Genomic DNA, 57,671 nt, shown 5'->3' with positions numbered 1-57,671 from the left:
TATCCACCACTTCCTCTTCTTCCGATCGTGCCACGATTGGCAGAAATACACTCGCAACAATCAGTGTCAGCAATATGACACCTGCTGCAATGAAAATGATTAACGAACGCTCAGGAAAAGGACTTCCATCTGCCAACACATATGGAATCGAGAACGAACCCGCTAACGTTACAGCTCCGCGAACACCGGAAATGGTAATGATCCCGGCCGCTTTGAAGTCCGGTTTTTGGGCTCCAGCTTTTTTCGTCATCCAGCCAATCGACCAGGCAGCCGTAAGCCAAATGAATCGTAAAGCGAAAAGGAAAAGTGTAATGATCACGATATAAAGGATCACTTGTCCATTATTAAAGGCTGGATCTTGAAAGATCGTTTTCGCAACGCTTGGGATTTGCAAGCCAAGCAAAACGAATACAAGACCATTCAATACATATAAAATGACGGACCAGGTACTCTTTGAAACGACTTGAAGTTCCACTGTTGGTGAAATTTCCCGATCTCGTTCAATGGCATGGACAATTCCCCCAGCCACGACTGCCAAAATCCCAGAAAGGTGGAAATGTTCCACAGCGAGGAAAATAATAAAAGGAGTCAGGATTTGGATAAGCATATGCATCGTGACATCTTCCATCCCTAAACGGCGAAGGAATACGCGAAGCCTGATAATGATGAAAGCTAGTACCGCTCCACCTACAAACCCACCAATTGCAATCCATATGAAACTGAAGGTTGCGTCGACTAAGGAGAAAACACCTGTGACTGTAGCTGCAACGGCAAACTTAAAGGCAACTAAACCTGAGGCATCATTCATCAGCCCTTCGCCTTCGAGAAGGTGCATGATGCTCTTCGGCAATTTGACCCGACTCGCCAAAGCGCTTACTGCCACTACATCCGTAGGTGACAAAATGGCCGCCAAAGCGAACGCTGCCGGCAATGGGATCGAAGGGATCATCCAATTAATTAAATATCCGCCTGCCCAAACCGTTATGAATACGAGGCCCAGTGCAAGCATCAGAATGGGTGCTCTCAACTTCCACAGTGCTGTTCGGGGTACATTTTTGCCATCATTGAACAATAGGGGTGCGATGAATAATAGCAAAAATAATTCCGTCTCCATCTCAACATGCATACCCAGGGGTAAAAGTGCCAATATGACACCGAGTGCTATTTGTATTAATGGTACAGGTATAAAGGGTATAAAATGGTTAATTACATTAGACACTCCAATCAATATAAGAAGCGCTAATATAACAAGAAAAAACTCCATACAAACATCTAACTTCCTCTCTCATCTATAATCATAACTATAAGCGTAACATATTTATACCCAGTCAATCATGCATTAACTATTCTAACCTGGAATCCCTCTGAATAATGATACCTTTTATCAAAAGCGAAGGAGCTTACGTTGTGTACGATGAACACCCGCAAAGATAAAAGCTGATTGGCTAAACCATGATCAGCTTTCCCCACATGTTGAAAGAAATGGGAACTAAACGACTCATTTAGTTCCCGGGACGAATAGACGAAGATGTTTATGCAGTACAGTTGCCTGGCAAGGTAGAAGAATGCCTTCATCGCCATCGATATTGACTGCAAGTTCCTCTGACGTGGTTAAATGGAGCTTGGATGTTTTAATATATTCAACTTCGTCATTCCCCATGATCTCCCCCCTGATCAAACTGGGAATGATCTTGACGATGAGAGGAAGAGATAAATCCTTAATGATGAATGTGTGCAGCTTTCCATCATTCACTTCCGCCTCTGGTGCAAGTTGTTCAAAACCGCCGACAGAGTTAGTCATGGTTGCAATTAGTAAATGAGCCTCCCCCATCCACTTCCCGTGATCATGTTCAACCGTTAAAGGAAACGGAGTCTTTTTAATGATCGCTTTTGCTCCTTCAATGAAATAGGCAAAAGACCCAAGACGGGTTTTTTGTTCAACGGTAACATTATAGGTGGCCTCCGCGATTGCCCCTACCGCCAACACATTCATGAAGTAACGGTCATTGATCTTCCCTATGTCCGATTCCTTAATATGCATATCCTTCAATATCTCGATGGCTGCATTGGGATTCAGTGGTATTCCCAAAGACCTGGCGAAATCATTGATGGTTCCTAGTGGAATGATCCCGAAGATAGGCCGATGCTGCTGTTCGCCCAAGCCATTCACTATCTCGTTCACCGTTCCATCACCACCCATGGAAATGACAGCATCGAATCTATCTGCACAGGCCTCCTTTGCAAAACCCGTCGCATCCCCCTCTCCTTCCGTTTTACGAACGCATACCTCATCAAAAAGTTGCCCTAGTGCCTTTTCCGCTTTCGGCAAAATCTTCCCTGCCTTTTCCTTGCCTGAAGATGGATTGACGATAATCATCGCTTTCGACATATGCTACCTCCCATTATTGTACTTCTACTAGCAAGTTACCTCTTTACTGAAGTATTAAAACCATACTGACAGGAACTTACATATAATCGCTGCCGTTTGGATTTGGCTGACACTTTAGAACAAGCTCTTTTATGTTACATCGACTGTGAAACAGGCATTCAATAATCACTCAACTTCCTGTTTCCCATCTGTTATATTAATGCCCCACTCAACACATTGAAAATTGTTTGTCCGTTTCAGTCCCTGATTGTTTTTTCGTTTTATAAAAAGCATTATTTCTTTCATTTCCTACTTGCCGTGGAGAAAAATAAAAAAATATACAGATGATAAATCCCTTTCCAATAGGGTTTTCACACTATGGGTGAAAAAAATTTCAAATTTTCTGTAAAATACCTATACATTTTTCAGATTCGGGTATATACTGTATTATAACAACAAGCAAACAGCAAAAACTGTACTATAAAGAGGGGGGGAGCGAGACATGCAAGCAAATCAATCAGATTTACTCATAATCGATTCATTTAAACATTGCCCGGAATGTGGTGAAACACAGGTGGACCATTCAAATTCCTATCTGATGGAATGCGATCGCTGCCTTTCCAAACGTGAAGAATAAAGCGACCGGAAAATATATCTAACATTAAAAGGAGGAAATCATCATGCAAATGAAAAAATCCATTGAGTTTTTTAACAATATCCCTGCTAAACATTGCCCTGAGTGCGGTGACCATATTATCGAGCATGCTGAATCCTACTTAATGGAATGTGACCGCTGCCTTTCCAGACGCGAAGACTGATTAAACCAAAATCAAAAAGGAGGAACCATCATGCAAACTATAAATCCACTGGAATTCTTCAGGACACTGCCACCTAAACAATGTACGGAGTGCGGAACCCATATCACTGAACAAGCTGAATCTTACTTGATGGAATGTGACCACTGCCTTTCCAAACGCGAAGACTGATTAAAACCAAATCATAAGGAGGAATCATCATGCAAACCAAAAATCCACTGGAATTCTTCAGGACACTGCCGCCTAAACAATGTACGGAATGCGGGACCCATATCATTGAACAAGCTGAATCCTATCTCCTGGAATGTGACCGCTGCCTTTCCAAACACGAAGACTGATTAAACCAAATCATAAGGAGGAATCATCATGCAAACCAAAAACCCATTGGAATTCTTCAGGACACTGCCGCCTAAACAATGTACGGAATGCGGGACCCATATCATTGAACAAGCTGAATCCTACCTCTTGGAATGTGACCGCTGCCTTTCCAAAAAAGATGAATATTAATAAAAGATGCTGACATCAAGGAGCTATATAGGCCATTTTGATGTCAGCATTAACCTTGTTATCTGCCTCCCTTTCCTTGAATACAAAAAAAGGATGTCCCCTGGACACCCTTCAGTCTTACTATCTTTTCATCTCCCAATATATTTATCTACATACTTCCCGCTGATCTTCCTGCTGCTGTATTGTAAGAAGTCCAATGCAAAAATCATGAATTCAAGGCCCAGACGCTTATCGGAACGCATAAAATCAGAACCTAGCAGTTTCTCCAATTTTTCAAGCCTATGATATAACGTTTGCCGGACAATGAATAATTGTTTTGATGTCTCCTGTTTAGAACCGTTACAGGCAAGGTATGTCTTCAGGGTAGGCATTAGCTCTCCATTGTTTTGCTTGTCGTATTCAATGACAGGACCTAAATATTCATATACCGTTTCCTCCAGATTGCCATGTTTATTTATGAGTGAAATCATGCGATGCATATGTAAGTCCTGATAAAAGAAGCTCCTGTTATCCTCTGGTAATGTATCCTGAAGCAGCAACGTCTCACGGGCCGTTTCATAACTTTTATAAATCTCACTTAACCTTTGAACATGCTTACCAAAACCAATGGAAAGCAGCCCCATACGATTACGCCCGCTTACATCCATTTTCATGATTCGATCCACCGCGCTTGTAACCCTTGATTTCCAATCTTCGGATGAACGGTTATCACCTAAAATAAAAACAAGATGCTGATGTATTTCCATGGAAAATATCTGAAAGCCGTACTGTTCAAAAACAGTTCTAAACATTATCTTAAAATAGGTTCCATCTAATTTTGCAGAATTTTTATTATACTTTGGGTGTTGTTTGCAAATGCAAACAATTCCGCCATCCAACTGCATTTTCGGATCAATATAGGAAAGCCTTTCCCGGATTGCTTCGTCACTATATTCACCTTCGATCCAATTTGTAAGCCATATACTTTCTTCCGACATTTTCTTTTCTTCTATATATAACTCCCTTAATAGATGCTGTGCCAATGCGGTAGCCGTTCGATCCAAGATCAATGAATCAAAATCAGTCAACTCCCTGCCGTTGCTGCAAATGAGCAGTTCAGCATAATTTTCACCAAGCACTTGAATCGGCTGTCCAAGAACGGTTTTATCCAATTTCCGCTTCTCTTCATATATGTCCGCTACCATTTGATAGGTTGTTTTTTTCTTTATTTTTGGAATGCTGGCTATATCATTTTCATTAAAGATAAGAATAACCTGTACATTTAAATAGCTGTGGAGAAATTTTAGAATTGGTTCATAATGGTCAATTTCGAGGAGATTTTTATTTAACTGCTGTGAGTAGTTTTCTAAGTTGGAGATCATCTGATATTGTTTATTGATGATAAGGGAATGTATATCCTGCGTGATTTCCACGAAAGGGACTTCTTCATGAAATAGGATGATAGGGAATTGCCGTTCATTAGCGAGATCGATGGCACATTGCGGCACTGCCATGGTGTTGGCGCCAATCTCTATACAGAGTCCAGCTGCATCGCATTCTATTAATTGTCTTAAGCAGGATAGAAATGTGTCATCGCAGTCTTTCCACCCTAAACCGGTAGTCAGTATCAGTTCGTTTCCATTTAACAAATGGCTGATTTGGGTGACTTCCATGCAGTGGACCCACTTCACTTGACGCTTTATCCCACTGCTGCCTGCAATTATATCCGTCAGATTAAAATGCTTGCGTGTTAGAATTTCCTCGATTGTAATCGATGTATTCATCCAGCCACATCCTTTTATAAAACTGCTTTAAAATCTATTATAAACGGACAACCCTTAAATCTCCAGACACTTGTCAGAAAATCTAACGTCAAAATTCTACAAAAAACTCGAACAAAAAGGACCCATTCGTGAGGAATAGGCCCGGTCCGCAACTATTTCAATTCAATTTTTTTTTGAAAAGCAATGTAGAGAAGTATTTCCTTCCTTCCGGGGTTTTGATGTTCAATTGCTTCCATTCCTGCTTCGTTCCTTCAATCAGTTCAAAATCGAGAAAGGCTCCACTTAAACTTTCGGAAACTCGGGTGATTCGATATCCTCTTTCAAGCAAAAAATCGATTTGTTCCCTTTCTAAGCGATACTCTTGATATTCGGACATTTCCATTCCCCCTTTTTCAAACGTTCTCCTTGCCGGTCGAAGCCGTAAAAACCAACTCTTCCTCAAGTTCTGGACCTTCCCCAATTATCCAATCCCTTCCAACTGAAATGCCTAAATATTTCTCATCGCTCGGATCGATGATTTCAGCTTGTTCATATCGCTTGAACCACCAATACTTAGCTAATATAAAATAACTAGCACCGCCGAGAAGAAAACCGATAATAAACGAATAATTTGAAAAAATCGTGGCACCGATTCCTCCAATCACCCAAGAAATGATTCCTGCCCAATTCACTCCATTCAAGTACTTATACTGGCCTTCACTTTCATAGAGTTCTTCTACATTCACTCTCCGTTTACGAAGGAAATAGTAATCCGCTACCAGGATGCCGACAATCGATGCCAGGATCCCACCTATTATTAATAAAACTTCTATGATGATGCCGAACAGGCTCCATGGCTGAACTACTATCCCAATAACCCCCGCTACAACGACTCCCGCCCAAAATGGCATTTTAGGACCCATGACATTGGAGAAAATGGTAGCTGCGGGAATGACATTGGCCGTAGTATTCGTCGACCATTGAGCAAATACGATCATGATCAAAAGGACGCCGAGAGCAATTCCATTTGCTGATCCCTGTATGGCAACTACAGGGTCATAATTGGAAACAGCCATATAAGAAACCGCTCCGATAATCACCATGAACGTCTGGGTGATGGGATAGGTGATAATATTCCCAATTATTTGCCCCTTATTGCGCTTGAACCAATTTTTTTCATTTTTTGGTGCCTTTATATAGCGGGAAAGCGTCGGCATATCTGCAGTCAATGTGCCCCAAAATCCCATATTTGCCATAATGACGACCATGAAAGCCGTTGCGGCGGCCCCGCCAGTGACCGGACTTTCAATCCAGGACCATACCTCCCTTCCTTGGGCCACAGCCTGATCGGATAGGGTGAAATACATCCATCCAGAAATTAGAATGATGACGGGCGCCGCCAAGTCGGCGAATCGTTCAATCGACTTTATTCCCATTGCCGTGTTGACTAATTGTAAAACGGCAAAAATGAGGAAGCAGATAAACCAATTATCAAAGTCAAAAAGAGTTGTAAAGATAGCGTTCATTGCAGTGGCTCCAAAGTAAGTATTGAGGCCGAACCAGCATGACGCTACAAAACCGCGTACAACCGAAGGGATGTGGGTGCCAATCGTACCGAACGGCGCCCTCATATAGACTGGAAATGATATTCCATGTTCAATACCAATATCCCCTGTCATTGTCATCAAAAAGCCGAGAACCACACAGGCAATGACCGTTGCAAGAACGACCCAGCCTAAGGATAAACTTTGAACACCGTTCCCACCGATCGCGAAGGCAGCCAATACTACAGCCATGCCCACCCAAATGAAACCAAATCCGGCTGCACTTATGTTTTTCTCACTATGAGGTATAGGCAGCAAATCGGGAGACTTTAAATAATCTTTTTTCTCACTCATAAAAATCCCCCTAATTTAATTTGCAAGATTCCTTACCGAAGTTAGACTGTAAGCTTTTTCCCGGTATCCGGCTTCAGCGCCGAATTATATTTTGCCCGTTTCAAGAATTGTCCTTTTCCAGCTTCGCCTACAAATTGTTTGTCTTTAATGACGAATTGACCTCTCGATAAAACGGAAACCGGCTCACCCGTAATTTCCATACCCTCAAACGCATTATAATCCACCGCCATGTGATGAGTATCTGCAGAAATGGCTCTTTCAACTTTCGGGTCAAAAATGACAATATCAGCATCCGATCCTACGGCAATCGTCCCTTTCTTAGGGAATAACCCAAATAGTTTGGCAGCACGCGTAGAGGTCATGTCGACGAATTGATTCAAGGTAATGCGCTCTTTCATGACCCCTTCAGAAAAGAGGATACTCATGCGGTCCTCGATCGTTGGGCCGCCGTTCGGTATTTTCGTGAAATCTTCACGTCCAAGTTCCTTCTGTCCCTTAAAATCAAAAGAGCATTGATCGGAGCCAATCGTTTGCAGCTGCCCCATTTTCAAAGCATTCCATAGCACTTCCTGGTTTTTCTTCTCCCTTAACGGCGGGGACCATACATACTTAGATCCTTCAAAATGGGGCTTTTCAAGATAAGACTGGTCAAGAACCAAATATTGCGGACAAGTCTCACCCCAAATATCCACCCCTTTATTCCTTGCCTCAGTGATCTTTTCAACCGCATCTTCACAGGTGACATGAACGACATAGAGCTGGCCATTTGCCATTTCCGTCAGTTTAGCTGCACGTCCAGTTGCTTCCCCTTCAAGCTCCGGAGGCCTTGTTAATGCATGGTAAATTGGATCGGTGTTCCCTTCGGCAAGCGCCTGCTTTGTAAGATAATCGATGACATCACCATTCTCAGCATGAACCATGACAAGTGCGCCAAGTTCCTTTGCATGCAACAAAGTGCGGTATAGCGTGGCATCATCCGCTTGAAAAACATTCTTGTAAGCCATGAACACTTTAAAGGACGAAATCCCTTCATTATCGATGATACTTGGCAACTCAGCCAACACTTCATCATTAATCTCACTGATCATTAAATGAAAACCATAATCTATGGCCGCTTTTTCATTGGCCTTTTCATGCCATGTTTCAATTGCTTTCTTTAAAGGCACCCCTTTTTCGGTCAGGCAAAAATCGATGATCGTTGTCGTGCCGCCATATGCAGCAGCGATTGTACCTGTTTCATAATCATCCTTTGTCGTTGTCCCGCCAAACGGCATATCGAGATGGGTATGCGGATCAATGCCCCCCGGAAAAATATAAGCGCCTTTTGCATCAATGATTTCAGCCCCCTCAGCCGACAGGTCCTTGCCAATCATTGCAATCTTCTCATTTTCAATCAATATATCCGCTTGATACGTATCTGCAGCCGTTGCAATCGTTCCATTTTTAATGATTTTCTTCATATTCGACCCCTCCATCATTTTACGAAATCAACACTTTCACTGCTTATGCCCCCAAGGAACGATTGGCGTTCATTCCACGTCATTGGCGGTAATTCATTTGTCAGTTCGATCATATCGATCGCCCCATCTGCCGGACAGACGATCGAGCAAAGATTACAGCCTACGCAATCCTCTTCGCGCACTCTCAAGAATGAGCTGCCTGACGTGTCCTTTAACATATCTATACATTGATGAGATGTATCTTCACACGCTATATGGCATTTATTGCAGTTAATGCACACATCATTATTAATGCGCGCAACGACCTTATAATTAAGATCTAAGTTCCCCCAGTCGGAATAGCGCGGTACGGACTTACCGACAATATCCATCACGGAGGATATCCCTTTTTCATCAAGATAATTGGACAGTCCATCGATCAAGTCTTCAACTATTCTAAAACCGTGATGCATGGCAGCCGTGCAAATTTGCACTCCAGTCGAACCCATCAGCAAAAATTCCACCGTATCCTGCCAATTTGAAATGCCGCCAATTCCCGAAATGGGAACATTGATCATTTTATTCCTTGCACACTCTGCCACCATATTCAAAGCAATCGGCTTCACAGCGGGACCGCAATACCCTCCGTGAGCACCCTTGCCGCCTACATGGGGAATCGTATTCCATGAATGGATATCCACTCCTGCCAAGCTGTTGATCGTATTGATCATGCTTATTGCATCCGCACCGCCGCGCACCGCCGCTTCGGCCGTAACCGTAATGTCGGTTATATTGGGTGTAAGCTTGACGATGACTGGTTTGGATGCAGCTTCCTTCGCCCAGTATGTTTGCTTTTCAACCAGTTCTGGAACCTGTCCCGAAGCAGCTCCCATCCCACGCTCTGCCATACCGTGCGGGCAGCCAAAGTTCAACTCGTAACCATCGACCCCTACATCTTCTATGCGCTTGATGATCTTATGCCACTTTTCCTGTTGTGGCTCCACCATCACCGATGCAATGATTGCATGATCAGGGAACCTCTTCTTCGTTTCATATATTTCCTTCAGATTCACTTCCAGCGGACGGTCCGTTATCAATTCTATATTGTTGAACCCGGCAACTCTTTGTCCATTAAAACTGACCGCTGCAAAACGTGATGAGACATTCAGGATGGGGTCACCCAATGTCTTCCAAACAGCTCCTCCCCAGCCAGCTTCAAATGCACGCTGAACTTGATAACCCGAATTAGTAGGTGGTGCTGAAGCAAGCCAAAAAGGATTGGGAGATTTAATACCTGCAAGATCAATTGATAAATCAGCCATGATAAGCCTCCTATTTTTCATAGTTATTTAAGCAATATCCACCGCTTCGCCCATCAAAATCGAGTCAATTTCATAGGCTGTCTTTTTCCCTTGTTGGGCAGCTGAAACAACCATTGCCTCACCTTGGCCTTTTCCGAAGATCACGTCACCGCACGCAAATATCTTTTCATTCGATGTCCTGTAGGAATCACCCTCCAATGTTACGACGCCATCATCATGTTGGATGCCGAACTGTTCAATCAATCCTACATACCTTGATTGGCCTATGGCACGAATGACGCCATCGACCGGAATGACGAACTCTGATCCGGTAATTTGGACTGGACGGCGCCGGCCATCTTCACCTGCCTCGCTAAGCACCATTTTTACGCACTCGATACCCGTTACCTGACCGCTTTCATCCGATAGGATCCTGGAGGGGGCAGTCAGCCAGTGAAAACCGACACCTTCTTGTTTGGCAAACTCATATTCAAAATCATAGGCAGTCATTTCCTTTTGGGTACGACGATAAATAATGCTCACCTGTTCGGCGCCCAGGCGAATAGAACAGGTCGCGGCATCGATCGCCGTGTTTCCAGCCCCAATCACCGCCATCTTCTTCCCAATGAATTTATCAGTGATTGTCCCTGTTTTCGTTGCCTTTACGAAATCGATTGCATCATAAACTTCAGCTAAATCCTCCCCTTCAATCCCAAGCTTAGGAACATCGGACATGCCTATCGCTAAAATGACCGCATCATGGTCGGCAGTCAGCTGATTTGCGGAAACATCCACCCCGACCCGTGTATTCGTTTTAATATCAACATCCAAACTCTTTACTTGTTCGACTTCCCAATAAGAAATGCTCTGAGGTAAACGGAACGATACAATTCCGTAAGTATTTAATCCGCCTGGATTCTTTTCAGCTTCGAAAATGGTTACACTGTAGCCAAGCAAGGCTAGCTCCCTTGCTGCAGACAAACCCGCCGGACCGCTTCCTACAATGGCAACTTTTTTGCCATTCTTCTTCCCGGCCTTGAATAGGGCTTGTTTATTTTGGATGGCCCAATCTGTGGAATAACGCTGGAGATTGCCGATCATGATCGGCTTTGTAGAATGGTTCAGGACACATGCCCCCTCACATAACTCTTCAGTCGGACATACCCGCGCACAGCTGGCACCGACAGGATTTGCCGTCATGATTGTCTTGGCCGATCCTTTAAAATTACCTGATGCTATCTTCTTGATAAAACCGGGAATATCTATTCCTGTCGGACAGGCTTGGATACATGGGGCATCATAGCAGTATAAACATCGATTTGATTCTTCCAAAGCTTCCCTTGGGGATAATCCCCTCTCCGCTTCCTGAAAGTTAATCTCTAGACCACCTTTTAACGGGCTCGTCATACTCATCCACTATTTCTCCTTCCAAACATTTATTTTTGAAAAATAAAAAGGGAGGAATTGCGTGCATTCTCTCTACTGTCCTCATATTTAAACGATTGAAAGCATTGCCAACATGGTTTCCATCAATTTAATCACCTAACAAGTCATGGCGATTTCCCAGCCAAAAACCTCTCATTTTGTTTATTATTTTCTCTCTCATTCTCTCACTGGCCACGCCCCGGTCCCTGTTTCCTTCAAACACAAAAAGCCCCCCCTACTAATCTTAAAAACTCAAATCCTGCTGATAAATCAGAGAATTGAGTATTCTTTATTCTATAATGTTGAAAAGCAAGTTACATTATACAAAGTGTAAAGTATTTCCAGGCACTAAATTTGCAATATGTAATATTCATGTTATATTTCCTAACAATAAGTGATAAACCTCGTCATTTTTCTACATCCAAACTTACTTTTCATCATACTTACTGATATTTTTGGCTGATTTGTTCCGATTACCTGCTTATCAACACTTTGTCCACATAAAAAAAAGCCCAGAAACGAAAATTCTTGGTTTCCTGGGTCTTTTCACTTTTATCCACAACTTATTCACATATTATATGGCGTTATTCTCTTTGTTTTTGCAGAACAGAGGCACTTCACCAAAAGTTATCCACATTAACGAATCGACTTTTCCACTTATCAACAACCCATTAACAATTTATCAACAGGCAGGCTCATTCCGGATGTATAACGTATCGTTTATATTTCTCATAATCGGTTTTCTTGCACTCAAGCTTTATTCGATATCCGAGTGCCTCATATTCAGTTTCCGTTATGTGGCCATTTTCATTGAAATAAGAAACCAGCTGCCCTTGATCAAATGGAATCAGCATTTCACAGTGAGTATAGTCGACAAAAATACGCTTGCGAATTTGATTTATCAATTCCTCGATGCCAACTTTGTTTTTTGCTGACATATATACAGAGCCACGATTCACCTGAGGGATAACCAAATCGGTAAGGTCCGATTTATTATACGCAAAGATCGTCGGAATCCCTTTAATGCCTATATCGTTTAAAGTCTTTTCCGTTATCTCTATTTGCTGCTCATGATTAGGATTGGAAAAATCGACAACATGGATCAACAGATCCGCTTCTACCACTTCTTCCAATGTGGATCGGAATGCCTTCACTAGATGATGCGGCAATTTAGACACAAATCCCACCGTATCCGTCAATAAGAATTCCTTTTTATCCGGCAGCGGAATGTTTCGGACGGACGTCTCAAGCGTAGCGAACAGCATATCCTTCTCCAACACCTGCTTCTCTGCAGTTGGATGGAACATCTCAATCAGTGCATTCATGATCGAAGATTTACCTGCATTGGTATAACCGACTAAGGATACGACAGGGATGGCATTCTTTTTCCGCTGTTTCCTCTGCGTTTGCCTGTGTGCAACAAGGTCTTCCAGTTCTTTATTCAAAACACTTATATTTTCCTCGATCCTCCTGCGGTCAAGCTCTAACTGCTTTTCACCTGCTCCTTTGTTTGTACCAACCCCGCCGCTCTGACGCCCTAGTGACTCCCTTAAACCAACGAGACGCGGGAGCATATACTGCAGCTTTGCCACTTCTACCTGAAGCTGTGCTTCCTTCGTTTTCGCCCGATGCGCAAAAATATCCAGAATCAAGATTGTCCGGTCAATCACCTTGCAATCCATGTCCCTCTCCAGATTACGAAGTTGCGAAGGGGAGAGCTGGTCATTAAAAATGACGACATTAGCTTCTTTATGCTCAACGAGATTTTTCACTTCCTCGATCTTCCCGGTACCGATAAAATGTGATGAGTTCACCCGATGCAAATTTTGTGTGATGGTCCCTGCAACCTCTACCTCACATGCTTCCGTTAAATTGGCCAATTCCTCCATCGAATACTCAAAATCCTTTGAACCGTTGAGATTGACTCCAACCAAGATTGCCCTCTGCTGTAATTCCATCATTTCAAATCCCTTCCGTACATACCTTACTCCCTATATTATACTTAAACAAACTGTCATGCTGCCTAAAAGCGAGCCACATTGCATACCAGGCATCGCTTGCATAACGGTTGCTGCCCTTAGCAAAGCGTTTTTATTGGACTTCCTTTTACTTTCAATAAAAAATATGACGACCGACTATTTTTTTCAAAGTTTCACATGAAACAATTGGAAAGCTCAAAATAAAAGCTCCCTGGTGCACCTTAAGATGCACCAGGGAGCCCATATTATTCTATTCTTTTATTCTCAATAACCTAAGACTGTTCAATGTAACTAATAGCGTCGCACCCATGTCGGCAAAAATCGCCATCCAAAGTGTTAACCAGCCCGGCGCTATCAATAATAAGGCCAGGACTTTAATCACCAATGAAAACGTGATGTTCTGCTTAATGATTTTTAATGTTTTGCGGCTTAAGCGGATTGTATAAGGCAGCTTCGATAAGTCATCACCCATTAAGGCAATATCGGCTGTTTCAAGTGCTGTATCCGTGCCCGCCCCTCCCATTGCGATTCCTACCGTGGAAGCTGCCAAGGCCGGAGCATCATTGACACCATCGCCTACCATGGCCACTCGATCGTATTTTTGTTTCCATCGTTTGATGATGGTCAATTTATCCTGCGGCAATAGCTCCGCCTCAATCTCATGAACGCCAGCTGCCGCTCCAATCGCTTTTGCCGTTCCGATATTATCGCCAGTCAGCATGATCGTTTTTTCAATGCCCAAAGCATGCAGTTTCCGAATGGCTTCCTTACTGCTTTCCCTTATTTCATCAGACACCGCGATGAGTGCCAGGAGCTTCACTTGATCGCCAAGCACCATCACCGTTTTCCCTGTATTTTGATAGCCACTGATTAATTTAAGCACATCATCAGAGAAAACGAAACCTGCCTCTTCCACAAAAAGGTGGGGTTTACCAATGTAATAGATTTCTTGATTGATTTTCCCCTTTATCCCTTTACCCGTGATCGCAGTAAAATCCTCCACCAATAAAGAATGATAGTCCACATCGGAGGTTTCCGCCTTTTGAAGAATGGCCGTAGCAAGGGGATGCTGTGATCTGCTTTCTAAAGCAGCGGCGATAGCCAGCACGTCCTGTTCATTCAACACATCAGATAACATTTTGAAATCGGTCACCTCAGGTACGCCCTTTGTTAAAGTACCCGTTTTATCAAACGCGATTGCCTTTAAGGCTCCCGCTTCCTCCAAATGGACCCCGCCTTTAATCAGCACACCATGTTTCGCAGCATTTCCGATTGCTGTCACGATGGCGATGGGCGTAGAAATGACCAAAGCACAAGGACAGCCGACAACCAGTACAGCCAATCCCCGATAAATCCATTCACTCCAATCCCCGTTCATCACGATCGGGGGTAATACCGCAATGGCCAGGGCAATGAGCATGATGGCCGGCGTATAAAATTTTGCGAATTTATCCACGAAGGCTTGGGAAGGAGCCTTTTCGGCCTGTGCTTCTTCAACAAGGTGGATGATTTTTGCAATCGTCGTATCCTCGACCCGCTTCGTGACCTCCACTTCGAGCAGCCCTTCACCATTTAGGGTTCCGGCAAATACTTCACCCTCAACCGTTTTAAAAACCGGCTCGGATTCACCAGTAATGGCTGCTTGATTAAGTGTCGAGGCGCCCTTCATGATCCGGCCATCCATTGCAAGCTTTTGACCAGGTTTAACGATCATGATGTCGCCCACTTCAATCTCATCAACAGCAACCATCATTTCATGATGCCCTCTGCGGATCAAAGCTTCTTTAGGTGCGATGTTCATTAATGATTCGATGGAATTACGTGCCTTATCCATCGAATATTTTTCCAATGCTTCACTTATCGCAAATAGAATGACGACGGTCGCGCCCTCGCCCCATTCACCAAGCACGGCCGCCCCGAAAATGGCAACCGTCATAAGGGTGTGCATATCAAAGCGAAGTCTTACAAGGTTTTTCAAACCATTGACAAATAATGAATATCCTCCAACTATGATTGCAGCCGCATAACCCATTACCGGCATGATGCTTCCATCAGCATATCGATTATCCAATATCCAGCTGATCAGCAATAAGATAACCGAAAACACCACTTTAATATTTTCTTTTTGCTTCCAAAATGGTTCCTTTTGAGTTGGCTGTTCCTGTTCACCGCGGATCTTCAGGTTATCGAAAGCTCCCGCCTTTTCAATCTGTTCAATGGTCGCGCTGCCCTGTACCGATATCTTCGAGGCGCCAAAGTTGATTTTGGCATCCTTCACACCCTCTAGTTCACGGACATTGCTCTCGAATTTAGCCGCACAATTCGTGCAGGATAGACCCTGGATACGATATGTTTTCATTGGGGACTCAGCCATCGGCCCTTACCTCCTGCTGATGTTCTAATGCAATGAGAATCAATTGCTTAATATGGTGATCATCCAAAGAATAAAAAGCCAACTTACCTTCTTTTCGATATTTTACGATTGCATGTTTATAAAGGGTACGAAGATGATGTGACGTCGTCGCCATCGAAGCACCAATGATATTGGCCAGATCGCACACACACAATTCCTCGTCCGTACAGAGCGCATAAGCTATCTTCGCCCTATTTTCATCGCCTATAACCTTGAACAGCTTCGACATGCTGGATATATCCACCTGGCCCATTTCCTCTTGAATGCGATTGACCTTCACTTCATCATGCAGGTGAACATCACATATATCTTTCAGTTCCGTCATCTTCTCACACCTCTCATTCAAATCTTCGTTTGATTATAATATAACATAATTCCCTGAATATTCAAATCCATATTTGAATGTATAAGAATCTTTTCCACTTCCCAAAGAAATTAATGAAAGTGCCCATATGTTTTTATATGTGGGCCATCGTTTTTTTGTTTCCCTTTTTGCTAACAAAAAGGTCATGCTGCCCTCTTCCCTGATCTTCAGGCGAAAAAAAGAAGGGACATAAATTCCTTTACGCCCCTTCAATCAATGATTTCAGTAATTACCTATCGTTACCTTGATACGTATAATATATTTAATTTAGTATTTTTTAGAAAAACTATGATATACTTAGTCAAACCTTTTTAAGCGTTTTACTTTACTTGTACCATTTACCCTGCTTATCGTTTAGCAGGGTTTTTTGTTATGTATTTTCACAAAACAAAAAAGACGGACCCTTTAAAAAGGATCCGTCTTTTTTGTTATTGAAATTATGCTTTTTGAACGTTAGAAGCTTGAGGTCCGCGTTGACCTTGTTCTACTTCAAAAGTAACTTCTTGGCCTTCGTCTAAAGATTTGAAACCTTCGCTTTGGATAGCTGAGAAATGTACGAATACGTCGTCTCCGTTTTCGCGTTCGATGAATCCAAAACCTTTTTCTGCGTTAAACCATTTTACTTTACCTTGTTCCATTGTTGTTGCCTCCTAGTGCATCTAAGCACAATGTATTACTATCCTTGCTCTAAGTCATCATCGAAAACGAAAAGTAGTACTTTTAGTATCCTTAGTACCGAACAAAAATAATTAAGACTAAGCATAACATTAAATGGTAGCGATTGCAAATAGTTTGGGGAAACTTTTTTTCAGCAATTTTTAATACTCTCTCAATTCGATTAAAAAATAAGCAGCAACGAAAGTGACTCTATCTATTACACATGAACTCTTACATGCATTACTCCAAACAAAAACCTCTCGTCATAACGAAAGGTTTTTGTAGATGTTTACATCAAATATTTATTTTTCCATAATGAACTTTTCTACCATTTCTTCTAAAATCGCCGATTCTTTTGCTAAATCTTCATTTTGTTCCTTCAATCCAGCCATTATGGTACTTTGTTGAATGGCAGCTGCCGAGATTTGCTCCGTTGTTGCGACTCCTTCTTCGGAAATCGCTGCAATTTCCTGTATGGATGCCAGGCTTTCATCCGAAGACTCATTGATTTTTTTCGAATGGGCGGCCAATTGTTCTGTGCCTTTCAGCAATTTCTCTACGGATTCGAATATCTTATTGAAAATCTCGCCATTGTTTTCCACTAAGGAAACACCATTTAGTATATCCTGAAAACTCTCATCATTATTTTGGATGACTTTGGCTGTTTGTTTATTAATCCGCATAATCGATTCTGAAATGATATCGATGGATTCATCGGTTTGCACAGCCAATTTCTGCACCTCTTGAGCGACTACGGCAAAACCTCTGCCAGCATTACCCGCCCGTGCCGCTTCTATGGACGCATTCAGGGACAGCAGGTTCGTTTGGGAAGCAATCACCCTTATTAAGCCAATCACTTCATTTATCTTCACTACATCCTCTTCCAGGCTCACCAAATTGGCTTTATTCGCTTGGCCGTTTTCCATGATTTTATCCATCTGGCTCGTTACATCTTGCACTTGTTTACTCCCTTGTTCAGCAAGTGTATTTGCATGCATCGTAAATTCATTCATTTCATTCGTTTGCTCGTTCATTAAACGGATCGTATCCGTTAAGTCACTGATCATATTGGAAATCCGGTCAATATGATGGGCACGTTCTTCCGAAGCCTTTGCTTCTTCCGTTGTCCCCGTCACTATCTGGCCATAGGATTCCACCATCTCTTCAAAGGATTGCTGAATGGAAACTGTCGTTTGATTCATCGTTTGGGCGTGTTCACGGACATTCTGGATAATATGGGACAAACTTAATCTCATATCTTCGAATCCATTTGACAGATCGCCAATCTCATCCTCTCTGCCAACGGGAATCGATTTACTTAAGTCCCCTTTTGCCATTTCATTCGTGTAACCAACAAGTTCATTGACGGGTCCCGAGATCTTTTTCCCGATGACAACGGCGCATAGCACACCCAATATAACGGCACTTGCAAGAAATAAGATATTATAGAATATCATTGTGCTTTTCAATTCATCAATGAAGCTTGCATCCATATCGATTCCGACAATCGCGTCCGTTCCTTCGATTGGCGTAAAGTACGACTTGTGTGTTCCCCACTTATCTTTATATATTTCACTCAAGACGTCTTCGCTTCCATTTATCGATTTTGCCTGTTCCGGTGTGAAGGGGGATTCCACCATATAGTCATCGCTGCCGCTCAAGGCTACAATCATGTCGGCATCATTCTCCCGCTTCAAAACATAAACATATTCAATTCCCTTTTTATCTTCAACAAAGGCATCCAGTTTCCGCTTAATCTCTTCGCCCCGTTCGGAAGCCTTGTTTATCAAAGTGGGATTGAGGCTCGCTGCTAAACTGTGGGCATTTTCAGAAAGGCGATCATCGAATTGCGGAAGGACATTCTCATTGATCATTTTATTAGTAATATAGGAAAAGCAAAGGCCCATGGCCCCTGCGAAAATCACGAAAGGAATAATATAAAACAAGAATAGTTTTGCCAATAGAGATTTTTTAGGATTCAGCTTTGAAAATCTCATTTCCATGCCCCCCCTTAGTTGAAAACCAGGTGTTTTATAGTCAAATATGGTATTAAATCCAAATGAAGCAATTGGAGATTTTCATTCAAATCCTCACTTCTATAAAAGATGATGGCCATGCTCCGGTCATTTTGAAAAGGAAGCTGCCTATATTCCAAAACATGTTCGAATTCATGACGAAGTCCATCATGATCAATACGTGCAACATCTTCCGGATTTATTTCAAGTGGAACCTCTGCAAAGAAAAAGCTATATATTCGATCGTCCATCTCTTCCAATATCCGATTCCAATCGGGTTTCGTTCCTGAAAAATAGTGTTCATACATATTCATTCCATAGGCATGGTAACCTAGATCCGTTGTACCCGCCCCAGCAAAACGCAGGGGATTGATTTCGATGGGTATCACCCGGTTTCCCTTTTTGCGGATTTCAAAGTGTACAGGATAATTCCTTAGCGGAAGGACCGTTTGGATATTCTTCATGAACTTCAATGCATCATGATAGATTTCATCAATGGCCAACTTCGAAGTATAATAAATTCGATCGGAAGTATCGTAATCATCCTTGAATAATCGTTTGAAGACATTCAAAATGACCGGTTCACCATCTTGATTGTAATAACCATCAATGGCATACTCTTCACCCTGAATCCACTCTTCTATTAAAACGGTCTGGGAACCGACCACTTCTGAATCATATAATCCATCCGAATGAAGTAAATCCGCTTTAAGCTGGTTCACGGCTATATCCCAATCCTGTTCATTCTTGACTTTGTGCACACCTACACTGGAATAGCCAATATTGGGTTTGATAACTACCGGAAACGGTATTTGATTTTTATCCAGCTCACTTATCATGGATAAATCGATATCTTGGAAATAGAAATCAGGATATAAAGATTTCGTCAAATTTCGCACCTGACTCTTATCCTTCAATAACTTTGACCAAATGTATTCATTGCTATTCGGTTGAAAATGCCCTAATAGTGTTATGCCATTTTCAGAGTTTGTAAGAATTCTTTTGTCCTTTTCCATGGACTTGAAAAATTCTGTATCCTTTTGAATGTTTAGCTTTTCTGATGTAAATGTGTCTCCCCATTGACCTTGTTCCAATACTGGAATTTGCTGTTCCTCTAACACCTTTAGAAGAATTGGCGACACAATCGACTCATTCAAAATAATCATTTTTTCCACCTAACTTATACTGTTTTTTGTATCTCCATATTTAATCGGTTAAAACCGGTAAGTTTTTAGCTTATATAGGTATTTATTATTAAAAACGAATTAAAAATCAAGATATAACTATATCTTTTTACCTATCAGTCATAGACTTGAGATCCTTACACATATTCCTTACTGTTAACCATCGAATATTTAATTTCCTTGTATCTTCATGAAAAAAAAGCCGACACTATTTTAAGTGTCTGCCATATTTTTTCAAATTTATCATTCAGAAAAGGTTCACCAAAATTTTCGTGGAATAACTAATACTCGTTCATATTCAATTCATAACTTCTTTATATACTTCTCTGTAATGAAAATCGAGAAAGGATGTATTTACATATGTCAGAAGCAAAAAAACAAAAAGGATGGCGCCAGTTCATTCGATTGGTTCAACAAACGAAGCCTTCCAAACTAATGATAGGGATAGCATTAGCATTAAGCCTAGGCACAACAGGTGTAGCTTTATTAGTCCCATTATTCACAAAAAATCTAATCAATGATTTTTCAGTCAGTTCACTAAACGCTGAAAGGATCACACTTCTCGTTTTTGCCATCATTGTTCAAGCATTGGCCAGTGGATTTTCCATCTATTTATTAAATCGGATCGGTCAATCCGTAGTGGCAGGTATCCGCGATCAACTATGGAAAAAATTACTCGTATTACCCGTGAGTTATTTTGATGATCATCCATCGGGGGAAACAGTCAGCCGAATGACAAATGATACAACTGTAGTGAAGGGATTAATCTCTGAACATCTCTCTAATTTCGTTACAGGAATCATTTCCATCGTAGGTTCCATGATCGTGTTATTCGTACTGGATTGGAAAATGACATTATTGATGTTCACTGCAATTCCACTCTCTGTTTTGATATTAATGCCGCTAGGGAAAAAAATGCACAAAATATCAAAAGGGATGCAGGACGAGACAGCAAGCTTCACCGCAGTCCTTCAGCAGGTTCTAACGGAAATACGTCTTGTTAAAGCATCAAATGCAGAAGCTTTGGAATATCAAAATGGCCAAAAAGGAATCCAGAAATTATTTCAATTCGGATTAAAAGAGGCAAAAATCCAAGCGTTGATTGCGCCGCTAATGAGTTTTGTCATGATGGCATTACTCGTCCTGATTTTAGGTTATGGGGGAATGCGTGTTTCTTCAGGAGCACTGACTGCTGGAGCTCTAGTTGCATTCATCATGTATCTTTTCCAAATAATCATGCCAATGGCTCAATTGGCCAGTTTCTTTACCCAATTCCAAAAAGCAACAGGTGCAACAGAGCGCATCATTTCCATTCTGGATTCTGTGGAGGAAGAAGATGCGAAGCAGCCCGTTCAAAATATGAGTCAATCTATCAGCGTGGATCACCTGAACTATAGTTACAATAATGGAGAACAGGTACTTAAAGATATAAGCTTTAACGTTGAGGCCGGTAAGGTCACTGCAATAGTCGGCCCAAGCGGCAGCGGAAAAACGACCCTTTTTTCATTATTCGAGCGTTTCTACAAACCACAGGAAGGATCCATATCCATAGGCGGGACATCCATAAATGATTTCACACTGCTTTCATGGAGAAGCCAGATTGGATATGTTTCACAAGAAAGCCCGATTGTATCCGGTACAATTCGAGATAATATTTGTTATGGCATCGATCGGGATATAACAGATGAAGAATTAAATCAAGTGGCTAAAATGGCGTATGCAGATCAATTCATTTCTGAGCTTCCGAACGGATATGATACAGAGGTCGGTGAAAGGGGCATGAAATTATCAGGCGGTCAAAGACAAAGAATTGCAATCGCCCGTGCATTTTTAAGAAACCCGAAAATATTAATGCTGGATGAAGCTACCTCCAGCCTGGACAGCAAATCAGAAAAAGTGGTTCAACAGGCATTAAATCATTTAATGAAAGGAAGAACAACAATAGTCATCGCCCACCGCCTATCGACCGTTATCAGTTCGGATCAAATCATCTTCCTTGAAAAAGGGAAAATAACAGGCAGCGGAACACATAAAGAGCTATATAATACGCACTCATTATATCGCGAATTTGCTGAACAGCAGTTGCACAAGCTTGAACTGGCCTAATTCGCCGAAGGGAAAGAAGAAGGATGACAAAAATATTGATAGTCGATGATGATGCACATATTCGCGAACTTATAAACCTGTTGTTAAGAAAAGAAGGCTTTGATCTATATGAAGCGTCAGATGGAATGCAAGCATTGAAAGTAATGGAAAAAGTGAAAATCGATTTGGCAGTCATCGATATTATGATGCCTAACATGGATGGATGGCAATTATGCAAAGAGTTACGGGAATTTAGTGATATCCCCATTTTAATGCTGACTGCAAAAGGGGAAACAACACAAAAAGTAAAAGGATTCGGGCTTGGGGCAGATGATTATCTTGTAAAGCCATTTGAACCGATCGAATTGGTTCTTAGAATAAAGGCATTATTAAAACGGTATAAAATCACTATTTCACAAACATTAAATATCGGCGAATTAAAGATGAATCGTAACACGCATGAAATGTCATTCAAAGAACAGGAATATACGATTCCATTAAAAGAATTCGAATTGCTGTTTAAATTAGCAAGCTATCCTGGAAAAACTTTTTCCAGGGAAGATCTTATCGAAGACATTTGGGGCTATGATTATGAAGGTGATGAACGAACTGTCGATGTTCATATAAAAAGAGTGAGGGAACGGTTTTCTGAATCGGAATTCCCCTTCCGGATTAAAACGATTTGGGGATTGGGCTACCGTTTGGAGATAACGAGATGAGAGGCAATCGATTTTTCAAACAAATGCTTGGCATGCTGTTTTTTGTAACGTTTATTTCAATTTCCTTTTCCGCCGGGTACTATATCATTGAGCTTTTGCCCTTAAGGTTAACCAATTATGTTCGGTATCTGGCTACAATCGTGACAAGCATCGCAATCATGATATTAATTGGTCACCTTATCCATGCTATCCATCATAATAAACGGGTAAATATTTACCTCGAGATCATAGATGCCTTAAGGAAAATAGCAAATGGCGATTATAATGTACAACTGGATTTTAATATGGACAAGAGAAACGAAATGACCGATATCATTAACCACTTCAATCACATGGCCAAACAATTGAAGCAAATGGAAGAAATGCGGCAGGAGTTCATCTCTAACGTCTCACATGAAATACAGTCGCCCCTTACCTCCATTGTAGGATTTGCCCAAGCACTTCAATTTAATAAGCTGACAATCGAAGAACGAAATCATTATCTTCATATAATAGAGACAGAGAGCAGGAGACTATCCAAATTAAGTGATAACCTTCTAAAGCTTACATCCCTTGAATCCGAGCATCATCCTTTTGAAAGGACAGATTTCCGGCTGGATCAGCAAATACGGACCATTATTTTGGCTTGTGAACCCGCTTGGTCGGACAAAGAACTCGAATTGGATATAACCTTGGAAAAGATTCCAATAGTGGCAGACCAGGATTTGATGAGCCAAGTATGGACAAATTTAATACACAATAGCATCAAATTCACCCGCCATCGCGGAAAGATCACGATTCGATTACAACAGATTGATGACCTGGCATCCATAACGATATCCGACAATGGAATCGGCATTTCCGAAACCGACCAGTTCCATATATTCGAGCGATTCTATAAAGCCGACCTGGCAAGGGAACGCTCAAAAAGCGGCAGCGGTTTAGGACTATCCATCGTGAAAAAGATTATAGAGATGCATGAAGGGACCATATCCGTGAAAAGCGAACTCGAAAAGGGAACGACCTTCACCATTCTGCTTCCTATTTCGTAAAGGGTTTTGTGATTGTTAAAAACCTTTTATAAATCATTCATGCTGCTGCTTTTTTTTAAAACACTGCCCGTTCGTTGATGATTATATTGTAATATCAACACTTCTACTAAAAGCAGGCGATTGAGTGATATTTTGCGGAAACTTCCTCAAAGATTGAAATAGGAATTGGATAATTTAATGATGCTAGTATTACTTATATTATAAACGTTGGGTACAAAAAACGAATTTGATACCCAACGATTAACAAGCCGGAAAAATTGTTGGTGGCAATAAATATGGACATTCCTCTTAAATTAAATCGTTATAATACCTGTATTATCTTTGATTAAACTTTATTTTATTGTTAGGAAAAGAACATACATCAAAAACAACAAAATAATATATCCATCAAAGAATTTAACTTTTTCACTTTGAAATTGATTATTTTTTCTTACCTTTATAAATAGAAAAGTTAATATAGATAGAAAAAATATTAAACCTGTTATGGTAGTAATTGGCGACACCATTACCTGAAAATAAGTTTCAGTAACCTTTTCTGGGAAATGCATGATGATCCTCATTATTTCATTCACCAAAAAGTGAAAAAAGATAGCCGGAACGATACTCCCGGTATAGATAGTTAATAGTGCAAGAGAAATACCCATTACAAATGCAAAAACAAAATTCCCTACCGTCATATGATAAATGCTAAAAATAAAAGCACTTAAAATTATGGCCGATTTTATGTTCATTCTCTGATATTGTTTTAATAATATACCCCTAAAAAGAACTTCTTCACTAATCGCCACTGAAAAGCCAATCATCATAATGCTGTAAAAACTTATGTTTTTACTACTCTCCATAAGTGTACCAACAATTTTTTCAGCAGTAAGCCATTCGTCCGTTAGTAGATAATGTTGGGTCCTACCAAAAAACACAGTTAGCATGTGAGCTATACTCCCCATTAAAATACCAAGAAGAATATATTTAATATGTACCTTATTAAGCCTAATGCTCGATAAGGTTATTTTTTTCTTTTTTAAGAAAAGAAAAAGAACATAGATAATAACCAGTTTACTTATAAAGAAAAATAATTGTTTGTTTATTTGCAAAAAAAGTTCTTGCAATGTAAGTTGGGCAAAAGGAAAAATAATCATAATTAGTATTGTTATATATAATATAAAGCGATGTGTTTGCTTAATATCAGTATCCATTCTTACCCCTTTGTTATACAATAATTTCAAAGAAGCCATTTTTTAGAATAAGGGTTTGTATTTGCACTTTTTTCAACTTATTTTATTGCCACTTTTTTATACTTAATGTAAGTTGCATTTCTTTGCTCTGTTTTTATCAAATTACCAGTTGGACTATATGTTTTTGGAGTTCCAGTCAATTTCCATGTTTCTTTGTATTGGTTCCATTTTTTCGTTGCCGAATATACCTTTTCTCCCCCACCAGAAATAACTAATTTACCAGCTATCTCCACCTTGAAGGTAAGGTTAAGACTCCAGTTTGTAGTATCAGTCACTTTTTTGTGAAAGACACTTGATTGTCGTTTATCTGTGGCTGTTTTCCAAGTATACTGATTACAAGTAGCACACACTGGAGATATACCAATTCTATTATTCGTCATCTCTCCTGTTTTTTCATCTACAAGTATAGGTATTTCTTGGCCTAAAGGTACATAAGAGTCTGATTGAGTTGTATACTCTGTCAGAAACTCAACTGATTGGCTTTCCTCTTTTAATTCAGTTGGAGAACTTGCAAAGGTTGATATGGGATTAAATCCAAACCAAAATACAGGAATTATTAATATAAAAAGGTATAGTAACTTCTTCATTTCTTCACCCCACCTAATATTTTTTCCTTAGATACCCGTTATGAATTTTTGATTTAATATCTTAAGTAGTTTGGTTGTAATATTTGTTATCTCGATTTTATCAAAAAACAAAAGCACAAGGAGTTCCAAATTTGGAACTCCTTGTGCTTTTGTTGAACTTAAACTATTTATGGAGTCGCAACCGTAAAGGTAAGGTCATTAAGGATGGAGAATCTGCCTTTTTGCCTATGGAGCTAGATCAGGCGGCATATATGGAGAGCTTATAACTTCAGGACCACATCGTTTCACTTCTAATATTGACAGAACCCCGAATAATGGCCACTTTAATAGAGATTCAGCTCTCCGATTTTTATTTATTTCCGCCAAAAAGTTGAACAGTCTGCTTTATCAAAAATATTATACTCTATCATTTTCTCAAGTAATGGGTAATCAACCGGACTGTCCCACTTGATACGTACCAACTGCTTGGTGTGATCATAGCCAGCCTGCACGATTTCATCAGAGAAATGATCGATCCCTGCCTTTTCAGGGGCAACAGCCAAATGATGTTTGGCTACGCTAAAGCCAATAATATATGTGTCATGATTGGTAAACATAGGCTGATTCCACGCAATCTTCGGCATTAGATGTGGAAATTTCTTAGTTACCCAAGCCAGGACTTCTTCCGTTCGTTCCCTATGTTGCGGGTTATCAATATTCGTTAAAAACTCTGCAAAGACTTCCATGCTATTCTCTCCTAAATTAAAAAAATTTTATGAAGACTTCATTTTCAACATCACCTAAATTTAATGCCAATATGGGTTTCTTTCAACAATGCACCATAGGAAGATCATTAACATTCCTCTAATGGATGCCATGACTACCAAATGATGAATTTGATAGATTGCATTACACTGCCACCGATTCTTATTACCTCGTTCTTATAATCCACTTGTCAACTTGAGAGGTTCTCGTTGTTTTAAACATATAAAATACCCCTTTGGCTAATCATAGCCAAAGGGGTAAAGCTTCGCAACTTTTTATAATCTACATTGCATTCATTCCAACTTACTCAACCGTTACACTTTTCGCGAGATTACGCGGTTTATCCACGTCACATTCGCGGTGCAAGGCTGCGTAGTAGGCAATGAGCTGCAGCGGGATAACAGAGATAAGGGGTGTTAATAGTTCATTCACTTCCGGGATGACGAAACGGTCATCCTCTTCTTCCAGACCCTTCATGGAAATGATGCAAGGGTTGGCGCCACGGGCAACCACTTCCTTCACATTACCACGGATGCTTAGGTTGACGCCTGCTTGAGTAGCCAGGGCTATGACAGGTGTACCTTCTTCAATCAAGGCAATCGTTCCATGTTTAAGCTCTCCGCCAGCAAAGCCTTCAGCCTGGATGTAAGAAATCTCCTTCAGCTTAAGTGCCCCTTCAAGTACAACATAGTAGTCAAGGGAACGGCCGATGAAGAAGCAGTTTCTCGTAACGGACAAATATTCACGGGCGATGTCTTCCATCTCTTCTTTCGAATCACATAGGGCTTCCATAGCCGTCGCAACGATTCCAAGCTCTTTTACAAGGTCGAAACCGTACTCCATGTTACGGAATTGGCCAGTTACATTCGCCAAGATGGATAAGACTGCCACTTGGGCTGTGTAGGCCTTTGTGGAGGCTACGGCAATTTCAGGACCAGCATGCAGCAAGAGCGTATAATCCGCCTCACGTGACAATGTAGAGCCAGGTACGTTCGTGATGGTCAGGGCTTTATGACCAAGCGCTTTGATGGACACTAACACGGCACGGCTATCTGCAGTTTCACCACTTTGTGAAATGAAGATGAATAGCGGTTTTTTCGATAATAACGGCATATTGTAAGTGAATTCAGATGCCACATGGACCTCAACCGGAATTTCAGTCATTTTTTCGATGAATTGCTTACCAATCAACCCTGCATGATAGCTGGTTCCGCAAGCGATGATATAAATACGGTCAGCCTCACTTACGGCTTCAGTAATGTTATAGTCGATTGCAAGTTTACCTTCTTCATTTTGGTATGCTTGAATGATTTTACGTATTACGGCTGGCTGCTCGTCGACTTCCTTGAGCATATAGTGAGGATACGTACCTTTTTCAATATCACTTGCATCCAGTTCAGCCGTGTAAGGAGCACGCATGACTTCTTCGTTGGAAAGGTTCTTGATCGTTACCTCTTCATTTGTCACGATAACCATTTCCTTATCCATCAGTTCAAGGAATTGATCTGTGACTTGCAGCATCGCCATTGCATCCGAAGCGACAACGTTAAAGTCTTTTCCGACACCGATCAGCAGCGGGCTTTTATTTTTGGCGACTAAGATGGTTTCATCATTTTCAGCATCCAATAGGGCAATGGCATATGAACCCTCTAATAGAGTGAGTGTTTGACGGAACGCCTCTTCCACTTCCATGCCCTCGTTCACAAACTTCTCTATGAGTTGAACGATGACTTCCGTATCCGTTTCACTTTTAAAGGCAACATCCTTCAAATATTCACGTTTTAGAATCGCATAGTTTTCAATGACCCCATTATGAACTAAAGTCAATCGACCTGAATTACTTTGGTGAGGATGGGCATTTTCACGGCTTGGCACACCATGTGTAGCCCAGCGCGTATGTCCTATTCCGGTATGCGCCATAGTATTTTCATCCACGGCTGCTCGTAAGTCCGCGATTCTTCCCTTTTCCTTAAAGATTGTCACTCCTGCTTCATTTCTCACAGCAATCCCTGAAGAGTCATAACCGCGGTATTCAAGTTTTTCAAGACCTTTTAATAAAATTTCCTTTGCATCGTTAAGTCCAATATATCCAACAATTCCACACATAATTTCTGTTCCTCCAACCGATTCGAGGGAACAGGAATGCACGGGGGCATCCCTGCCCCCTCATCTCTGATATATATTTTTATAAAGGAAATGCCCTAAAGCACTTTTTCCCATTGTGCATTTCCGACCCTTTGTGCAGTAAGTTGCCCTACTGTTTTAAGATTGGAATTACTGCGGCTGTGCACTTCAGCCGGGAGGTATCCGCCGATCATTCGATAAACCTCCTCCTCGTCAACTAAGTCATTTCTCGTCCAGACTTAGTTCAGGCGCTTTTGTGAATCCATTCTCTCCTTGCCTACCCTCCTTTTTAGAACAACCATTTTTAGAAAATGAGTTGTAAATCAGGATAATCATACCTTAAACAAGGGACATAGGTCAATTCTTTATTACCTTTACCAACAAAAAAGACTTCTTTATAAAAATAAAATATGCATAAAAGGAAATTTCGTTCCTTTTATGCATAGGATTAGTTATTCGTTCATTCCCATTTCCGCTCTTACAACTGCGACGATGCGATCTACATAATTAGTGCATTCCTCAGCTGTCGGTGCTTCAGCCATAACACGGACTAGAGGTTCAGTACCGGATGGTCTCACCAAAATGCGACCGTTTCCGTTCATTTCCCCTTCGACTGCCTTGATGACTTCCTGTACCTTTTCATTATCTGTTACAGCGTGTTTATCGGTAACTCTGACATTGATCAGCGTTTGTGGATATTTCTTCATCTCTCCAGCGAGCTCGGATAAGGTTTTTTGGGTGTCGCTCATGATGTTCACAAGCTGCAAGCCCGTCAATAAGCCATCTCCTGTCGTGTTATAGTCCAGGAAGATGATATGTCCGGATTGCTCTCCGCCAAGGTTATAGCCGCCTTTACGCATCTCCTCGACCACATAGCGATCCCCCACTGCCGTTTGGGCGCTTTGTATACCATGCTCTTCAAGACCTTTATAAAAACCAAGGTTACTCATGATCGTAGAAACCACTGTTCCCTGTTTCAAACGGTTATTATCTTTCAAGTATTTCGCACAGATATACATGATTTGGTCGCCGTCCACTATATTACCTTTTTCATCTATTGCAATGACACGGTCTCCGTCGCCATCAAATGCAAGCCCAACATCCGCACCTTTTTCTTTTAAGAATTCAGCAAGTGCCTCAGGGTGGGTGGAACCTACCTTATCATTAATGTTCAAGCCATTGGGCGATGCCCCCATTGTAGAGATGTCTGCATCAAGATCTGCAAACAAATGCATGGCCAAGGCAGATGTAGCCCCATGTGCACAATCAAGAGCAACATGAATGCCTGTAAAATCTTCATCCACTGATTGTTTCAAATACTGGAGATACTTTTGCCCTCCTTCGAAATAATCGTTCAAATGGCCTAAATCTCCGCCAACCGGGCGTGGAAGCTCATCCTTTTCCTTATCTAATAGTGCTTCAATTTCCGCTTCTTGATCATCGGATAACTTAAACCCATCCGGTCCAAAGAATTTAATGCCATTATCCGCTACCGGATTATGCGAAGCGGAAATCATGACACCTGCTTCAGCACTTAAGGCCTTTGTTAAATAGGCTACTCCCGGTGTCGAAATGACACCCAGGCGCATCACTTCAGCCCCAATGGATAAAAGACCTGCAACAAGCGCACCTTCCAGCATTTCACCTGAAATACGAGTATCGCGCCCTATAAGCACTTTGGGTTTTTCTGTATTTCTAGTAAGGACGTAGCCACCAAAACGGCCTAGTTTAAATGCCAACTCCGGTGTTAACTCGCTATTCGCTATACCCCTTACTCCGTCTGTTCCAAAATATTTACCCATCTTTATCGCTCCTTCTTCGAATCGTTACTGAATTTAATGATGATGTTAAAGGAAGGTCATGTCTCTTCGTCTTTTTGTGTGATGGTGACCGAAACCGTTTTAGAATCCAGTTCCCATTCCACTCCCTCAGGCACTTTTACCGCCAGATCCACATCATGCGTACCTTCATCTAAATTACTCACATCTACTGTAAGATTAATGTCGTCTTTAGTTATTTTCTTCAAATCATCCGCCTCACCAAGCAAAGTGATGCTGGTTACATCGGATTCCAATTCGGCATCTTGGTCATCCCGTATGCCCACAGGAACTATTTGTATATCGTTGAAAGTTTTGGACTCAATGGCAGCCGCTTCATCTTCTTCTTCTGGTTCTGGTTTTTCTTCGACTATTTGTTCTTCTTGTTTTTGTTCGGTTTCTGGTTCTTCCTCTTCCACGACTGGCTCTGCATTCTCTTCATCTACATCAACTTTTTCTGTACGAATCTTGACCTGCGCCTTACCCAAGGACATTTTTTGTACACTATCCGGTTTATTAAGATCGAGTTCCAGTTCTGTATCACCATCAATTTTCGAGATATTTACAGGAAGATTTATTTCATCTATTTTCTCCAGGCTCGTTTCCGAACCAAATAAGGTGACCTCTTTTGGATCGACGCTTATACTCGTGATCCTGATGCCATCCTTTGCCTTGCCGATTTGCTTCGGTGCTATCGACACCGTCTTGGAAGGAATGCTCACTTTTAAGGAAACGGCAACAGAAGATGGCTCGATCGTCACATCCAGCTTATTCAAATCCCTGTCCAAGGCTTTAACGGTTGCCTTACTGTTCACCGTTTCGTTAAGTCCCTTACTTATTTCAAGATTTGCCTTTACATAGGAGATTTGTTCAATTGCATCTTTAGCACCCGTTATTTTAACAGTTTTCGGGCTGACTGTTGGCTGACCAGCTGTATACCCCTCTTCAAGTAAAGAGCTGTTATACTCGGCTTCAACGGAGAATTCCTTCGTCACCCGTTCCTGAACGTTGACTTCCGCATATTCCGGATCGATCGTCGCCACTAACTTTTCATTCAACTCACTTATTTTAAATGTGACAGTTCTATCCCCCATTGAGATTGCAGGATCAGAAAGGTCTACATACACTTTAAAATCCCTTTGGTTTTTCGCATTAATCAATAGGCTTTTTGCTCCCTTTAGAGTAACATCAACTGTCTCAGGCACCCCGCTCACCACTAGATTCTCGCGGTCATAGTACACTTCAACCGGTACATTTTCAATGGTCTCCGTACTGATTTCAGGGGCAGTCGATAAACCAAGGGATTTTTTATCCGACTCCATCTCAAAGTTAATGGAAATGAACAAAAGTGCTGCCAAGGCAAAAGCTACGATTCTCATAAACCAAGCGCTATTGGTGAATTTATCCATTCTTTTTCCCCCTCCAGTTAAAGATGCTTGAGGAAGTTGATTTGATATTTTCCACTACCAGTTCACTTGTAAGCATGGCCCTAAATGATTCTTGATTCAAATCCCGGTAAAGTTCCCCGTTTTTAGTGACGGATATTCCTCCCGTTTCTTCTGATACGACGATCGTCAGACTATCCGTAACTTCACTCATGCCTATGGCTGCCCTATGCCGTGTGCCAAGTTCCTTTGATATGAATGGACTCTCTGATAATGGCAAATAGCAAGCTGCAGCTGCCACCTGGTTATTTTGTAAAATAACTGCGCCATCATGGAGCGGCGTATTAGGGATGAAGATATTAATGAGCAGTTCTGAAGAAATATAGGATTTCAGAGGTATCCCCGTTTCAACATAATCCCCCAGCTCCGTACCTTTTTCTATCGTAATCAAGGCACCAATCCGCCTTTTTGCCATATAGGTGGACGCCTTTAGGATTTCCTCGACTAAACGCTCTTGCTGATTCTCTTCTGGAACGGTGCCCCTTGCAAAGAGCTTCCCGCGTCCTAATTGTTCAAGTGCCCTTCTCAGTTCAGGTTGAAAAATGACGAGAATTGCCAATACTCCCCAATTCATGACTTGTGCCATTAACCATCCGAGTGTATTGAAACCAAACAGGTTGCTTAAGCTTTTTACAATGACAATTACAAAAATTCCTTTTAGCAGCTGAATAGCCTTCGTGCCTCGAATAATAGTTAACAATTTATATATCACAAACCATACAAGGAGAATATCAATGAAATTTACTACATAGTCCCAAACAGTCAAATTGGTTAAAGACATGTTGTTTCCTCCAGTCAGTATTACTCCAAATACCAATTACAATCTTTATTTACAATAACCTTAATAGTATACCATTTTTTAAATGATTCATCTAAAAACTAGTGTGAGAAATTTACACAGGAAAAAAGAACCATTAAAAATGGTTCCCCTTCCTTAAAAAAATAAAGCTGGGCGAAGTCATCGTAAATCAAAAACGATGCCCCTGCCCAGCTTCTATTCCTTATTCCTTTTTCTCCTCTTTGGCAGGAACCAACGAGGTTGCAGTGTCCTTCACTTTATACCACATCCACTCAAAAGCTTGGTCAATAACATGGATGCTTCCGGTCACATTACCTGCTTTAGACATATACTTATGCCCATTTATGACTGTCACATCTCCCTCTACTTCACCATCTATTTGAATATTACCATTTTGAACTACCACATTTCCCTTGATTGTCTCACCCTCAGGCACAATAACCGTTTCACCTTCGACCACTAAGTTAGGCTGCTTTGAAACTGAAAAATGTTCGTCCTGATTATAAGTGGAAAAAACAGATCCTGTCATCAATATGATGAACATCGCTGCCGCTGTCATGAAAGGATGGCTTTTGAACCAACGTTTGGCACCTGTTGTTTTCGTTTCCTTTGGCAATTGAGCCATAACCTTCGCTGTAAAATCATCCGGGGCCTTTATATGGGAAGTGCTTTGTACAAGAGCGACCGCCTTTTTCATTTCATGAAAGTAATCCCGGCATTCAGCACAGTCATGCAAGTGCTCCCGTAAAACTTCTTTATGCTCCGGTTTGATGTCCTCATCTAAATAATCATGCATATATTCAATGATTTCCTCATGGCAGTTCATTTTTCTCACCTTCTTTTTATAAATGGCGTAGTTGTTTACGCAAGGCTTCGCGACCGCGATGTATCCTCGTCTTAACCGTACCGACCGGCAAATCGAGTATCTCACTGATTTCCTTTAGAGATAACTCTTCAATATACTTCAATACGATTACCGATCGGTATTTCTCGGGCAATTTCATTATTTCCACTTGAATGGTTTCCTGCAGTTCTAATGATTCAACCTCTTCCTCGGGTTTCGCCATATCCGATGCAATTTGGGAATACATATTCAATCCCTCTGTTCCTGCCACCTCTGCATCCAGATAGTAGTCCGGTTTTTTCTTGCGAAGCCGGTCAATACAAAGATTGGTCGCAATCCGATATAACCATGTAGAAAATTTCATTGTTATATTGAAACTTCGAATGTTCACGTAGGCCCTTACAAAGGCCTCTTGTGCCAAATCTTCTGCTTCTTGCCTGTTTCCGAGCATCCTGAAACATATTTGGAAAACTTTGTCCTTGTAAATTTCGACAATTTCCCCAAAAGCATTATGGTCTCCTTTTAATACTTGATTAATTCTCTCTTTAATGAGTGCATCCATTTTCCGGTATTACCCCCGCTCATGCGGCTATACGATTACTACGAATCGTAAGCTGAAAGGTTTCAAAAATTTAATACATTAATTTTAACAAAGTTTTACATTTTATGTTTAAGAAAAAAAAAACAGGGCTATATAGTAAGAAATTGTAAAATCCAAAGGAGTGATTCTCTATATGAGTACTGAACAAATTTTAGACCATATTGAACAATGCAGACAGAAAATGATGTTTTTGGCTTCCCGTTCTTCGATGGTGGATAATGAAGTTATTGAAGTTAGCAGCAAACTGGATTCTTTAATCATTCAATACATCCATTTAACTAAAAATGAAGATCTCATGGACAGACGTGCTCTTAAGTGAATATGGATAGAAAATTGCAACCATTTATCTATAGATATGTTTCTGTTACATACACCCTGGTAAATAAACCTACGTCTTCTAGCATATAAAAAACAGTAACCCATTACAAGCCGGTTACTGTTTCTTTTAATTATTAGTTATAATAATTTTTCTCCAAATAGCGAACCCATTAAGGCCACGGCAACGATTGCCGTTTTATTTCGCTCATCTAAAATGGGATTCACTTCAACGAATTCAGCGGATGTAATCAAGTTGGATTCCGCAAGCATTTCCATGGCCAAATGACTTTCCCGATAACTTATACCACCAATCACAGGTGTCCCGACTCCGGGTGCATCTGCTGGGTCCACTCCATCCAAATCCAGTGAAAGGTGGACGCCATCCGTTCTTTCCCTTAAATAATCAATGCATTCTTCCATGACCCGTGTCATTCCCAACCGGTCGATCTCATGCATCGTGAATACTTTAATCCCTTTCTCACGGATAAGTTCCTTTTCCCCTTCATCCAATGACCTCGCTCCGATGATTACGATGTTTTCCGGTTTCACTTTTGGAGCAAAACCATGGATATTGATCAGGTCCGGATGTCCAATCCCAATACTGACAGCCAAGGGCATCCCGTGTATATTTCCTGATGGTGAAGTATCTTCCGTATTTAAATCGCCATGTGCATCGTACCAAATCACACCTAGATTCTCATAGTGCTTTGCGACTCCTGCCAGTGTGCCTATCGCTATTGAATGGTCTCCTCCCAATACAAGCGGAAAGGAACCTTCTTCTATTATTTCATCAACTCTTGTAGCTAACTGGGTGTTACCTTTTGCTACAAGCTGTAAGTTTTTTAAATTTGTCCCGGGCTCATCTGCATTTTCAGGACGCCCTACAATTATATCCCCTAAATCCTCTACTTCTATATTCAACTTTTCAAGACGCTCGACAATCTCTGCGCAGCGGATGGCACTAGGTCCCATATCCACCCCTCGCCTTGCTTGACCAAGGTCCATAGGCAATCCGATGACGGAAATTTTCTGAATAGACATACAATTCCCCCTTTCCACCATTTTATATCGTATATGCCAATTGGTTCAACTCGACATTTCCATGTATAATGATGCACGTTTTCCGATAACATATGTTTTTTGTGAAAAAATATCTTTCTGGGGATTAGTTTACCCAACTATGCCTTAAACAAAAAAAAGTCTTAAACCATTTTTGGCTTAAGACGTAAGTTTTGGTGTATGTAGTTGATGGTGGAGCCTAGCGGGATCGAACCGCTGACCTCCTGCGTGCAAGGCAGGCGCTCTCCCAGCTGAGCTAAGGCCCCTAAGGAATTTAAAATATATTAAGCGGAAGACGGGATTCGAACCCGCGACCCCAACCTTGGCAAGGTTGTATTCTACCACTGAACTACTTCCGCAAATGGCTGGGCTAGAAGGGATCGAACCTTCGCATGACGGAATCAAAATCCGTTGCCTTACCGCTTGGCTATAGCCCAATATATGATATGCAATAATTAATGTACAACAAAATAAAAAGGTGGTAATCATATATTTCCCCAATACAGAGAATATATAACTGATCCACAGGATTTTATTAAAATGGTGGAGGGGGGCAGATTCGAACTGCCGAACCCGAAGGAGCGGATTTACAGTCCGCCGCGTTTAGCCACTTCGCTACCCCTCCGCAATATATGGTTGTAAATGGTGCCGGCAAGAGGACTTGAACCCCCAACCTACTGATTACAAGTCAGTTGCTCTACCAGTTGAGCTACACCGGCAAGTAAAGAATAAAATGGTGGAGGATGACGGGATCGAACCGCCGACCCTCTGCTTGTAAGGCAGATGCTCTCCCAGCTGAGCTAATCCTCCGGATTAATGATTTAAAATGGTGACCCGTACGGGATTCGAACCCGTGTTACCGCCGTGAAAGGGCGGTGTCTTAACCGCTTGACCAACGGGCCGAACTGTTTTTTTGTTCATAGATAGATCGGGAAGCTCCCAAGCGGATTCGAACCGCTGACCTCTTCCTTACCATGGAAGTGCTCTACCTACTGAGCTATGGAAGCATATGGCTCCGCAGGTAGGACTCGAACCTACGACCGTTCGGTTAACAGCCGAATGCTCTACCACTGAGCTACTGCGGAATAATATAATGTTTCCTAAAACCCATTAAAGATTTAAATGAACAGCCTGGCAACGTCCTACTCTCACAGGGGGAAACCCCCAACTACCATCGGCGCTGAAGAACTTAACTTCCGTGTTCGGAATGGGAACGGGTGTGACCTCTTCGCCATCATTGCCAGACTATATTCATTTTTGAAGAATTCATTCCTTCAAAACTAGATAATAAGAAGGTATTTCATTTTTTTAAAAGCGTTGGTTAAGTCCTCGATCTATTAGTATCAGTCAGCTCCACATGTCACCATGCTTCCACCTCTGACCTATCAACCTGATCATCTTTCAGGGATCTTACTAGCTTGCGCCATGGGAAATCTCATCTTGAGGGGGGCTTCATGCTTAGATGCTTTCAGCACTTATCCCGTCCGCACGTAGCTACCCAGCTATGCCTTTGGCAAGACAACTGGTACACCAGCGGTGCGTCCATCCCGGTCCTCTCGTACTAAGGACAGCTCCTCTCAAATTTCCTGCGCCCGCGACGGATAGGGACCGAACTGTCTCACGACGTTCTGAACCCAGCTCGCGTACCGCTTTAATGGGCGAACAGCCCAACCCTTGGGACCGACTACAGCCCCAGGATGCGATGAGCCGACATCGAGGTGCCAAACCTCCCCGTCGATGTGGACTCTTGGGGGAGATAAGCCTGTTATCCCCGGGGTAGCTTTTATCCGTTGAGCGATGGCCCTTCCATGCGGAACCACCGGATCACTAAGCCCGACTTTCGTCCCTGCTCGACTTGTAGGTCTCGCAGTCAAGCTCCCTTGTGCCTTTACACTCTACGAATGATTTCCAACCATTCTGAGGGAACCTTTGGGCGCCTCCGTTACTCTTTAGGAGGCGACCGCCCCAGTCAAACTGCCCACCTGACACTGTCTCCCACCCCGATAAGGGGCGCGGGTTAGAATTTCAATACAGCCAGGGTAGTATCCCACCAACGCCTCCACCGAAGCTGGCGCTCCGGCTTCTCAGGCTCCTACCTATCCTGTACAAGCTGTACCAAAATTCAATATCAGGCTGCAGTAAAGCTCCACGGGGTCTTTCCGTCCTGTCGCGGGTAACCTGCATCTTCACAGGTACTATAATTTCACCGAGTCTCTCGTTGAGACAGTGCCCAGATCGTTACACCTTTCGTGCGGGTCGGAACTTACCCGACAAGGAATTTCGCTACCTTAGGACCGTTATAGTTACGGCCGCCGTTTACTGGGGCTTCGGTTCAAAGCTTCGCTTGCGCTAACCTCTCCCCTTAACCTTCCAGCACCGGGCAGGTGTCAGCCCCTATACTTCGCCTTGCGGCTTCGCAGAGACCTGTGTTTTTGCTAAACAGTCGCCTGGGCCTATTCACTGCGGCTTTTCTGGGCTATTCACCCTAAAAAGCACCCCTTCTCCCGAAGTTACGGGGTCATTTTGCCGAGTTCCTTAACGAGAGTTCTCTCGCACACCTTAGGATTCTCTCCTCGCCTACCTGTGTCGGTTTGCGGTACGGGCACCTTACATCTCACTAGAGGCTTTTCTTGGCAGCGTGGAATCAGGAACTTCGGTACTATATTTCCCTCGCCATCACAGCTCCGCCTTAATGGAAACGGGATTTGCCTCGTTTCCGGCCTAACTGCTTGGACGCGCATATCCAACAGCGCGCTTACCCTATCCTTCTGCGTCCCCCCATCGTTCAAACGATGTATAGGTGGTACAGGAATATCAACCTGTTGTCCATCGCCTACGCCTTTCGGCCTCGGCTTAGGTCCCGACTAACCCTGAGCGGACGAGCCTTCCTCAGGAAACCTTAGGCATTCGGTGGAAGGGATTCTCACCCTTCTTTCGCTACTCATACCGGCATTCTCACTTCTAAGCGCTCCACCAGTCCTTCCGGTCTGACTTCAACGCCCTTAGAACGCTCTCCTACCATCGACACCATACGGTGTCAATCCACAGCTTCGGTGATACGTTTAGCCCCGGTACATTTTCGGCGCGGAGTCACTCGACCAGTGAGCTATTACGCACTCTTTAAATGGTGGCTGCTTCTAAGCCAACATCCTGGTTGTCTAAGCAACTCCACATCCTTTTCCACTTAACGTATACTTTGGGACCTTAGCTGGTGGTCTGGGCTGTTTCCCTTTCGACTACGGATCTTATCACTCGCAGTCTGACTCCCAAGAATAAGTATTTGGCATTCGGAGTTTGACTGAATTCGGTAACCCGTTGGGGGCCCCTAGTCCAATCAGTGCTCTACCTCCAATACTCTCATCTTGAGGCTAGCCCTAAAGCTATTTCGGAGAGAACCAGCTATCTCCAGGTTCGATTGGAATTTCTCCGCTACCCACACCTCATCCCCGCACTTTTCAACGTGCGTGGGTTCGGGCCTCCATTCAGTGTTACCTGAACTTCACCCTGGACATGGGTAGATCACCTGGTTTCGGGTCTACGACCTCATACTCATTCGCCCTATTCAGACTCGCTTTCGCTGCGGCTCCGTCTCATCAACTTAACCTCGCATGAAATCGTAACTCGCCGGTTCATTCTACAAAAGGCACGCCATTACCCATTAACGGGCTTTGACTACTTGTAGGCACACGGTTTCAGGATCTATTTCACTCCCCTTCCGGGGTGCTTTTCACCTTTCCCTCACGGTACTGGTTCACTATCGGTCACTAGGGAGTATTTAGCCTTGGGAGATGGTCCTCCCTGCTTCCGACGGGATTTCTCGTGTCCCGCCGTACTCAGGATCCACTCAGGAGGGAACGAAGTTTCAACTACAGGGTTTTTACCTTCTTCGACGGACCTTTCCAGGTCGCTTCATTTACCCCGTTCCTTTGTAACTCCATGTTGAGTGTCCTACAACCCCAAGAGGCAAGCCTCTTGGTTTGGGCTAATTCCGTTTCGCTCGCCGCTACTCAGGAAATCGCGTTTGCTTTCTCTTCCTCCGGGTACTTAGATGTTTCAGTTCCCCGGGTCTGCCTTCAGTACCCTATGTATTCAGGTAAAGATACTGTTCCATTACGAACAGTGGGTTTCCCCATTCGGAAATCTCCGGATCAAAGCTTACTTACAGCTCCCCGAAGCATATCGGTGTTAGTCCCGTCCTTCATCGGCTCCTAGTGCCAAGGCATCCACCGTGCGCCCTTTCTAACTTAACCGTTAAAAAAGATCTTACAGATGCTTTGAAAAAAATTAATTGCCTTCTATCTATTATCTAGTTTTCAAGGAACAAAGCAGAAAGTATCCATCACATCGTGATGACTGTCTTTCCTATTTGAATGAATTACTCATTCAAAACTGAACAAAACAAAAGCGCTCTCGTAATTATCCTTAGAAAGGAGGTGATCCAGCCGCACCTTCCGATACGGCTACCTTGTTACGACTTCACCCCAATCATCTGTCCCACCTTAGGCGGCTGGCTCCATGAAGGTTACCTCACCGACTTCGGGTGTTACAAACTCTCGTGGTGTGACGGGCGGTGTGTACAAGGCCCGGGAACGTATTCACCGCGGCATGCTGATCCGCGATTACTAGCGATTCCGGCTTCATGCAGGCGAGTTGCAGCCTGCAATCCGAACTGAGAATGGCTTTATGGGATTCGCTTACCTTCGCAGGTTTGCAGCCCTTTGTACCATCCATTGTAGCACGTGTGTAGCCCAGGTCATAAGGGGCATGATGATTTGACGTCATCCCCACCTTCCTCCGGTTTGTCACCGGCAGTCACCTTAGAGTGCCCAACTGAATGCTGGCAACTAAGATCAAGGGTTGCGCTCGTTGCGGGACTTAACCCAACATCTCACGACACGAGCTGACGACAACCATGCACCACCTGTCACTCTGTCCCCCGAAGGGGAAAGCCCTATCTCTAGGGTTGTCAGAGGATGTCAAGACCTGGTAAGGTTCTTCGCGTTGCTTCGAATTAAACCACATGCTCCACCGCTTGTGCGGGCCCCCGTCAATTCCTTTGAGTTTCAGCCTTGCGGCCGTACTCCCCAGGCGGAGTGCTTAATGCGTTAGCTGCAGCACTAAAGGGCGGAAACCCTCTAACACTTAGCACTCATCGTTTACGGCGTGGACTACCAGGGTATCTAATCCTGTTTGCTCCCCACGCTTTCGCGCCTCAGTGTCAGTTACAGACCAGAAAGTCGCCTTCGCCACTGGTGTTCCTCCAAATCTCTACGCATTTCACCGCTACACTTGGAATTCCACTTTCCTCTTCTGCACTCAAGTTCCCCAGTTTCCAATGACCCTCCACGGTTGAGCCGTGGGCTTTCACATCAGACTTAAGGAACCACCTGCGCGCGCTTTACGCCCAATAATTCCGGACAACGCTTGCCACCTACGTATTACCGCGGCTGCTGGCACGTAGTTAGCCGTGGCTTTCTGGTTAGGTACCGTCAAGGTACCAGCAGTTACTCTGGTACTTGTTCTTCCCTAACAACAGAACTTTACGACCCGAAGGCCTTCTTCGTTCACGCGGCGTTGCTCCGTCAGACTTTCGTCCATTGCGGAAGATTCCCTACTGCTGCCTCCCGTAGGAGTCTGGGCCGTGTCTCAGTCCCAGTGTGGCCGATCACCCTCTCAGGTCGGCTACGCATCGTCGCCTTGGTGAGCCATTACCTCACCAACTAGCTAATGCGCCGCGGGCCCATCTATAAGTGACAGCGTAAACCGTCTTTCCATCTTCTCTCATGCGAGAGAAGAACGTATCCGGTATTAGCTCCGGTTTCCCGAAGTTATCCCAGTCTTATAGGCAGGTTGCCCACGTGTTACTCACCCGTCCGCCGCTAATCTCAGGGAGCAAGCTCCCGTCGATTCGCTCGACTTGCATGTATTAGGCACGCCGCCAGCGTTCGTCCTGAGCCAGGATCAAACTCTCCGAAGAAATGTTTGACTTGCTCATTTGCTTTTTTGATAGTGTGTGCTCACTTAAAATTTAACGTTGGCGCTTTGTTTTGTTCAGTTTTCAAAGAGCAATTTGTTCGCCATCTCTCTTAGCGACTTTAATATCTTAACATCTTATTACCACTTCGTCAATAACTTTTTTTAAAAAAGTTTTTATCATTCTTTTTCAAATGCTTTGACGTTGCAGCAACTTTTATAATATACCAGCGTATAAATCAATAGTCAATAGGTTTTTTGAATTTAATTCACTTTTAAATTTCATGACTGATTCCACTTGGATAAATTCGATTTCCCCTTCATATACATTAGGATTTCCTCCTCGGTGCTCACCCTTTTAAACAGCCTGAAAAGGATGTTATATTTCTCGTTTATTGCCCTTTTGACTATGTGATCGATTCTGTCATCCTGCAAATCGAATAGTATTTCATCCATCTCTCTTTTTAAAAGGTACTCCAATTCCATTTTTTCTTTGTCATTGATCAATAAACCGAGCATGGTTCACACCTCCATCAGACATCTTTCCCCATTCCCATCAATTTTATGAATTTTCAACCCGTTTTTTTGCATAACAATAATCCTCGCGCATAAATTTGAAGACAAGAGTACTTTGGACAAGGGGATGGATTAATGAAATTTTTCATGGTGCTTCAAGCCAAGAACATCAAGTATTATTCGTTAATTTTGCTTACCGCACTTTTTACCGCTTGGTTTCTTTTTGTACAAAACATTCTTCATGCCCCCGTTTTTTCAACGGAAGATGGGCCGAAAGCGGTTTATAAAGGGGAAAAGAATGTTGCGATCACGTTCAATATTGGCTGGGGTGATGAGAAAGCCGCTCCGATAATAGAGACATTAAAAAGAGAAAAGATTAAATCGGCCACTTTTTTCCTTTCGGGATCTTGGGCAGAACGCCACCCTGACATAGTAGCTGAAATTGTGAAAGAAGGATATGAAATCGGCATGCTTGGTTACGATTATAAGGATTATACCGAAATGGAAGATCAAGAAATCATCCGGGATATTTCTAAAGCCCAGGAAGCATTTAAAAAACTTAATGTAAAGAATATAGAACTTTTACGCGCTCCCACCGGCCACTTTGATAAACGACTCTTGAAGATCAGTGAGAAATTCGGATATACCGTTGTCCATTGGAGCATCGATTCGAAGGATTGGACCAATCCAGGTGTGGATCGGATCATACAGAACATCACCAAGGCCCAAAAAGGTGATATCATTTTATTACATGCTTCAGACTCAGCAAAACAAACGAATAAAGCATTACCGGAGTTATTAAGTGAACTTCGATCAAAAAATTTAAACTTCGTTAACGTTTCAGAGATGATTTCCAATTCCTCGGCAAGCAGTGAGGAAGTCCGCTAACTGAAAAAACTGCGTACTAATGGTCTCCTTGAACCTTTAGTACGCAGTTTTTCTGTTTTCATTTCTTTATGTAAGGTCCGGCCTACATATAGGTTAGCTGCCTTTACCTAATTGACCGGCTTTCATCTTTCCCTTTGCTGGAGTTTGCTTACGCTCTCTTCTATCGGCCAATTCCTTTTGTGAAATTTCAATCAATTTGCCAAGGACCAATAATTGATAAGCATTGCAGACTAGCAATGGAAACAGCATGAAGTAAAGCCAGCCTTCATCATTGGTTTTCAGGACAGGTACCCACTCCAATACCGTGACCACGACCATGAAAAACAAGGCCGGTATGAAAGACTGTTTATTCGTTTGTTTCATTTTGAAATAAGCTGTAATAAGCCCTGCGGCCAATACAACCAAAGCTAACACGATATACGAACTGATTCCCTCGCCTGAACCAAAGCTAAGATATCGCAGGTAAACAAGATCGAATACAACAAAAAGAATGAGTACAAGTTGAACGGCATTCCATAAGGAAGCGCTTTTAAATATCCCCAGACCAAAACGATGTATTGTTAAATAGGCAAAAAAGCCGGCTTGGCTTATGACACTGAAAATTAATCCAACACCGAATAACCAAATAAAAGTTGATAGGATGGCACTGACTTCAAAAGAAGAAAAATAAGGCTTAAACTCACTCCATCGAGCCAAGAACCCTACAACTCCGCCAGTTACGCCACCTATAAGCAATGTTGTTAAAAACAATTTAACTAAATTACGGCTGTTCATTGTTTTCCTCCATACATTTCTATTCATTTCCTTAATTGTACCAACCAAATTTGGAAAAATCCACTTATTCCACCAAGGAATAATATCGCCGATTGGAACCATATTAACAGTAAGAAGGATGAAAGGGGCCCTGCGTATGAGAGTGGGAGTTGCTTTGCTTTTCACGTCATTCTTACTCGTTTGTTCCGGTTGTGCTCAAAATGGGGCAGGCGGAGAAAAAATGGAGTACGAAGAGACAAAGAAAATGGTCGTCGATATCTTGAAGACAGATGATGGAAAAAAGGCCATCCAGGATATCATTACTGATGATAAAACGAAAGCTGAACTCATTATGGATTCGGATGCCATTAAGAAATCCATTGAAGATATGGTCACTTCAGATAAAGGGAAGGAATTTTGGAAAAAGACATTCAATGATCCTGAATTTGCTTCCGCTTATGCTAAAGCATTAGAAGACGAACATAAAAAGGTATTGAAGGACTTAACTGCTGATCCTCAGTATCGTGGAATGCTCATGGAAATAATGAAAGAACCGGATATGGAAAAAGAAATGAATAAATTATTAAAAACCAAGGAAATGCGATCGGTCTATAAAGAGCTGATCATCGAGACCATGGAAAGTCCTCTCGTCCAAGCGAAAATGCAAGAGAAATTGGATAAAGCAGCCACAAAGGCGGCCGAGAAGGAGAAAAAGTAAAAAGAATGAAAAAAGGCTGATTCCCACTCGGAATCAGCCTTCTTTTTATTGCAGTTTTTCAATGACCTTTTTAGCAATATCTTCGTAAATCCTGCCAAGCCTATGGTCCGCTGCGTAAATGGATGGAGCAAAGTCCTCTTCGTTCCAATCTGGCTGTTGCAGGGGAAGTTGACCTAAAACTTCTGTACGAAGCTCTTCTGCAAGCTTCTCTCCGCCGCCTTTTCCGAATACATATTCCTTTTCACCGGTCGTTTTACTTTCGAAAAATGACATATTCTCTATGACACCAATGACTTCGTGTTCTGTCTTGATGGCCATGGCACCAGCTCTTGCAGCAACGAAGGCTGCAGTCGGATGCGGTGTCGTAACAATGATTTCTTTACATGAAGGGAGCATCGTATGCACGTCCAATGCAACATCTCCTGTACCCGGCGGTAAGTCAAGGACCAAATAGTCCAAATCTCCCCATTCCACTTCATTAAAGAAACTGTTAAGCATTTTACCCAGCATCGGCCCTCTCCAGATGATCGGCGCGTTATCCTCTACAAAAAAGCCCATTGAGATAACTTGGACGCCAAACCGTTCTACAGGAATGATTTTTTCCCCGCGAACAACCGGTCGTTTTGTTATCCCCATCATATCAGGTACGCTGAATCCGTAAATATCGGCATCAACCAGTCCGACCTTTTTGCCTAAACGAGCAAGTGAAGTGGCGAAATTCACTGAGATCGTAGATTTTCCCACTCCGCCTTTACCACTGGCGATCGCGATGAATTGTGTCTTGCTGTTAGGTCCAAGCAAACCTTGGTCCGCCTCACCCTGGGGAATGCTCTCACGATGCTTGGCTAATTCCTCTTCTGAAAGTTCCGTGAAACGGATGCCTACCGATTCCGCTCCGTTCGTTTTCAGCAAGTCCACAACTTCGGATTGCATTTGCATTTGCTCGGCAGTCCCCGTTTTCGCAATCGCAAGTTTAACGCTTACATGATTCTTTTCAGGTTTTATTTTGATTTCTATAATTCCATTTGTCTCTTCAAGGTTTTTATGTAGAAAAGGGTCTTTAAGATCCTTTAATAAATTCAGTACTTTCTCTTCTGTTAACAAGTCGAGCACCCCTTTGAATTTTATTTTCCCATTTTTCAGTATAACATATTACCGAAAGAAAACTTATTATCTGCCTTGCATGCGAGACCAGATTATTTCCCCATGATAAAAAGGCCTTGTACCTTACAAGACCCCGACATCACTCGTCATCCGATAGTTTTTCTTCTGTGAAGTACCGTAAAATCCCCATATAAATCGAACTGGCAATCTTTTCCTGGTATTTATCGCTGATAAGGCGTTCCCTTTCCTCAGAATTGGAAAGAAAGCCAATTTCCACAAGCGCTCCTGGTTTCTTAGCATAATTCATCAAATACACATGATTGATCGTTCTTGAATCACGCTTTGTATTTTCCAGGTTTCTGATGATTTCAGTCTGAATGAATTTAGCCACCTGTTCATTTTCCTCAAACCTGCTTGTATAAAAGGTTTGGGCACCTTTCGATGACGCCGATGGAAAAGAGTTCAAATGAATGCTTAAGAATAAGTCCGCTTCCGAATCATTGATCATTTTAACCCGATTCCGTAAGTCCTCCTGTTTTCGCTGGCGGATCCCCTTTGTATTACCCTGTGCCAGATCCTCATCCTTCTCACGGGTCATGATGACAAGTGCACCTTGTTCCTGCAAATAGTCCCTGACCTTTAATGAAACGGAAAGGGCAATTTCCTTTTCCATTATCTCTTGTACATTTGCCCCGCCGTCCATTCCTCCGTGACCTGCATCCAGAATGATGACCTTCCCTGCCAACGGAAGGTTCCAGGAGTCCCAAGAATCATCTTCAACGAATTTAAAAGTCACAATTAAAAAAAGGACAAACAATCCCATAGCGATTCCTGTATATTTCAGCTTTCTGCGCATGACCGTTCCCCTTCCATGATCTCTCTACTAAAAAGTATGGGACAAACCATGGAATTAGAACAAGGAATGGGATTTTGCCTTCTTAATGCAGTTTCATTTTATATCGTTTTTCTCCAGTCTTAAAACCGTCCAGCCACCAATCGCCTACAAATCCTTCACAACAATAAAACAATCCTTCATCGAAAGCGTTATTCGCTGTAACTTCCCGCCAATACAAAATAAAGTTAAAAAGAGTATCGACCAAAAACTTCTCTTCCTTCCAGCACCTGGACCTTACATCATCTTCCGACTCCCCATAATAGCCAAACTTACTATAGTTCGCTCCTAATAAATAAGCCTCGATGGCAACATCGAAGTAGCCTTCCTCCAAAACATCCATCAAATCCTGTCCGAAATAACGCTGAATCCTCCCCTTCATATCCTCGATAGAAAGTTCCCTGAGCAACCTGCGTTCGAACTTCAATTGCCTTTCCCTTTGCATCTCCTGTAAACCTAATATCACAGCCATAATTCACCTCCGGGGCAATTCCCCATTTCCCAAAATTATTTCCCAAGACATAATTTAGTTTTAGCGTTCTATTTTGAACCATTCATTTATTCCATTGGCAAAAATTAATGAGGATAGGTTCGGCAGGTAATTGAAATGCCTATCCTAGGCTATCTTCCATAAGAAGCTTAAAAGGACAGCCCAAACATTTCGGATGATGTTTACTCGCAGAAAAAATTGGTACTATCACCCGTAACCCGTCACTTTAGGATGCTACCTGAGGCAGGCCTTGCGACTTGGGTAGCTCACTGCGCATGCCTTACATTGATCACACCTGATTATTCATGTCGTGTTCTTACTTAAATTCAAGCAAGCTTTGTGATCTATTGATAAAAAGGACATCCGTGGTAAACGGATGTCCTTTTCTAACATAATATTACATTTTATAATAGCAAATTTATTTAAATACATACCTACTTGCAGGATGAACTGCCAGAGGCACAGTACAATATCCAGTCGCCGGTACTACACAAAGTTGGAATGGCTTCCTATATTCGTTTCACTTTAAATCTGTCCAGCCCTTTTCTTTAATCGGCCAGCTAGAGGCACGACGATTATTCCGGCTATTACGACCTGCATTACGTTTCCGGGGATGGAGCCGAATGGCTGGATCCAGTTACCGTAAAGGATAACTTCAGTAAAATAATAGCCCACGATTTTTATGATCAATGCAACGGCAACGGCCAAAGTGTATACAAGTTCTCTTTTGCCCGGTACCTTTTCGGATATAAGGCCGGCTAGAAAGCCCATTGCTCCGACGATGACGAATGTAAACGGTGCCCATGCTGCCCAACCAGAGAATAGATCGAAGAAGGCCATACCGAAGGCGCCTGCTATCGCCCCTGTTTTTTTCCCATATACCAAGGCTGCTATAAAAAGGGGAACGTTGCCCAAATGGACCAGGCCGCCGTTACCCATTATTGGGAGCTTGATGTTGATGAACATGGTCGCTACAAGGGTTAACGCAATGAATAGTGCATTGATGACCAAGGCTTTTGTTTTAGTTGTTTCAATCGGTGAGTATGTTGAATTCATATGAAGTCCTCTTTCTTTTTTTAAGTATTATCATACTCCTAAATAGAAACTTAATAAATATCGATTTTACAAATAATTCTGTATTCCACAAATAAACTCATGTGTAAACAAATGGGACCTATCATCCCCAACATCCGAAGCACCCTCCCTACGGCGTTAAATCGCATTGTGGCTGGGGACTGGGAAGGATTTATATCATGACGCAGAAGGGTTCATGGAGCATGTTGGGGGTCATATTATATCCGGTCATTAAAAGGACTTAATGAAATTCAAATTCATTCTAACGGATTAAGAATCATTGCACTATGTACATTAAATAAATTTGATTGGCAATATAATCCGAACTAAAATGAAGCCCCTTTCTTAACCACCATATTATAATGCCTACCAATGAGGCCGTTTTAATGTCGATGTCAACATATTCAGCAGGTAGATCCTTTTCAGTATTCTTCCTTCTAATTTCTACCAATTGCTTTAACAATGAAAACAACTGGTCCTCAAACTGATTCGTTTTAAATAAAATAAGTAAATAATTCCGATGGATATATAAATAATCAAGCAATTTTGTTAGCTGTTGTTTTTCCGATAAGTCTTTTGCATGTATTAAAGCAAAAATTTTCTCAGATAGCTCATTTAGAATCTCATCGGTGATTTTCGTTAATAAATCTTGAATATCCTGATAATGCAGGTAAAATGTTGTCCGATTCAGCCCTGCTTTGGCTGCGATTTCCCGGACCGTTAAATTCGAAATAATGGGGTCCTCGCATAAGAGAGCAATGACAGCGTCTTTAAACATTTCCCTTGAGCGAATTGTACGAGGATCTTCTTTTTTAGGTATAGACATTTTAATCTCCTTTATAGATTTTCTTTAACTTTCTCAACAGCATATATTTCTATGTCGATTAGTGAACATTTTCAAGAAAACTGTTCATGGTAAGGAACATATATTTTTGTTACCATCGATTTTATCGACACGGTGTTGATAAAGCAAGTCAAAAATGAAGGAGTTTACGAATGGACATTACTGAAAGAAATAAAAAAGTTTTATTAATTGTACTGATTGCCGGTTGTTTTTTATCAACATTAAATCAGACTTTATTAAATGTTGCATTGAGTGGTTTAATGGAAGTATTTGATGTAACGGCTGCAACTGTACAATGGTTATCTACAGGGTTTATGCTAGTGAACGGTGTTTTAGTGCCAATCACTGCCTTTTTAATGCAACGGTTTACAACAAGGCAGCTTTTTATTAGCTCGATGTTCTTTTTGCTCATCGGCTCTGTACTTTGCGCATGTGCGGGGAATTTTGGCGTGCTGTTAACGGGCAGAATGATACAAGCAATCGGTGCCGGGATTATTATACCTCTAATGATGACGGTTATTTTATATTTATATCCTAGCGAAAAGCGCGGAAGCATCATGGGGACAATCGGCTTTGCGATAATTTTTGCCCCGGCCATAGCCCCGACCTTATCTGGTTTTATCATGGAATATGTTTCATGGAGATGGCTATTCATTGGGTTAATCCCATTCTTACTAATCGTCATCGTTCTAGCGTTCAAATATTTAATGAATGTTGCAGAGACAACAAAAGCAAAATTGGATATCACAAGTGTCATTTTATCAACGATTGGTTTCGGCTGTATATTATTTGGGTTTAGTAGCGCAGGAAGCAAGGGACGGGAAGATCCCGTTGTCATCACTGCAATAATCGTCGGAATGATCGTGTCGACTCTATTCTGTTTACGTCAAATGAAATCGAGCGACCCATTATTAAATTTAACTGTATTCAAGTATAAAGTTTTCACGCTTACATCCTTCATCAATGTACTAATTACGATGATCATGTATGCGGATTTAATACTTTTGCCAATCTACTTGCAGAATGGACGAGGTTTTACAGCATTTGAAGCAGGTTTACTGCTATTACCCGGAGCTGTGATTAATGCCTTCTTATCCCCTGTCACAGGTAAAATGTTTGATAAATATGGTGCTAAACCACTCTTTATTACAGGTTTGGTATTCATCATTGTTTCGATGTGGGGAGTCATAGATATAAGCGAATCAACGACGTATATCTATATCATGGTTCGTACCATAATATTACGAATTGGTTTGAGCTTCATTACCATGCCATTAAATACAGCAGGGTTGAATGCTTTACCAAGAGAATTGGGTTCCCATGGTTCAGCTGTAAATAATACCATTCGCCAATTGTCAGGTGCCATCGGAACAGCAGTTGTCATCACAGTATATACAATGCAGGCAACTTCACATGCCTCTGAGCTATCAATGGAAAATGAAAACATTACAGCTATAGAACCAGAGGCATTAGCTTCCATCCTTGGCTCAAGTGATGCCTATGTTTTCATGCTAGCCTTATCTTTTGTGGCATTAATAATTGCATGCTTTATGCCGAAAAAAGCCGCAATCAAAAAAAGTGAAGGTGAATCTCAAAACTAAGATTGTTAACTGAAATATTTAAAATAAAGCATATCCGGGAGATCACGGATATGCTTTTTTAATATTTCCGGTCAAAAAAAAGACCCCCAACCAATATGGTTGAGAGCCTTTCGAAACGGTAATAGAATTAACGTTTTGAGAACTGAGGTGCACGACGTGCGCCTTTAAGACCGTATTTTTTACGTTCTTTCATACGTGGGTCACGAGTTAGTAAACCAGCAGTTTTAAGAGATGGACGGTATTCTGGATCAACTTGTAGCAATGCACGAGCGATACCGTGACGGATTGCTCCAGCTTGACCAGTATATCCACCACCGCTAACGTTTACTAGAACGTCGTAATTTCCAGTAGTTTCTGTTGCAACTAGTGGTTGGTTAACAACTTCACGTAATGCTGCAAAAGGAATATATTCATTGATGTCACGACCGTTAATAACGATGCGACCTTCGCCTGGTACTAAACGTACACGAGCTACTGAGCTCTTACGGCGACCAGTACCATAATATTGAACTTGTGCCAAGATAGTAACCTCCTTAGTAATTATCCGCGTAATTCGTATACTTCTGGTTGTTGAGCAGCGTGTGGGTGCTCAGCTCCAGCGTATACGTGTAATTTTTTGTAGATTTGACGACCAAGAGAATTCTTTGGAAGCATACCTTTGATAGCAAGTTCAAGCATTCTCTCAGGGTAGTTTGTACGCATTTCAAGAGCAGTTCTAGTTTTAAGACCGCCTGGATGCATAGTATGACGGTAATAAATTTTGTCAGTCAATTTTTTACCAGTCAAATGGATTTTTTCAACATTGATAAGAATTACATGATCACCAGTGTCAATGTTCGGTGTAAAAGTTGGTTTATGTTTACCACGTAAGATGGATGCTACTTCAGTAGAAAGGCGACCCAAAGTTTTGCCTTCAGCGTCAATCACATACCATTTACGTTCTACTTCATTAGCTTTCGCCATAAATGTCGTACGCATGGTTAACCTCCTAAAAAACTTTTTAATTTTTTATATTTATTTTCAATCACAATAAACTTCCGGGGCTTATCGTGGGATTAAAATACATACCATATTATATTAACTTCTCCCAGATTCATTGTCAAGGGAATGTTACACTAGGATAAGTTGTCTATAAAACACTCTCTGCAACTCCATGAATAGCTCAGTATAGCATCAAGCCGCTCCATTACTGATTTCAGCCCATTACCCATTTGTAAAAAAACTGGTATCACTTTGAAAATATTTTTATTTGTAAAATACTTTCCATAAATACAAGCCTTGGGCTGGTGCTGTTTTCCCTGCAAAGCTGCGGTCCTTCTTGTCCAAAATTCCGCTTATATCATGGGGTGACATCTTGCCGCTGCCGACATCCAGGAGCGTCCCAACCAAGATACGCACCATATTATATAAAAAGCCTTCGCCAACGAAGCGGAAAACCATGAAATCATCGCTCTCTTCAAAATCCATTTCTTTTATGGTTCGAACTTTATCGACCACTTCCGTTTTTGCCGAACAAAAACTTGTAAAGTCATGTGTCCCTATCAAATAGGAGATTGCTTCCCTCATCGCCTCCACATTTAACGGGTATGGATAATGATAGGCGTAATTCCGCTTAAACGGATCCCGCAGTTTCGAACGGGCAACGATATAACGGTACTCTTTCCCAGTAGTATGGAACCTCGCATGAAAATCGTCAGGCACGATATCGACTTCCAGAACGATGATATCGGTCGGAAGAAGCGCGCTGAACGCCTTTATCCAATTTTCCGTAGGGAATGTAAGGGGGGACTCAAAGTGAAGTACCTGCCCCTTTGCATGGACCCCTGAGTCTGTCCTGCCTGAAGCAGTCACTTTTATAATTGTGCCTTTATGCATTTGGGCCAAGACTGCCTCGAATTCACTTTGTATGGTGCGTTTCTCAGGCTGCACCTGATAGCCAGCAAAATCCGTGCCGTCATAAGCGATCACACATTTATATTTTGGCATAGTTCTCTTCCTTATTATGAACGTAATAAAAATAACATGACCGTTAGAACACCTATTGAGACCATCAAAAGACTATCACTCGTCTTCCAGTTCAATTGGCGATATTTCGTCCGGCCTTCCCCGCCACGGTATCCTCTTGATTCCATGGCAGTTGCCAATTCCTCCGCCCGTTTGAACGAACTAACAAATAAAGGAACCAGCAGAGGTACAATCGATTTAACCCTGTCCTTTATCGGGCCAGATGAAAAGTCAACGCCCCTTGCAGTTTGGGCCTTCATGATTTTTTCCGTTTCCTCCATTAGCGTCGGGATGAATCGAAGGGCAATGGACATCATCAATGCCAGTTCATGTACAGGCATCTTCCACTTTTTCAAAGGTCCCAACAGCTCTTCCATCCCATCTGTAATGGATATCGGGGATGTCGTCAAAGTTAAAAGTGACGTAACAAGGATTAGTAAAGTAAATCTAATGGATATGAAAAAACCTTGAATCAAACCGCCTTCATAGATTTCAAACCAACCGTATTCAAAAAGCAATTCCCCTTCCTTCGTAAACAATATATGGAGAAGGAATGTAAATACGATCAAGAAAAAGATTGGCTTCAACCCATTATAAAGATAGCGAAGCGGTATTTTGGAAAGACTGATCAAAAGGATGGTGAATACAGCAAGCAAACCGTAAGAAACGACATTATTCGCCAAAAAGACGACACAAACAAACAGGAACACGAGGAGCAGTTTAGCCCTTGGGTCCATCTTGTGCATCAATGAATTTGCAGGGACATAACGCCCGATAATCATTTTATCCAGCATCAGCGGTTCCCCCGTTTCATGGCTTTATCTATTTCTATCGCTAAATCACCGATATTAAGACATGGATGATCAAATCGAACACCAAGTTCCTTCTGGAGCTTTAGCTGAAAGCGGACCGTATCAGGAACATCCAGGCCTAGCTCCATTAATTGTTCCGGCTCTGAGAAAATTTCCTGGGGGGTTCCTTTTTTGAACACCGTACCCTTATGCATGATAATGATGTCATCCGCGTACTTGGCTGCATCCTCCATGCTATGGGTCACCAGAATCGTTGAAATGCCCCTTGCTTTATGCAGATCATAAAACATATCCATGATTTCTTTGCGTCCTCGCGGATCCAGTCCCGCTGTAGGCTCATCAAGGACCAATACTTCCGGTTCCATGGCAAGTACCCCAGCGATGGCCACCCGTCGCATTTGTCCGCCGGATAAGTCGAATGGAGACTTTTCAAGAACTTCCTCATTCAATCCGACTTGCGCGATGGCTTTCCTGGCGAGTTTCTTTGCATCGATTTCAGAAACGCCAAAATTCATAGGACCGAAACATATATCCTTTTCAACCGTTTCATCAAATAACTGATGTTCCGGAAACTGAAAAACAATTCCGACCTTTTGTCTTATTGGCCGCAAAGCCTTTTCTTTTCTTCCGGCTTCAATCGTCCGATCCCCAATGAAAACCCGACCCTTCGTCGGTTTTAAAAGAGCATTCAAATGCTGCAGTAGCGTGGATTTCCCGGACCCTGTATGCCCGATGATTGCGGTATAGGTTCCCGGCTCCATAGAAATATTGACATCATGAAGGGCTAGATGTTCAAAAGGAGTATTCACCTGATAGCGGTATTCTACATCATCGAGTGTAATTCGCATAAATCCTTCACCAACTCTTCCTCTGTCAAATGCCCATCAACTACACGAACACCATTTTTTTGTAACTCCTTGGTTAGTTTCACTGAAAAGGGAATATCCAGTCCAAGAGCAATCAATTCTTCCTCTAACTCAAAAATATCCTGAGGCGATCCTTCACGATATAACCGACCTTGGTTCATGACTATCATCCGATCGGCTTTCGCAGCTTCCTCAAGATCATGGGTGATTGATATGACAGTGATCTCGTTTTCCTGTTTTAATTCCCTAACTGTTTCAAGCACTTCTTCACGGCCTCTTGGGTCAAGCATGGAGGTTGCTTCATCTAAGATGATTATGTCTGGCTGCAAGGCTATTACACCTGCAATGGCCACTCTTTGCTTTTGACCGCCGGATAGATGGTGCGGCTCTTGATTAAGAAAGGCATTCATCTTAACCTTATTTAACGCACCATGAACACGCTCCACCATAACCTGCTGAGAAACACCGGCGTTTTCTAAACCAAAAGCCACATCATCCTGAACTGTAGTGCCTACAAATTGATTATCTGGGTTTTGAAAAACCATGCCAATTTTCTGGCGTACATTCCAAACGGATTCTTCTGTCAAAAGTTGATCATTAATCGTAATGGTACCTGAGTTAGCGAACTGAAGGCCATTCAATAACTTCGCTAATGTCGACTTGCCAGAACCATTATGTCCGACAATCGCTAGCCACTCCCCTTGATGAATATCAAAAGAAACATCATCCAAGGCGTTTCGAGACTGACCCTCATATTTAAAAACAATATTATTTAAAGAAACCAGCTTCTTCACCATGTGGCCCTCCTCATCCTCGACTGCACTCGCCTAAACTAAGCTCTGCTCACTCAATATAAATATAGTAGTTTTTCCTTCTGAAAATATAAAAAAACGCTGCACCCCTTCCACCGAAAGAATTTTCGGTAAATTAAGAGCAGCTAACAGCGGGCCTGTTACGAAAAACAGGTTATCTTATAATCGCTTATCAAAAGCGGGAAGGGATGCTTGAGCTAGACGTGAAGGCTCCCTGCATGATACAGGTTCCGCCAGCCATCGTAACACTCAATGCGAATTTCTAAAGTACAGAATTTCTATTTAAAAAAAGAAAAAGGGCATAGAACAAGTGAGTATATTCATTTGTCCCGCCCTTTTTCATCGTTGTTATTAAACTAATTCAATAACCACGACTGGTGCACCGTCACCGCGGCGTGGACCAACTTTCATGATACGAGTGTATCCACCTTGACGTTCTTCATAACGTGGAGCCACGTCACTGAATAGTTTTTGAAGGGCATCTGTGCCATTCTCAGCGTCAGCGATTTCGTTACGGATGAAAGATGCAGCTTGACGGCGTGCATGCAAGTCACCACGTTTACCAAGAGTGATCATTTTATCTACTACAGAACGTAATTCTTTTGCACGTGCTTCAGTAGTTTCAATGCGCTCATGGATAATAAGATCCGTAGCTAAATCACGAAGTAATGCTTTACGTTGTGCGCTAGTGCGTCCTAACTTTCTGTAACCCATTAGAGATTCCCTCCTTTGTTGAAGTTCTATATTGTGTGTCAATAACAAGGCTCACAACATAATGGATTGATTCCGCCATGTTATCAGTCGTCTTTACGAAGACCTAAGCCTAATTCTTCTAGTTTCGCTTTCACTTCTTCAAGTGATTTACGACCTAGATTACGTACTTTCATCATATCTTCTTCCGTTTTATGAGCTAGCTCTTGAACGGTATTGATTCCAGCACGTTTCAAGCAGTTGTAAGAACGAACAGAAAGGTCTAATTCTTCGATCGTCATCTCAAGAACTTTTTCTTTTTGATCTTCTTCTTTTTCAACCATGATTTCAGCATTTTGAGCTTCATCGGTTAAACCAACAAAGATATTTAAATGCTCTGTTAAAATCTTAGCTCCAAGTGCTACCGCTTCTTGCGGACCAGTACTGCCATCAGTCCAAACATCAAACGTTAACTTGTCAAAGTTAGACAACTGTCCAACACGTGTATTTTCAACTTGGAAAGATACGCGTGAAACCGGAGTGTAAAGAGCATCGATTGGAATTACACCAATTGGCTGGTCTTCTCTCTTGTTTTGAACAGCAGGAGTGTAGCCGCGGCCGCGACGTGCAGATAAACGCATACGCATATGACCGTTTTTACCAATTGTAGCAATATATAAATCCGGATTAAGAATTTCTACATCACTATCATGAGTGATATCAGCAGCCGTGATGACTCCGTCACCCTGAACGTCAATTTCCAGCGTCTTCTCTTCATCAGAGTAAATCTTAAGAGCTAGTTTTTTCACATTAAGAATGATAGATGTTACATCTTCCACGACGCCTTCAATTGTTGAGAACTCATGTAGCACTCCATCAATTTGTATAGCTGTGACAGCAGCACCTGGGAGTGAGGATAAAAGAATACGACGTAAGGAGTTACCCAATGTAGTACCATACCCACGCTCTAGTGGCTCTACGACGAATTTACCGTACTTGGTATCGTCGTTGATTTCAACCGTTTCGATTTTTGGTTTTTCTATTTCGATCATCAATAAACCCTCCTTCAAAACGTCAAAACCCCGGCAAGTAAACGAAGTCACTTAAACCGAAATTCCCCATGTATACGTTCCCGCTGTGCGCAACAACTGAAAATTAATCCTCTGTAAGAACGCAAACTCAGTATTATATCCCATTATTGACAGGAATACAAAATCTATACAGAAAAATTAAACACGGCGACGTTTTGGTGGACGGCATCCGTTATGTGGAACTGGAGTTACATCTTTAATTGCAGTTACTTCTAGGCCAGCAGCTTGAAGTGCACGAATGGCAGCCTCACGTCCAGCACCAGGTCCTTTAACTGTAACTTCAAGAGTTTTCATACCATGTTCAATTGATGTTTTAGCAGCTGTTTCAGCAGCCATTTGTGCAGCAAATGGAGTGGATTTACGAGATCCACGGAATCCTAGAGCTCCAGCACTTGACCAAGAAATAGCATTACCATGAGAGTCAGTGATCGTAACGATAGTGTTATTGAATGTTGAACGAATATGTGCAATACCAGTTTCTATATTCTTTTTCACACGACGTTTACGTGTATTAGTTTTACGTGCCATGAAAAGTAACCTCCTTTACTAATTATTTTTTCTTGTTAGCTACAGTACGACGAGGTCCTTTACGCGTACGAGCATTGTTTTTTGTATTTTGACCGCGAACAGGAAGACCACGACGGTGACGTAAACCACGGTAAGAACCGATTTCCATTAAACGTTTGATGTTTAGGGAGATTTCACGACGAAGGTCGCCTTCTACTTTAAGCTTGTCAATGATATCACGAATTTTGTTCAATTCGTCTTCCGTTAAGTCACGAACGCGAGTTTCTTCAGAAACGCCTGCTTCTGCAAGAATCTTGATCGCTGTTTGTTTTCCAATACCATATATATATGTTAATGAGATAACAATACGTTTGTCACGGGGAATATCTACTCCAGCAATACGTGCCATGCTTGAGTGCACCTCCTTCTATTTAGCCTTGTTTTTGTTTATGTTTAGGGTTTTCGCAAATAACCATTACTTTACCTTTTCTGCGGATAACTTTACACTTTTCGCAGATTGGTTT

The 57,671-nt window shown here is 42.1% G+C and carries 54 protein-coding genes, 9 tRNA genes and 3 rRNA genes (2 of these 66 cut by a window edge); 12 read left to right on the top strand and 54 right to left on the bottom strand.

The window, feature by feature from the left end:
• Both MKX49_RS26930 and MKX49_RS26925 read right to left on the bottom strand, forming a co-directional pair.
• Positions 1-1,264, bottom strand: the 5' portion of a protein-coding gene (locus MKX49_RS26930; RefSeq protein ID WP_323599464.1) for a Na+/H+ antiporter. 770 nt of this gene lie to the left of the window's left edge; 1,264 of the gene's 2,034 nt are visible here — the first part of the coding sequence; the start codon lies at positions 1,262-1,264; its stop codon lies off the left edge, out of view.
• 234 nt (positions 1,265-1,498) lie between these two features.
• On the bottom strand, positions 1,499-2,389 hold the full coding sequence (locus MKX49_RS26925) for a diacylglycerol/lipid kinase family protein (RefSeq protein ID WP_340878304.1): 891 nt from the start codon (positions 2,387-2,389) through the stop codon (positions 1,499-1,501).
• Between the two features lie 481 nt (positions 2,390-2,870).
• Between MKX49_RS26925 and MKX49_RS26920 the strand changes: the two genes are divergently transcribed.
• From MKX49_RS26920 to yhfH (MKX49_RS26900), 5 genes are read left to right on the top strand one after another with little or no spacing between them, the layout of a single operon-like run.
• The gene (locus MKX49_RS26920) at positions 2,871-3,005 is read left to right on the top strand and encodes a hypothetical protein (protein WP_260088880.1); all 135 of its coding nucleotides are present in this window, start codon (positions 2,871-2,873) and stop codon (positions 3,003-3,005) included.
• Between the two features lie 43 nt (positions 3,006-3,048).
• Positions 3,049-3,186, top strand: coding sequence for a protein YhfH (gene yhfH, locus MKX49_RS26915; protein WP_082162914.1), 138 nt, complete (start codon positions 3,049-3,051; stop codon positions 3,184-3,186).
• A 30-nt stretch (positions 3,187-3,216) separates the two neighbouring features.
• Entirely contained in the window at positions 3,217-3,354 is a 138-nt protein-coding gene (yhfH, locus tag MKX49_RS26910) for a protein YhfH (RefSeq protein ID WP_082196596.1), read from the top strand.
• A 29-nt stretch (positions 3,355-3,383) separates the two neighbouring features.
• On the top strand, positions 3,384-3,521 hold the full coding sequence (gene yhfH / locus MKX49_RS26905) for a protein YhfH (protein WP_072274043.1): 138 nt from the start codon (positions 3,384-3,386) through the stop codon (positions 3,519-3,521).
• A gap of 28 nt (positions 3,522-3,549) precedes the next feature.
• Positions 3,550-3,690, top strand: a complete 141-nt coding sequence (gene yhfH, locus MKX49_RS26900) for a protein YhfH (protein WP_072274044.1) — start codon at positions 3,550-3,552, stop codon at positions 3,688-3,690.
• Between the two features lie 128 nt (positions 3,691-3,818).
• Here the strand turns inward: yhfH (MKX49_RS26900) and MKX49_RS26895 are convergent, their stop codons facing one another.
• From MKX49_RS26895 to MKX49_RS26840, 12 genes are all read right to left on the bottom strand, one after another.
• Positions 3,819-5,453 carry a PucR family transcriptional regulator gene (locus MKX49_RS26895; protein WP_251543045.1) on the bottom strand — a complete coding sequence of 545 codons (1,635 nt, stop codon included), beginning with the start codon at positions 5,451-5,453 and terminating at the stop codon, positions 3,819-3,821.
• Positions 5,454-5,610: 157 nt separating this feature from the next.
• Positions 5,611-5,829 carry a hypothetical protein gene (locus MKX49_RS26890; protein ID WP_034304894.1) on the bottom strand — a complete coding sequence of 73 codons (219 nt, stop codon included), beginning with the start codon at positions 5,827-5,829 and terminating at the stop codon, positions 5,611-5,613.
• 16 nt (positions 5,830-5,845) lie between these two features.
• Positions 5,846-7,330: an NCS1 family transporter gene (locus MKX49_RS26885; protein WP_340878302.1), complete on the bottom strand. Its 1,485-nt coding sequence runs from the start codon at positions 7,328-7,330 to the stop codon at positions 5,846-5,848.
• A 41-nt stretch (positions 7,331-7,371) separates the two neighbouring features.
• Complete coding sequence (gene hydA / locus MKX49_RS26880; RefSeq protein ID WP_318293062.1) at positions 7,372-8,790, bottom strand: dihydropyrimidinase; 1,419 nt, start codon at positions 8,788-8,790, stop codon at positions 7,372-7,374.
• A gap of 14 nt (positions 8,791-8,804) precedes the next feature.
• Positions 8,805-10,091 (bottom strand): NAD-dependent dihydropyrimidine dehydrogenase subunit PreA, encoded by a 1,287-nt coding sequence (preA, locus tag MKX49_RS26875; RefSeq protein ID WP_340878300.1) that lies wholly within the window; start codon positions 10,089-10,091, stop codon positions 8,805-8,807.
• A 27-nt stretch (positions 10,092-10,118) separates the two neighbouring features.
• Positions 10,119-11,477 carry an NAD(P)-dependent oxidoreductase gene (locus MKX49_RS26870; protein ID WP_404826769.1) on the bottom strand — a complete coding sequence of 453 codons (1,359 nt, stop codon included), beginning with the start codon at positions 11,475-11,477 and terminating at the stop codon, positions 10,119-10,121.
• A 713-nt stretch (positions 11,478-12,190) separates the two neighbouring features.
• A complete protein-coding gene (gene hflX / locus MKX49_RS26865) occupies positions 12,191-13,456 on the bottom strand; it encodes a GTPase HflX (protein ID WP_340878299.1) in 1,266 nt (421 codons plus the stop codon).
• Positions 13,457-13,724: 268 nt separating this feature from the next.
• The gene (locus MKX49_RS26860; RefSeq protein WP_340878298.1) at positions 13,725-15,848 is read right to left on the bottom strand and encodes a heavy metal translocating P-type ATPase; all 2,124 of its coding nucleotides are present in this window, start codon (positions 15,846-15,848) and stop codon (positions 13,725-13,727) included.
• On the bottom strand, positions 15,841-16,212 hold the full coding sequence (locus MKX49_RS26855) for an ArsR/SmtB family transcription factor (protein WP_048685756.1): 372 nt from the start codon (positions 16,210-16,212) through the stop codon (positions 15,841-15,843). Before MKX49_RS26855 ends, MKX49_RS26860 begins: the two co-directional genes overlap by 8 nt.
• 476 nt (positions 16,213-16,688) lie before the next feature.
• Entirely contained in the window at positions 16,689-16,889 is a 201-nt protein-coding gene (locus MKX49_RS26850) for a cold-shock protein (protein WP_034304915.1), read from the bottom strand.
• Between the two features lie 321 nt (positions 16,890-17,210).
• Positions 17,211-18,905: a methyl-accepting chemotaxis protein gene (locus tag MKX49_RS26845; protein WP_340878297.1), complete on the bottom strand. Its 1,695-nt coding sequence runs from the start codon at positions 18,903-18,905 to the stop codon at positions 17,211-17,213.
• 14 nt (positions 18,906-18,919) lie between these two features.
• Positions 18,920-20,089, bottom strand: coding sequence for an ATP-grasp domain-containing protein (locus tag MKX49_RS26840; RefSeq protein ID WP_340878296.1), 1,170 nt, complete (start codon positions 20,087-20,089; stop codon positions 18,920-18,922).
• 366 nt (positions 20,090-20,455) lie between these two features.
• On the opposite strand from MKX49_RS26840, the gene MKX49_RS26835 reads away from it, so the two are divergent.
• From MKX49_RS26835 to MKX49_RS26825, 3 genes are read left to right on the top strand one after another with little or no spacing between them, the layout of a single operon-like run.
• Positions 20,456-22,213 (top strand): ABC transporter ATP-binding protein, encoded by a 1,758-nt coding sequence (locus MKX49_RS26835; RefSeq protein ID WP_252268224.1) that lies wholly within the window; start codon positions 20,456-20,458, stop codon positions 22,211-22,213.
• A 23-nt stretch (positions 22,214-22,236) separates the two neighbouring features.
• On the top strand, positions 22,237-22,911 hold the full coding sequence (locus MKX49_RS26830) for a response regulator transcription factor (RefSeq protein WP_340878295.1): 675 nt from the start codon (positions 22,237-22,239) through the stop codon (positions 22,909-22,911).
• Positions 22,908-23,942: a sensor histidine kinase gene (locus MKX49_RS26825; protein WP_323599452.1), complete on the top strand. Its 1,035-nt coding sequence runs from the start codon at positions 22,908-22,910 to the stop codon at positions 23,940-23,942. The genes MKX49_RS26830 and MKX49_RS26825 overlap by 4 nt, the downstream gene beginning before the upstream one ends.
• 332 nt (positions 23,943-24,274) lie before the next feature.
• Here the strand turns inward: MKX49_RS26825 and MKX49_RS26820 are convergent, their stop codons facing one another.
• The 9 genes from MKX49_RS26820 to sigW all read right to left on the bottom strand — a co-directional run bounded on the left by MKX49_RS26820 (position 24,275) and on the right by sigW (position 34,096).
• Positions 24,275-25,135, bottom strand: a complete 861-nt coding sequence (locus MKX49_RS26820; RefSeq protein WP_340878294.1) for a CPBP family intramembrane glutamic endopeptidase — start codon at positions 25,133-25,135, stop codon at positions 24,275-24,277.
• 77 nt (positions 25,136-25,212) lie between these two features.
• On the bottom strand, positions 25,213-25,761 hold the full coding sequence (locus MKX49_RS26815; protein WP_340878293.1) for a hypothetical protein: 549 nt from the start codon (positions 25,759-25,761) through the stop codon (positions 25,213-25,215).
• A gap of 353 nt (positions 25,762-26,114) precedes the next feature.
• A complete protein-coding gene (locus MKX49_RS26810; protein ID WP_323599449.1) occupies positions 26,115-26,486 on the bottom strand; it encodes an iron chaperone in 372 nt (123 codons plus the stop codon).
• A gap of 322 nt (positions 26,487-26,808) precedes the next feature.
• On the bottom strand, positions 26,809-28,611 hold the full coding sequence (gene glmS / locus MKX49_RS26805) for a glutamine--fructose-6-phosphate transaminase (isomerizing) (RefSeq protein WP_072274057.1): 1,803 nt from the start codon (positions 28,609-28,611) through the stop codon (positions 26,809-26,811).
• Between the two features lie 470 nt (positions 28,612-29,081).
• The gene (gene glmM, locus MKX49_RS26800) at positions 29,082-30,431 is read right to left on the bottom strand and encodes a phosphoglucosamine mutase (RefSeq protein ID WP_034304929.1); all 1,350 of its coding nucleotides are present in this window, start codon (positions 30,429-30,431) and stop codon (positions 29,082-29,084) included.
• Positions 30,432-30,487: 56 nt separating this feature from the next.
• A complete protein-coding gene (locus tag MKX49_RS26795; protein WP_340878291.1) occupies positions 30,488-31,855 on the bottom strand; it encodes a CdaR family protein in 1,368 nt (455 codons plus the stop codon).
• Entirely contained in the window at positions 31,848-32,672 is an 825-nt protein-coding gene (gene cdaA / locus MKX49_RS26790; RefSeq protein ID WP_034304935.1) for a diadenylate cyclase CdaA, read from the bottom strand. The genes MKX49_RS26795 and cdaA overlap by 8 nt, the downstream gene beginning before the upstream one ends.
• Positions 32,673-32,892: 220 nt before the next feature.
• Complete coding sequence (locus tag MKX49_RS26785) at positions 32,893-33,516, bottom strand: anti-sigma factor family protein (RefSeq protein WP_048685729.1); 624 nt, start codon at positions 33,514-33,516, stop codon at positions 32,893-32,895.
• A gap of 16 nt (positions 33,517-33,532) precedes the next feature.
• Positions 33,533-34,096, bottom strand: a complete 564-nt coding sequence (sigW, locus tag MKX49_RS26780; protein WP_048685727.1) for an RNA polymerase sigma factor SigW — start codon at positions 34,094-34,096, stop codon at positions 33,533-33,535.
• Between the two features lie 172 nt (positions 34,097-34,268).
• Here sigW and MKX49_RS26775 point away from each other — a divergent pair, with 172 nt between their 5' ends.
• On the top strand, positions 34,269-34,454 hold the full coding sequence (locus MKX49_RS26775) for an aspartyl-phosphate phosphatase Spo0E family protein (protein WP_048685725.1): 186 nt from the start codon (positions 34,269-34,271) through the stop codon (positions 34,452-34,454).
• Positions 34,455-34,591: 137 nt separating this feature from the next.
• Here MKX49_RS26775 and rocF read toward each other — a convergent pair whose 3' ends face one another.
• The 14 genes from rocF to MKX49_RS26705 form a co-directional block, all read right to left on the bottom strand.
• On the bottom strand, positions 34,592-35,494 hold the full coding sequence (rocF, locus tag MKX49_RS26770) for an arginase (RefSeq protein WP_057276360.1): 903 nt from the start codon (positions 35,492-35,494) through the stop codon (positions 34,592-34,594).
• 208 nt (positions 35,495-35,702) lie between these two features.
• Positions 35,703-35,778, bottom strand: a tRNA-Ala gene (locus MKX49_RS26765).
• 21 nt (positions 35,779-35,799) lie between these two features.
• Positions 35,800-35,871 (bottom strand) — tRNA-Gly (locus tag MKX49_RS26760).
• A 3-nt stretch (positions 35,872-35,874) separates the two neighbouring features.
• Positions 35,875-35,949 (bottom strand) — tRNA-Gln (locus MKX49_RS26755).
• A 104-nt stretch (positions 35,950-36,053) separates the two neighbouring features.
• Positions 36,054-36,137, bottom strand: a tRNA-Tyr gene (locus tag MKX49_RS26750).
• Between the two features lie 18 nt (positions 36,138-36,155).
• Positions 36,156-36,231, bottom strand: a tRNA-Thr gene (locus tag MKX49_RS26745).
• 15 nt (positions 36,232-36,246) lie between these two features.
• Positions 36,247-36,322, bottom strand: a tRNA-Val gene (locus MKX49_RS26740).
• A gap of 17 nt (positions 36,323-36,339) precedes the next feature.
• Positions 36,340-36,414, bottom strand: a tRNA-Glu gene (locus MKX49_RS26735).
• 32 nt (positions 36,415-36,446) lie between these two features.
• Positions 36,447-36,519, bottom strand: a tRNA-Thr gene (locus MKX49_RS26730).
• Positions 36,520-36,522: 3 nt separating this feature from the next.
• Positions 36,523-36,597 (bottom strand) — tRNA-Asn (locus tag MKX49_RS26725).
• 44 nt (positions 36,598-36,641) lie between these two features.
• Positions 36,642-36,757 (bottom strand): 5S ribosomal RNA (rrf, locus tag MKX49_RS26720).
• A gap of 72 nt (positions 36,758-36,829) precedes the next feature.
• Positions 36,830-39,762, bottom strand: a 23S ribosomal RNA gene (locus MKX49_RS26715).
• 176 nt (positions 39,763-39,938) lie between these two features.
• Positions 39,939-41,489, bottom strand: a 16S ribosomal RNA gene (locus MKX49_RS26710).
• Together the 16S, 23S and 5S rRNA genes with 9 tRNA genes alongside form the textbook arrangement of a ribosomal RNA operon.
• A gap of 278 nt (positions 41,490-41,767) precedes the next feature.
• Positions 41,768-42,004 (bottom strand): hypothetical protein, encoded by a 237-nt coding sequence (locus MKX49_RS26705; RefSeq protein ID WP_048677931.1) that lies wholly within the window; start codon positions 42,002-42,004, stop codon positions 41,768-41,770.
• Between the two features lie 132 nt (positions 42,005-42,136).
• On the opposite strand from MKX49_RS26705, the gene pdaB reads away from it, so the two are divergent.
• A complete protein-coding gene (pdaB, locus tag MKX49_RS26700; protein WP_034304945.1) occupies positions 42,137-42,889 on the top strand; it encodes a polysaccharide deacetylase family sporulation protein PdaB in 753 nt (250 codons plus the stop codon).
• A 93-nt stretch (positions 42,890-42,982) separates the two neighbouring features.
• Here the strand turns inward: pdaB and MKX49_RS26695 are convergent, their stop codons facing one another.
• Positions 42,983-43,663: a KinB-signaling pathway activation protein gene (locus tag MKX49_RS26695; RefSeq protein ID WP_048677929.1), complete on the bottom strand. Its 681-nt coding sequence runs from the start codon at positions 43,661-43,663 to the stop codon at positions 42,983-42,985.
• A 136-nt stretch (positions 43,664-43,799) separates the two neighbouring features.
• Between MKX49_RS26695 and gerD the strand changes: the two genes are divergently transcribed.
• Positions 43,800-44,360 (top strand): spore germination lipoprotein GerD, encoded by a 561-nt coding sequence (gene gerD, locus MKX49_RS26690; RefSeq protein WP_034304948.1) that lies wholly within the window; start codon positions 43,800-43,802, stop codon positions 44,358-44,360.
• Between the two features lie 45 nt (positions 44,361-44,405).
• Here gerD and MKX49_RS26685 read toward each other — a convergent pair whose 3' ends face one another.
• The 5 genes from MKX49_RS26685 to MKX49_RS26665 form a co-directional block, all read right to left on the bottom strand.
• A complete protein-coding gene (locus tag MKX49_RS26685) occupies positions 44,406-45,464 on the bottom strand; it encodes an Mrp/NBP35 family ATP-binding protein (protein ID WP_048677927.1) in 1,059 nt (352 codons plus the stop codon).
• Positions 45,465-45,603: 139 nt separating this feature from the next.
• A complete protein-coding gene (gene cwlD / locus MKX49_RS26680) occupies positions 45,604-46,320 on the bottom strand; it encodes an N-acetylmuramoyl-L-alanine amidase CwlD (RefSeq protein ID WP_340878288.1) in 717 nt (238 codons plus the stop codon).
• An 82-nt stretch (positions 46,321-46,402) separates the two neighbouring features.
• Complete coding sequence (locus tag MKX49_RS26675) at positions 46,403-46,828, bottom strand: DUF2521 family protein (protein ID WP_034304952.1); 426 nt, start codon at positions 46,826-46,828, stop codon at positions 46,403-46,405.
• Positions 46,829-47,371: 543 nt separating this feature from the next.
• Complete coding sequence (locus MKX49_RS26670) at positions 47,372-47,902, bottom strand: ECF transporter S component (RefSeq protein WP_057276483.1); 531 nt, start codon at positions 47,900-47,902, stop codon at positions 47,372-47,374.
• Positions 47,903-48,197: 295 nt separating this feature from the next.
• On the bottom strand, positions 48,198-48,746 hold the full coding sequence (locus MKX49_RS26665; protein ID WP_340878287.1) for a TetR/AcrR family transcriptional regulator: 549 nt from the start codon (positions 48,744-48,746) through the stop codon (positions 48,198-48,200).
• A 170-nt stretch (positions 48,747-48,916) separates the two neighbouring features.
• Between MKX49_RS26665 and MKX49_RS26660 the strand changes: the two genes are divergently transcribed.
• Positions 48,917-50,365: a DHA2 family efflux MFS transporter permease subunit gene (locus MKX49_RS26660; protein WP_340878286.1), complete on the top strand. Its 1,449-nt coding sequence runs from the start codon at positions 48,917-48,919 to the stop codon at positions 50,363-50,365.
• 127 nt (positions 50,366-50,492) lie between these two features.
• Here the strand turns inward: MKX49_RS26660 and rpsI are convergent, their stop codons facing one another.
• From rpsI to rpmJ, 11 genes are all read right to left on the bottom strand, one after another.
• On the bottom strand, positions 50,493-50,885 hold the full coding sequence (gene rpsI, locus MKX49_RS26655; RefSeq protein WP_034304957.1) for a 30S ribosomal protein S9: 393 nt from the start codon (positions 50,883-50,885) through the stop codon (positions 50,493-50,495).
• Between the two features lie 20 nt (positions 50,886-50,905).
• Entirely contained in the window at positions 50,906-51,343 is a 438-nt protein-coding gene (gene rplM, locus MKX49_RS26650) for a 50S ribosomal protein L13 (RefSeq protein ID WP_034304960.1), read from the bottom strand.
• A 267-nt stretch (positions 51,344-51,610) separates the two neighbouring features.
• Positions 51,611-52,351, bottom strand: a complete 741-nt coding sequence (truA, locus tag MKX49_RS26645; protein WP_340878285.1) for a tRNA pseudouridine(38-40) synthase TruA — start codon at positions 52,349-52,351, stop codon at positions 51,611-51,613.
• Between the two features lie 14 nt (positions 52,352-52,365).
• Positions 52,366-53,163 carry an energy-coupling factor transporter transmembrane component T family protein gene (locus MKX49_RS26640; protein ID WP_048677921.1) on the bottom strand — a complete coding sequence of 266 codons (798 nt, stop codon included), beginning with the start codon at positions 53,161-53,163 and terminating at the stop codon, positions 52,366-52,368.
• The gene (locus tag MKX49_RS26635; protein WP_053537046.1) at positions 53,163-54,029 is read right to left on the bottom strand and encodes an energy-coupling factor ABC transporter ATP-binding protein; all 867 of its coding nucleotides are present in this window, start codon (positions 54,027-54,029) and stop codon (positions 53,163-53,165) included. Before MKX49_RS26635 ends, MKX49_RS26640 begins: the two co-directional genes overlap by 1 nt.
• A complete protein-coding gene (locus tag MKX49_RS26630; protein WP_340878284.1) occupies positions 54,005-54,844 on the bottom strand; it encodes an energy-coupling factor ABC transporter ATP-binding protein in 840 nt (279 codons plus the stop codon). The genes MKX49_RS26635 and MKX49_RS26630 overlap by 25 nt, the downstream gene beginning before the upstream one ends.
• 366 nt (positions 54,845-55,210) lie before the next feature.
• Positions 55,211-55,573 carry a 50S ribosomal protein L17 gene (rplQ, locus tag MKX49_RS26625; RefSeq protein ID WP_034304973.1) on the bottom strand — a complete coding sequence of 121 codons (363 nt, stop codon included), beginning with the start codon at positions 55,571-55,573 and terminating at the stop codon, positions 55,211-55,213.
• Between the two features lie 83 nt (positions 55,574-55,656).
• Positions 55,657-56,601, bottom strand: a complete 945-nt coding sequence (locus MKX49_RS26620; protein WP_034304976.1) for a DNA-directed RNA polymerase subunit alpha — start codon at positions 56,599-56,601, stop codon at positions 55,657-55,659.
• Positions 56,602-56,778: 177 nt separating this feature from the next.
• A complete protein-coding gene (gene rpsK, locus MKX49_RS26615) occupies positions 56,779-57,168 on the bottom strand; it encodes a 30S ribosomal protein S11 (protein ID WP_028390438.1) in 390 nt (129 codons plus the stop codon).
• 22 nt (positions 57,169-57,190) lie between these two features.
• Positions 57,191-57,556 carry a 30S ribosomal protein S13 gene (gene rpsM, locus MKX49_RS26610; protein WP_034304978.1) on the bottom strand — a complete coding sequence of 122 codons (366 nt, stop codon included), beginning with the start codon at positions 57,554-57,556 and terminating at the stop codon, positions 57,191-57,193.
• Positions 57,557-57,578: 22 nt separating this feature from the next.
• Positions 57,579-57,671, bottom strand: partial view of a 50S ribosomal protein L36 gene (gene rpmJ / locus MKX49_RS26605; protein WP_003156543.1) — the 3' portion only. The gene runs 21 nt beyond the window's last position; only the last 93 of its 114 coding nucleotides appear in the window; its start codon lies beyond the right edge, outside the window; the stop codon is at positions 57,579-57,581.

The sequence above is a fragment of the Peribacillus sp. FSL M8-0224 genome (assembly GCF_038003055.1).
GTDB lineage: Bacteria > Bacillota > Bacilli > Bacillales > DSM-1321 > Peribacillus > Peribacillus frigoritolerans.
The sequence above is the reverse complement of the archived record's forward strand: the minus strand, read 5'-3'. Positions and strand labels throughout refer to the sequence as shown.

Bases quoted from the DNA above. Each gene is read 5' to 3' on its own strand.
- rplQ (WP_034304973.1), bottom strand. From the start codon at position 55,573: ATGGGTTACAGAAAGTTAGGACGCACTAGCGCACAACGTAAAGCATTA.
- cwlD (WP_340878288.1), bottom strand. From the start codon at position 46,320: ATGCGCAGAAAGCTGAAATATACAGGAATCGCTATGGGATTGTTTGTC.
- MKX49_RS26925 (WP_340878304.1), bottom strand. From the start codon at position 2,389: ATGTCGAAAGCGATGATTATCGTCAATCCATCTTCAGGCAAGGAAAAG.
- MKX49_RS26845 (WP_340878297.1), bottom strand. From the start codon at position 18,905: ATGAGATTTTCAAAGCTGAATCCTAAAAAATCTCTATTGGCAAAACTA.
- glmS (WP_072274057.1), bottom strand. From the start codon at position 28,611: ATGTGTGGAATTGTTGGATATATTGGACTTAACGATGCAAAGGAAATT.
- MKX49_RS26640 (WP_048677921.1), bottom strand. From the start codon at position 53,163: ATGCTGGATAAAATGATTATCGGGCGTTATGTCCCTGCAAATTCATTG.
- MKX49_RS26670 (WP_057276483.1), bottom strand. From the start codon at position 47,902: ATGAATTCAACATACTCACCGATTGAAACAACTAAAACAAAAGCCTTG.
- rplM (WP_034304960.1), bottom strand. From the start codon at position 51,343: ATGCGTACGACATTTATGGCGAAAGCTAATGAAGTAGAACGTAAATGG.
- MKX49_RS26920 (WP_260088880.1), top strand. From the start codon at position 2,871: ATGCAAGCAAATCAATCAGATTTACTCATAATCGATTCATTTAAACAT.
- MKX49_RS26795 (WP_340878291.1), bottom strand. From the start codon at position 31,855: ATGGATAAATTCACCAATAGCGCTTGGTTTATGAGAATCGTAGCTTTT.
- rpsM (WP_034304978.1), bottom strand. From the start codon at position 57,556: ATGGCACGTATTGCTGGAGTAGATATTCCCCGTGACAAACGTATTGTT.
- preA (WP_340878300.1), bottom strand. From the start codon at position 10,091: ATGGCTGATTTATCAATTGATCTTGCAGGTATTAAATCTCCCAATCCT.
- rpsK (WP_028390438.1), bottom strand. From the start codon at position 57,168: ATGGCACGTAAAACTAATACACGTAAACGTCGTGTGAAAAAGAATATA.
- MKX49_RS26635 (WP_053537046.1), bottom strand. From the start codon at position 54,029: ATGCGAATTACACTCGATGATGTAGAATACCGCTATCAGGTGAATACT.
- hflX (WP_340878299.1), bottom strand. From the start codon at position 13,456: ATGATGGAATTACAGCAGAGGGCAATCTTGGTTGGAGTCAATCTCAAC.
- MKX49_RS26810 (WP_323599449.1), bottom strand. From the start codon at position 26,486: ATGGAAGTCTTTGCAGAGTTTTTAACGAATATTGATAACCCGCAACAT.
- pdaB (WP_034304945.1), top strand. From the start codon at position 42,137: ATGAAATTTTTCATGGTGCTTCAAGCCAAGAACATCAAGTATTATTCG.
- MKX49_RS26840 (WP_340878296.1), bottom strand. From the start codon at position 20,089: ATGATTATTTTGAATGAGTCGATTGTGTCGCCAATTCTTCTAAAGGTG.
- MKX49_RS26830 (WP_340878295.1), top strand. From the start codon at position 22,237: ATGACAAAAATATTGATAGTCGATGATGATGCACATATTCGCGAACTT.
- MKX49_RS26885 (WP_340878302.1), bottom strand. From the start codon at position 7,330: ATGAGTGAGAAAAAAGATTATTTAAAGTCTCCCGATTTGCTGCCTATA.
- MKX49_RS26855 (WP_048685756.1), bottom strand. From the start codon at position 16,212: ATGACGGAACTGAAAGATATATGTGATGTTCACCTGCATGATGAAGTG.
- MKX49_RS26895 (WP_251543045.1), bottom strand. From the start codon at position 5,453: ATGAATACATCGATTACAATCGAGGAAATTCTAACACGCAAGCATTTT.
- MKX49_RS26660 (WP_340878286.1), top strand. From the start codon at position 48,917: ATGGACATTACTGAAAGAAATAAAAAAGTTTTATTAATTGTACTGATT.
- rocF (WP_057276360.1), bottom strand. From the start codon at position 35,494: ATGTCTATTCAGAAAATTTCCGTCATCGGATTGCCTATGGACCTTGGT.
- MKX49_RS26675 (WP_034304952.1), bottom strand. From the start codon at position 46,828: ATGGCTGTGATATTAGGTTTACAGGAGATGCAAAGGGAAAGGCAATTG.
- MKX49_RS26815 (WP_340878293.1), bottom strand. From the start codon at position 25,761: ATGAAGAAGTTACTATACCTTTTTATATTAATAATTCCTGTATTTTGG.
- MKX49_RS26785 (WP_048685729.1), bottom strand. From the start codon at position 33,516: ATGAACTGCCATGAGGAAATCATTGAATATATGCATGATTATTTAGAT.
- yhfH (WP_082196596.1), top strand. From the start codon at position 3,217: ATGCAAACTATAAATCCACTGGAATTCTTCAGGACACTGCCACCTAAA.
- truA (WP_340878285.1), bottom strand. From the start codon at position 52,351: ATGCCAAAATATAAATGTGTGATCGCTTATGACGGCACGGATTTTGCT.
- MKX49_RS26835 (WP_252268224.1), top strand. From the start codon at position 20,456: ATGTATTTACATATGTCAGAAGCAAAAAAACAAAAAGGATGGCGCCAG.
- yhfH (WP_072274044.1), top strand. From the start codon at position 3,550: ATGCAAACCAAAAACCCATTGGAATTCTTCAGGACACTGCCGCCTAAA.
- MKX49_RS26850 (WP_034304915.1), bottom strand. From the start codon at position 16,889: ATGGAACAAGGTAAAGTAAAATGGTTTAACGCAGAAAAAGGTTTTGGA.
- MKX49_RS26825 (WP_323599452.1), top strand. From the start codon at position 22,908: ATGAGAGGCAATCGATTTTTCAAACAAATGCTTGGCATGCTGTTTTTT.
- MKX49_RS26630 (WP_340878284.1), bottom strand. From the start codon at position 54,844: ATGGTGAAGAAGCTGGTTTCTTTAAATAATATTGTTTTTAAATATGAG.
- yhfH (WP_072274043.1), top strand. From the start codon at position 3,384: ATGCAAACCAAAAATCCACTGGAATTCTTCAGGACACTGCCGCCTAAA.
- MKX49_RS26705 (WP_048677931.1), bottom strand. From the start codon at position 42,004: ATGCTCGGTTTATTGATCAATGACAAAGAAAAAATGGAATTGGAGTAC.
- yhfH (WP_082162914.1), top strand. From the start codon at position 3,049: ATGCAAATGAAAAAATCCATTGAGTTTTTTAACAATATCCCTGCTAAA.
- MKX49_RS26820 (WP_340878294.1), bottom strand. From the start codon at position 25,135: ATGGATACTGATATTAAGCAAACACATCGCTTTATATTATATATAACA.
- sigW (WP_048685727.1), bottom strand. From the start codon at position 34,096: ATGGATGCACTCATTAAAGAGAGAATTAATCAAGTATTAAAAGGAGAC.
- MKX49_RS26665 (WP_340878287.1), bottom strand. From the start codon at position 48,746: ATGTCTATACCTAAAAAAGAAGATCCTCGTACAATTCGCTCAAGGGAA.
- MKX49_RS26620 (WP_034304976.1), bottom strand. From the start codon at position 56,601: ATGATCGAAATAGAAAAACCAAAAATCGAAACGGTTGAAATCAACGAC.
- MKX49_RS26890 (WP_034304894.1), bottom strand. From the start codon at position 5,829: ATGTCCGAATATCAAGAGTATCGCTTAGAAAGGGAACAAATCGATTTT.
- cdaA (WP_034304935.1), bottom strand. From the start codon at position 32,672: ATGTCTTTAACCAATTTGACTGTTTGGGACTATGTAGTAAATTTCATT.
- gerD (WP_034304948.1), top strand. From the start codon at position 43,800: ATGAGAGTGGGAGTTGCTTTGCTTTTCACGTCATTCTTACTCGTTTGT.
- MKX49_RS26870 (WP_404826769.1), bottom strand. From the start codon at position 11,477: ATGACGAGCCCGTTAAAAGGTGGTCTAGAGATTAACTTTCAGGAAGCG.
- MKX49_RS26775 (WP_048685725.1), top strand. From the start codon at position 34,269: ATGAGTACTGAACAAATTTTAGACCATATTGAACAATGCAGACAGAAA.
- MKX49_RS26860 (WP_340878298.1), bottom strand. From the start codon at position 15,848: ATGGCTGAGTCCCCAATGAAAACATATCGTATCCAGGGTCTATCCTGC.
- hydA (WP_318293062.1), bottom strand. From the start codon at position 8,790: ATGAAGAAAATCATTAAAAATGGAACGATTGCAACGGCTGCAGATACG.
- glmM (WP_034304929.1), bottom strand. From the start codon at position 30,431: ATGGGTAAATATTTTGGAACAGACGGAGTAAGGGGTATAGCGAATAGC.
- MKX49_RS26695 (WP_048677929.1), bottom strand. From the start codon at position 43,663: ATGAACAGCCGTAATTTAGTTAAATTGTTTTTAACAACATTGCTTATA.